This is a genomic window from Sphingobium limneticum (assembly GCF_008710165.1).
In the GTDB taxonomy this organism is placed as follows: domain Bacteria; phylum Pseudomonadota; class Alphaproteobacteria; order Sphingomonadales; family Sphingomonadaceae; genus Sphingobium; species Sphingobium limneticum.
On record NZ_VYQA01000002.1, the window covers coordinates 341,529 to 397,765 of the forward strand.

Below are 56,237 nucleotides of genomic sequence, written 5' to 3' on the forward strand. Positions count from 1 at the left end.
ATCCTGCTCGCCATGGGGCAGGATGCCGATCTGGCGCGGGAGGCCGGCCATCTGATGCACGGCCTGCAATGGGCGCTGCTGCCCTTCCTGGGCTTTACCACGTTGCGCAATTTCATCGCCGCGCTGGAACGGCCGGTCTGGGGCCTCATCATCATGCTGGGCGCCATTCCGTTCAACATAGTGATGGGCTGGGCGCTGATCTTCGGCCATCTGGGCTTTCCAGCATTCGGCCTGTTCGGCGCCGGGCTGGCCAGCACCCTCTCCTCCTGCTTCCTCTTCTTCGGCCTGCTTAGCGTCATATTGGTCGATCGCCGTTTCCGCCGTTATCGATTGATGGGCCGTTTCTGGACCCGCGATCGCGAACGGCAGCGGCAGGTGTGGGCACTCGGCCTGCCGATCGCCATCACGCTGGGGTTCGAAACCACCGTGTTCAACGCCTCGGCCTTCCTGATGGGGTTGATCGACCGGGATTCGCTGGCGGCCCATGCCGTCGCGATCCAGATCGCCGCTCTGGTCTTCATGGTGCCGATGGGCATCGGCCAGGCCGCGACAATCCGCGTCGGCATCGCTTATGGGCGGCGCGACCATGCCGGCATCGGCCGGGCCGGCTGGCTGGCGCTGATGATCGGCACCGGCTTTGCCTGCTGCGCCGCCGCGCTGCTGATCCTGATGCCGCGCACCTTGGTATCCGCTTTCCTCGACCTGTCCAATCCCGCCAACGCCCGTACGGCGGCGCTGGCCGTCAGCTTTCTGGCCGTCGCCGCCCTGTTCCAACTGGTCGATGCGGCGCAGGCGGTGGGCGCGGGCGTGCTGCGCGGGGTGCAGGACACGACGGTGCCGATGATCTTCGCGCTGGTCGGCTACTGGATCGTGGGCATCGGCGTCGGCACCCTGCTCGCCTTTCCGTTCGGCATGGAGGGGCTGGGCATCTGGTTCGGCCTTGCCAGCGGGCTTGGCGCGGTCGCGCTGTTGCTGATCACGCGCTGGACCCTGCGCGAACGGCTGGGGCTGCTGCCTGCCTAACGCTTCGTCGCGGCGATTGCACGGAAGAGACATGGTGCAGCGCACAAAGCAATTGAAAGAATCACGCAAATCGGTCAGGGAAGCGAAATCATGCAAGCCCCGACCGAGATTTTTGAAGCGATCGCGCTCCAGAAGTGCCTGAAGGTGACCTATAATAAAATGGTCGTCACGCTGGCGCCCCACATCCTCTACACGCGCCACGATGAGATGTTTATCGACGCCGTGACCACGGACCGCAATGGCGTCCCCCCACGCGAATTGAAGCTGGGCACGTTCAAGCTGGTCGGTCTGTCGGACATCCAGGTGCTGGATCAGGCATTTGAGGCGATGTACGGCCTCTATAACGAAACCGACGACAAATATAAGGGCAAGACCCTGTTCGCCGTCACGCCGGAAAGCCAGGCGGCCTGAAAGGGCTAGAGCATTTTGAAGTCATCTGGAACAGATGACGGCTCGCAAAATGCAGAAAACAAAAGACACCTGACCTGACAAACAATGCGGGCGGCCAATGGCCGCCCTTTTCATTTCTTCAGCCGATAACCCGTCCGGAACATCCAGCCGATGATGGCGATGCACAGGATCAGCATCGCCGCGACGAACAACAGGCTATATTCGATCGCCACGTCGCCCCGGCCGAAGAAGGTCCAGCGAAAGCCCGAGATCAGATAGACGATCGGGTTGAACAGCGTCATCGTGCGCCACGGGTCCGCCAGCATATGCACCGAATAGAAGGCGCCGCCCAGGAACGTCAGCGGCGTCACCACCAGCAGCGGGATCACCTGCAACTGTTCGAACCCCTGCGCCCAGATGCCCAGGATGAAACCGAACAGGCAGAAGCTGATCGCGATCAACAGCATGAACCCCGCCATGGCGAAGGGGTGGGCGATATGGATATCGACGAACAGATGCGCGGTCAGGAAAATGATCGTCCCCACGATCAGCGACTTGGTCGCCGCCGCGCCGACATAGGCGATCACCGTTTCCGTGGCGGAAATGGGCGCCGACAGCAGCTCATAGATGGTGCCGCTATATTTGGGCATATAGATGCCGAAACTGGCGTTGAAGATGCTTTCGGTCAGCATCGACATCATGATGAGGCCAGGCACGATGAAAGCGCCATAGGCGATGCCGTCCACCTCCGTCATGCGCGATCCGATCGCGCCGCCGAACACGACGAAGTAGAGCGTCGTGGTGATGACCGGCACCAGCAGGCCGGTCAGCCAGGTGCGGCGGAACCGGTGCAGCTCGAACTTGTAGATGGACGCGATGGCGTGGAAATTCTGGAGGCTCATGCGGCCTTCTCCTGATGGACGAGGCTCACGAAAATATCTTCCAGGCTGCTCTGCTTGGTGTTGAGATCCTTGTAGCCGATGCCCAGATCGCCCAGCTTGCGCAGCAATGACGACACGCCGGTCCGCTCCGCCTGCGTATCGAAGATATATTCGATTTCATGGCCATCGGCGTTCAGCGTGACGTTCCATTCCGCCAGTTCGGCAGGCACGCTCTCCATCGGGTCGGCCAGCACGACGCTCAGCGTCTTCTTGCCCAGCTTCTTCATGAGCGCGGTCTTTTCCTCGACCAGCATCAATTCGCCCCGGTTGATCACGCCCACCCGGTCGGCCATTTCTTCGGCCTCCTCGATATAATGGGTGGTCAGGATGATGGTCACGCCGGTCTGGCGCAATTCGCCGATCAGCTTCCACATATCGCGGCGCAGTTCGACATCGACGCCAGCGGTCGGCTCGTCCAGAAACAGCACGCGCGGTTCGTGGCTCAGCGCCTTGGCGATCATCACCCGCCGCTTCATGCCGCCCGACAATTCGATGATCCGGTTGTTGCGCTTGTCCCACAGCGACAGGTCGCGCAGGATCTTTTCCACATAGGCGTCGTTGCGCGGCAGGCCGAACAGTCCACGGCTCAGGCGCACCGTATCGATGACCTGCTCGAACTGGTCCGTATGCAATTCCTGCGGCACCAGGCCGATCGCCGTGCGCGCGCCGCGATAGTCGCGGACGATGTCATGGCCGGCCACGGTCACGCTGCCCCCGCTCGCACGGGCGATGCCGCAGATGATGGAGATCATCGTCGTCTTGCCGGCGCCGTTCGGCCCCAGCAGTGCGAAAATCTCCCCTTCCTCGATGGACAGGTCGACGCCCTTGAGCGCCTCGAAACCCGACGCATAGCGTTTCGTCAGGCCTTTGATTTCAATGATGGATGCCATGGATGGCTCTGCCCCTGCTTAGTCGCGCCAAAGATAGGGCTGCGGCGGCCCGATACAACCGGCGCGAAAAACATTGCTCGGGCAACAGGATGGGCATAGCTTCCGCCTCCCATAAGCGGAGAAGGCCCCATGAAAAAGGCAGTCCTGTTTCTTTCGATCGCGCTCATCGTCACGCCGGACATCGCGCTGGCCCAGCAACAGCAGCATGATCGCCCGCCATCGCGGCCCAATCCGCCCCAATCCCAACAGCCACGGCCCCAACCGCCCCGACCCCAACCACCCAGGCCGGGTGGTCCAGCCGTTCAGCCGGTTCGCCCCGGTGGTCCTGCGGTCCAGCCTCCGCGACCCGGCACAGGTGGCCCCGCCATTCAACCGCCGCGTCTCGGCACCGGTGGCCCGGCGATCCAGCCGCCTCGCCCCGGCAAGCCGCAACCGCCCCGTCCGGGCCGACCCCAGCCACCCAAGCCTCAACCACCGCGCCCGGTCAAACCGCTGCCGCCACATCGCCCCGGCGCGGGCCGTCCACCCCAGTTCAAGCCGATCCACCGGCCCGGCTTCCAATATCCCCATGGCTATCGCTATCGCCGCTGGACGATCGGCCTGTTGCTGCCGTCCATCTTCCTGTCGTCGCGCTATTATTATGACGACTATCGCTATCTAGGCGTGGGCGCCCCCCCGCCCGGCTATCGCTGGGTCCGCTATGGCCCGGACCTGCTGCTGGTCCGCACCCGCACGCGCAAGGTCGTGGATGTGATCTACGGCGCCTTCTACTGACGCAAAAAGGGGGCCGCATCGCCCGATGCGGCCCCCTTTTCCACAAACTCGATCGGCTCAGTCCTGCTCGCCGCGCCGGGAGAAGCGGAAGACGGTGGCGGGCGGAAAATTGCGCACGGTCTGACCGGAGCGCACGACATCCAGCCCCAGCGCCTCCATCACCTCACGATTGACCGGCGGCCGCATGGAATAGGTGAACTGCACGAAGCTGCCGCCCGGCCGCAGCATGCGGAAGGATTCGGACAATATGTCGAAGTGCATATAGCGATCCATCGCCAGCAGCGGCAGGCCGCTGACCACGGTCTGATAATCGCCCGGCTGCCCGGCGGTCGCGGTCGACACAATCTGGGCGGGCGTTTCCAGGATCGACACATGCGGGAAATGCCGGCGCAGGCCGCGCGCGAAGGCGGGGTTGATCTCCACCACCTCCAGCTTGTCCGCCGACAGCCCGGTTTCCAAAATGGCGCGGGTGAAGACGCCGGTGCCGCCGCCCAGTTCCAGCACGCGGCCACCCTGCGGATCGATCTGCGCCACCATCAGCTTGGCCAGATAGCGGCTGGACGGCACCACAGACGCCGTCTGGCGCGGCTTCTTCACCCAGGCGGCGAGGAAATCGAGATATTCGGTGGCGCGGGCGCGAAATTCGCCACCGGGCAGGGCAATCGCCCGGCTGCGCTTGGGCTTATGCTGCATAAGCGTGATGCGACCGCATTCTATCCATCCCGACTCCCTTAGCGAGGTCAAAGGGCGGCGTCGATTGACTTTCGCGTATCGATTGCGCCGCCCGCCTTCAACCGTGGCCCGAATGTCGACAACAGGCCCTTGCAGCCCAGGGCCTCACTTGCCCTTGCCGGCCTCGTTCGCCGCCAAAACCCGCAGCACATTGCCGGACCAGATCTTCTGGATATCGGCCTCGCTATAGCCGGCCTTGAGCAAAGCGGCGGTGATCTTGGGCAGGTCGACGACATCTTCCATGCCGACAACGCCGCCGCCACCGTCCCAATCGGCGCCGACGCCGACATGGTCAGGCCCCACGACTTTGAGCGCATGGAGCATATGCGCCATGAAATCGTCGAAGGTCGGTCGGTCGGTATCGGGATAGAGCCGGTCGATCTCCTGCCGCTTGGCCAGCAGTTCGGCGCGTTTTTCCGGCGACAGTTTCGCGTCCTCGCGCAATTGGCCGAACAGTGCCTTCAACGCCTCCTGCCGCTGCGGATTGGGCTTGGACGCGCGCAGATAGGTGCCATAGGCATTCATCTGGATGACGCCGCCCTTGGCCGCCAAGGCTTTGAGATGATCGTCGTCGATGTTGCGCGGATGGCCGTAAACCGCCTTGCAACCCGAATGGGTCAGGAGAATCGGCGTGGTGGACAGGGCCAGCAGATCGTCCAGCACCTGATCCGAACTGTGCGACGCATCGGGCACGATGCCCAGGCGATTCATTTCCTTCAGCAATTCCTTGCCGAGCGGGCTGAGGCCGCCGAAGCGAGGCTTGCCCGACGGGTCGGTGCTGCTGTCGGCAAACTGATTATGCGCGAAATGGGCGAAGCCCGACACGCGCACGCCGATATCGTAGAAGGTCTTGAGCAGGGTGACGTCCTCACCCAGCGGATAGGCGTTTTCGATCGACAGATAGACGACCCGCTTGCCCGCCGCCGCGATCGGCGCGGCGTCCTTCGCCTCCAGCGCCAGAGCGAAATTGGCCGGGTCCGCCGCCACCATGTTGCGGATCGACAGGCCGCGCAGGATCGCAAAGTCGCGCGCCTTGCGGAACCCCTCGACCGTCACTGGCCCCTGCCCGGTATAGATCGCCCAGAAGCCGCCATCCAGGCCGCCCTTCTTCATGCGCGGCAGGTCGACCTGCGTATAGTCGCCATGCACCTCATGCCCCTCCTCGATCGACCAGCCCGGCAGGTCGAGCGAGGCCGGCGTGTCGAGATGGCTGTCCAGCGTCAGCAGCTTCTGGTGCAGCTGATACACCTGCTTCGTGACGACGGGCGCTTCCGCCTGCGCGGTCAGCGGGAGCAGCGCCATAAGCGCCGCCCCCATCATCAAGCCAGTCCGCATCAGATTTCACCCGAAATGGTGAACTGGAAGGTGCGCGGCGACAACGGACGGAAATTGCCGTCGCCCGTCACCGCCGGGGTGATGAAGGACAGCGTATCCTTGTCGAAGATATTGTCGACGTTGAACCGCGCCTTCACACCCTTGACCGGGCCCAGGCTGATGCCGTCGCCAATGTCGACATAGGCGCTGAACACGGTGAAGCCCTTGACGCTGGAACCCGGCGAATTGTCGAAGGTCGACCAGCGACGCGAGGTATATTTGCCGGAGAAGTTGCCCACCAGCCAGCTTGCCGGTTCGATGGTCACGCCGCCATTGACGATCCACTTGGCGCTGTCGGGAATATATTTGCCGTCCGTGCGATAGGTCAGTGTCGCGGTGGTGATATCGTCCTTGAACTTGGCCTTGTTATAGGTCGCGTTGAGATTGAAATAGGCGAGGCCGTTCAGGTAGCGCGGCTTGTACGTGCCGCTGAATTCCGCACCATAGGCGCTGACCCGGCCGACATTCTGGAAGAAGGTTTCGATCACGTTGGTGGTGCCGGGCAGGATCGACCCGATCGACTGGATGCGGTTCTTGAACTTGGTGTAATAGACCGCATAGGAAGCGTAGAATTCGCCCTGATTGGTGCGGACACCCGCCTCGAAATTCTGCGACCGTTCGGGCGCCGGCGCCGGAACACCCGCCGCGCTGCTGTTCAGCGATACGGAAAAAACATCGTCCAGCCCCTTGGGCAAGGCCATATTTTCCGCATAGGACGCGAAAATCTGGCTCTGATTGTCCAGCTTGTAGAGGACGCCCGCCATCGGCAGGAAGGCATCGCTATAATTGGCGCGCAGCTGCTTTGGTCCCCAGCCCGGCACCCAGCGCGGCGCGGCAGTCGTCCCGGCATTGCGATAATAATCGTTGAAGTCGCGATAGCCGCTGTAACGATAATCGATGTTCAGCGCCTTGATCCCCAGATCGAAGATCAGGCTGTCATCGGCGAGGCTGATGCGATCCTTGACGAACGCCTGCGTGGTGTTGCGTTCCGACTGATAGTTACGGCGAACATAGACCAGTTCATTGAGGTTGGGCGCGCTGGCGGGCGAGCCGTCGGTCGTGTTGTAGCGCGCCTGGGTGCGGTTGTAGATGTCGACTTCACCCCACAAGCCGGCTTCCAGCGCATGGGCACCGATTTCCCAGTGCAGCTTGGTGGTCAGGCCATAACGCTCACCGCCCACGGTCGACAGGCCATATTGGGTGCCCTTGGGCGAGAAGAGCGCGATGCCCGCCGCCGTCTGCCGCTGATATTGCAGCAGGCTGTTGGCATAGGTGTCGGGCGACACGCCATAGCCGCCCTTATCCTCATAATAAGCGGTCGCTTCGGCCCAGACGCCATCGGCGATCCCGGCATGGACCGTGCCGCCATACAGCTTGTCGTCGCGCACGTTGATCGCGAGCGTGTTGATATAGGCATAGTTGGCGTTGCTATAGGCGGGGCCACCGGCGACCGGCGCGAAGCCCGGCGTGGTATTGGGGACGACCGAGATATAGCCGCGATCCCGGCCGCTCTTTCCGCCAACGTCCGTCCCGGTCAGATATTGGGCGCGGGTCAGCGACGGGGAATCGAAATCGTTGAACTTGTTCGACACGAATTTGAATCGCGCCCAGCTGTCGCCGCCCAGATCGGCGTGGACCATGGCTTCCCAATGTTCGCGATCGACCGTGCCGTCGCCGCGCCACAGGTCGGTGTTCAGCTTGGTCCGGCTGACATAGGCGCGGAACGGCCCGACCTGACCGGTGCTGGCGCGGATGAAGGTGCGCTTCATGTCGAAATCGCCGAAGCTTTGCGACACGAACAGGCCGGCCTCCTTCTGCGGGTCGATGCTGTTATATTGCACCACCGGGCCGAGCGTGGAGTAGCTGGGCAGGCCGACATCGCCCGCGCCTACGGCCGCTTCCACCACGCCCAGATTTTCATTGTCGACATAACGGAAGACCGGGCTGCCGCCGAAGGCGTCGCTGCGGCCGGTGGGGATGCCATCGACCACGAAGCCGATCTGGTCCAGATTGAAGGCACGGGTCTGAACGCTGTTGCCAAATTCATAGAGGCCAAGCGCACCGTCGGTCTGCACGTTGAAGCCGGGCAACTGCTCCAGCATCTTGAGGCCCGAAATACCCGACGGCGCGGACAGCAGCGCTTCGCGCGTCACCGCGACGACGTTCGTCACCTTGTCCTCGCCGATCGCTTCGGCAGATTGCGAGATGCGGCGACCGGTGACGGTGATGCTGCTCTCTTCGCCTTCCTGCGCATGGGCCGCGCTCAACGCTCCGACGGCGGAGGCCAGCAGCAGCGCGGCGCGAGAGGATAGACGAATGGACGAGGCAACGGACATGCAAGACTCCCTGTTTTCAAGACGCAGCAGCAAGGAGGGCGCACCGATGGGCGACCCCTCCCGCGTTCGTTTCTGCGTTTCCTTGTGAAACGAGAGTGCCGGGCAACTCCGCCACGGACCAATGAGATTTTCTAACGGCCTGGCGAGATAATCAAAATATTATGAGAGGCTTAGACAAGACCCCGCCTTCAATCCATCGGCGTCTGGTGAAGGGCGTTTAAAGTCAGCACATCCTAAGATGCTACGATGCTGACTGATTGAACGCTTCCCCGACGCAGGCCGGGGAACCCTCCCTATAATTGCTTAGCGCCCCTTCCAGACACCGGCGCGCTTTTCGACGAAGGCGGTCATGCCTTCCTTCTTGTCCTCGGTAGCCGTGAGGATCTGGAACAGGCGCCGCTCGGTCAGCAACCCCTGCGCCAGGCCGGTTTCGAAGGCGATATTGACCATTTCCTTGTTCACCATCGCGGCCATCGGCGGCAGCGCGGCGATCGTCGCGGCGGTCCTGAGCGCTTCGTCCAGCAATTCGGCGGCCGGCACTATGCGGCTCACCAGCCCCGAACGCTCGGCTTCGGCCGCGTCCATCATCCGACCGGTCAGGCACATTTCCATCGCCTTGGCCTTGCCCACCGCGCGGGTCAGGCGCTGCGACCCGCCCATGCCCGGCGCCACGCCCAGCTTGATCTCGGGCTGGCCGAACTTCGCCGTATCGCCCGCGATGATGAAGTCCGCCATCATCGCCAGCTCGCACCCGCCGCCCAGCGCAAAGCCCTGCACCGCCGCTATCCAGGGCTTGCGGGTCGCCACAACGCCGGTCTGCCAGCCGGAAAAGAAGTCCTCCAGGAAGAAATCTGCGGCCTGCTTCTCCACCATTTCCTTGATGTCCGCGCCGGCCGCGAAGGCTTTTTCGCCGCTGCCGGTCAAGACCGCGCAATGCTGGGTCGGATCGGCATCATAGGCGGAAAAAGCCGCGCTCAGATCCTTGAGCACCTGGCTGTTCAGCGCGTTCAACGCCTGCGGCCGGTTGAGCGTGATCAGGGTCACGGCATCGCGCTGTTCGACGATGATGGTTTCGTAGCTCATGCCTTCTCCTCTGACTTGTCGAAATCGCGCCGGTCTTTACCGGCCCAGAAACATGAAATCGCGGTCATAGCTTTTGAGGTGCGCGCCGCCATCGACATAGAGGGTCTGACCGGTCACCGCCGTCGCTTCCACCAGATAGAGGACCGCCTGCGCGATCTGCTCCGCCTGCGGCAGACGGCCAAGCGGCATCAGGTCCGCCAGCCGCTCCATCTGCGCCTCGTCATAATCCGGCGTCGCGATGGTCAGGCCGGGCGCCACGCCATTCACGCGCACCCTGGGCGCCAGACTGTTCGCGCTGGTACGCGTAAGGCCCGCCAGCGCCAGCTTGGACAAAGTATAGGCCATCTGGTCTGCATGAGGATGATCGATGCGCTGGTCGAGTATGTTGACGATGCAGCGATCCCCCACCCCCGCCGGCACGGTCGCAAACGCCTTGGTCAGCAAGGTTGGCGCGGCGCAATTGACCGCATAATGGCGCATCAGATCGTCAGCGGTGACGGTTTCCAGCCGGTCCTGACCGAAAATGGCGGCACTGTTGATCAATATGTCGGGCGGCCGACCGAAACGCTCCGCCACCTGCGCCACCAGTTCCTCCGCCCCTTCGGGATCGGCGAAATCGACGACGAAGCCTTCCCACTCCGTCCCTTCTTCCTCGAAGGTCAGCGCCAGATGGGAATCGAGCCGCGTGTCATGGCTGCCATGGATGGCGAGCGAATGGCCCGCTTTGGCCAGTGCGGCGGCAATGATGCCGCCCAGCCGCCGGTGCCCGCCGGTGACGAGCGCCAGCCGCTTGGGCGCCAGCGGAGCGCCGACGGGCGCTGCATCGCTGCGCGCCTTGCCCAGCGGGCGATAGGCGGGTTCTTCCGTTTCACTCATGAAGCGATGAGCTTCAGCACTTCCTCCCGCGACTTTTCATCGTCGCGGAACACGCCCAGCATGCGGCTGGTCTTCATGATGACATTGGGCGTGCGCACGCCGCGCCCGGTCATGCAGCCATGGGTCGCTTCTATCACCACGGCTACGCCTTGGGGTTTCAGATGCTCCCAGATGCAGTTGGCGACTTCGGACGTCAGCCGTTCCTGCACCTGCAACCGGTTGGCATAGGCGTGCAGGACGCGGGCAAGCTTCGAAATGCCGACCACATAGTCGCCGGGCAGATAGGCGATATGCGCCTTGCCCACGATCGGCGCCATATGATGTTCGCAATGCGACTGGAACGGAATGTCCTTGAGCAGCACGACATCGTCATAACCGCCCACTTCATGGAAGATGCGCGACAGGTGATAGGCCGGGTCGTCGGCATAGCCGCGGCAATATTCGCGCCAGGCGCGCGCGACGCGCTCGGGGGTTTCCACCAGTCCTTCGCGTTCGGGGCTGTCGCCCGACCAGCGGATCAGGGTACGGATCGCTTCGCTGACGTCGGCCGGAACCGGCTCCTTGCCATCGCCGATCGTTTCCGTTTCCAGGTCACATGCCATCTACCGGCCACTCCTTATGCTGTTGGTCCCGCATATGGCGGCTGGGGTGCGCGATGGCCAGTGCCTTTCGGACCGCTGGACACAAGATGATAGTGGTGGCAAATCGGGCCAATACGGGATCGCCACGACAAAATGCCTCTGCCTTTCACATATCATGCGTACTAAACGAATTGCCGCCGTGCTGCTGGCGGCCGGAACCTCTTCCCGCTTTGGCGAAGAGGACAAGCTGATGACCGACCTGCGCGGCAAGCCGATGGCGGCGCATGTGCTGGAAACGGTCGCGTCCATGGCCTTTGCCGAGCTGATCGCGGTCGTCCGCCCGATCGAGTTCGCACCGGTCATCCATCGCAAGCTGGACCGGCGCGGCTATACGATCATCGTCAACGACCAGCCCGAAGACGGGATATCGGGCAGCATCGTGCGTGCGGTCGAACATGTGATGCCCAATAACAAGATACGCGGCATCCTGATCTGTCTGGCCGACATGCCCGACGTGCCGCAAACCCATTATAATCGCATCTGCCTGGCGGCGGAGGATATCAGGTCCGTGGTTTCCTCGACGGACGGTTTTTCCTCTTCGCCCCCGGCCTTTATCGGGCGCAAGCATTTTCCCGAACTGTTGGCGCTGAAAGGGGACCAGGGCGCGCGGGCCTTGTTGAGCCACGGCATCCAGATCGAGACGATGGGCAACATATTGCATGATATCGACACGCCCGAAGACGTGCCCGGCTGGCGCCCCGTAACGCCGCAATAGCAGTAAAGATCAGCTCGACCGGGTCGGATCGGTCAGGCCATCGCCCATTTCGCGGGCGTCGGGCGCGCGGCTGATCGGCAGCGAACCGGTCTGGCGCTCCAGCCGGCGATGCACGACCGGTGCGTCCGGCCCTTCATGCAGGGCATGGATCGCATCGCTGTTGGCGATGTCGGCGACGGTGCGGCGCTGATTATGGCGGACATAGTCCAGCCAGGTCGACACATGATAGCGCTCGACCCACAGATTGGGTTCGCCCAGATCGCGCAGCAATTGCCAGCCATGGGCGCCATCGCGGCGCCGGATACGCCGCCGTTCGCTCATCGCCGACAGGAAGGGCACGATCGATCCGGACGGAATGCGATATTCGATCGTGATGACGATCGGCCCGCTTCGGGACTCGACCGGCACCACCGTATCCGGCTCCCGCCAATCGCCGCGCGGGTCGAGATTGTCGTCGCCAATCTGCGGTAGCGGGCGCCACAATCCCAGAATCGCGGCGACGAACTGCGCGGCGGCAGCGGCATAGAGGCCGGTCACGACGCCATGATGTTCCGCCACCCAGCCGAACAGCCAGGCGCCGCCGGCCATGCCGCCAAAGACTATCATCTGATACAGTGCCACCGCGCGCGCCACTACCCAGCGCGGCGCCGACATCTGGACCGACACGTTGAAGGTGGACAGCGCCAGAACCCAGCCCGCTCCAGCCAGCATATAGCCCATAATGGCCAGCGGCAGCAGGCTGCTGATCGCCGTCAACGCCGTGCCCAGCGCCATGGAGAGGGCCGCGCACCGCACCAAAGTTTCGACCGAGACAAAGGTACGCAGCCGCCGGCTGCCCAGCGCGCCCAACACCGCCCCGACGCCGAACGCGCCGCTGGTGACGCCAAAGGTCAGCGCCCCGCCGCCCAGCACATCGCGCGCGACCAGCGGCATCAGCGCGGACACTGCCGCCGCGCCAAGGCCGAAGGCCCCGCTGCGCAGCAGAACCAGCTTGATGTTCGGCGACGCCGCGACATATCCCACGCCCGCGACCATCGCGACGCCCAGCCGTTCGCGCGGCAGCAGCTTGGGCGGCAAATTGGGTCGCCAGCGCGCCAATACCACCAGCAGGCCGACATAGCTGAGCGCATTGACCAGAAAGGCCGCAGCCGCCCCCGCCGCCGCGACGATGATGCCGCCCAGCGCCGGCCCTGTGCTACGCGCCAGGTTGAAACCCATGCTGTTCATCGCCACCGCGCTGGGCAGAATAGCACGCGGCACCATGTCGCCCACCGACGCCTGCCAGGCGGGCCCGTTGATCGCCGTGGCGCACCCGATCGCGAAGGTGAAGGACAGGAGCAGCCAGGGCGTCATCAACCCGAACCAGGCGGTCACCGCCAGCAAAGCGGAGGTCAGCAACATGGCGCATTGGCAGGCGATCATCACCTTGCGCCGATCCAGATTGTCCGCGACCGCGCCGGCCCAGAGCGACAACAACATGATCGGCAGCATCGACGCCGCCGGCACCAGCGCGATCATCATGGGCGACGCCGGCAGCGACGTCATCATCCACGCCGCGCCGACCGACTGGATCAGGCCGCCGAAATTGGACGCAAGGCTGGCGGTCCAGATCGCGCGGAAAGTGGGGATGGAAAAAGGCGACGGGGATTGCTGGGTCGGGGCTTCGGTCACGCTGTCCATGAGGTCGATATAGCCGTCCATGGCCGGGGTGCAACGCTTCTCGCCCCTGCCCCCTGGAGCGACCCGATCGGACGGGGGACTCGCACGTCTGAAACCTGGATGTGCGACAGCGAGTTGGACAGCGAAATCGCATGCGCGACCCTGCCGCTACGGCATGCTGGTCCGGCCGCGAACAGCATAATAGACACTTGCACTTTACGTAAACGTAAATACATTCAGCACCGAGATCCGAAGCGCCGGAACGGCCCCCACGGAGAGGGAATGAACATGGAAGCCTATATTTACGACGCCGTCAGGACGCCCCGTGGCCGGGGCAAGGCCGACGGGTCGCTGCACGACATCACCCCCATTCAGCTGGCGACGCAGGTGCTGGAAGCCGTGCGCGACCGCAGCCAGATCGACACGGCGGACGTGGACGACGTGATCCTGGGCTGCGTCAGCCCGGTCGGCGAACAGGGCGCGGACATCGCCCGCGTCGCCGTGCTGAACGCCGATTATGCGCAGACCGTGCCGGGCGTGCAGATCAACCGCTTCTGCGCTTCGGGCCTTGAGGCCGTGAACATGGCCGCTGCCAAAGTCTATTCGGGCGAGGCGATGTTCGCGATCGGCGGCGGCGTCGAATCCATGAGCCGCGTGCCGATGGCGTCGGACGGCGGCGCCTGGGCGATGGACCCGGCGGTCGCCTACAAGACCTATTTCGCGCCGCAGGGCATCGGCGCCGACGTGATCGCCACCAAATTCGGCATCAGCCGCGACGATGCGGACGCCTATGCGGTCGAAAGCCAGAAGCGCGCCAAGGCGGCCTGGGACGAAGGCCGGTTCAAAAAGTCGATCGTGCCGGTCAAGGATGTGATCGGCGGCATCTTGCTGGATCATGACGAACATATGCGCCCCGATGCGACGATGCAGTCGCTGGGCGCATTGAAGGCCAGCTTCACCGCACTGGGCGAGGAGATGCCGGGCTTCGACACCGTCGCCCTGCTGCGCTACCCCGAACTGGAGAAGGTCAACCATATCCACCATGCCGGCAACAGCAGCGGCATCGTCGACGGCGCAGCCGCCGTGCTGGTCGGCAACAAGGATATGGGCGAGAAATATGGCCTGAAGCCCCGAGCCCGGATCAGGGCGATGGCCTCGATCGGATCGGAGCCGCTCATCATGCTGACCGGGCCGGAATTTGTCGCGGGCAAGCTGCTGAGCCGCGCGGGAATGACCGCCGCCGACATCGATCTGTGGGAATTGAACGAAGCCTTCGCCTCGGTCGTGCTGCGCTACATGCAGGCGATGAACCTCGACCATAGCAAGATCAACGTGAATGGCGGCGCGATCGCCATGGGCCATCCGCTGGGCGCGACCGGCGCGATGGTGCTGGGCACGGCGCTGGATGAACTGGAACGATCGGGCAAGGGTACCGCGCTCATCAACCTGTGCGTCGGCGCAGGCATGGGCACCGGCATCATCATCGAGCGTATTTGAAACAAGAATAAAACCGTTCGTGCTGAGTAGGGACTGAGCTTGTCGAAGTCCCGTATCGAAGCATCCTTCGATACGCCATTTCGACTTCGCTCAATGGCTTCTCAGGACGAACGGATGTTGGGGAAAGGTAGCCATACCAATGAACACCATCACATTCGACATCGACGCCGACGGCATCGCCACGCTGACCATCGACGTGCCCGGCCAGTCGATGAACGTCATCGGCCCGGACTTCCTGGCGGACATGGATGCCGCGATCACGCGCATCGCGTCGGAAGAGGGCATCAAGGGCGCGGTCATCGCGTCGGGCAAGGACAGCGGCTTCATGGCCGGCATGGACCTGAAATATTTCGGCGCGACGCTGGCGACCAGCGACGGGGAGCGCCCTGCCCCCGCCGCCATTTTCGACAAGCTGTTCGTGCTGAACGCTTTGTTCCGCCGTCTGGAAACCAGCGGCAAGCCGATCGCCTGCGCCATCGAAGGCACCTGCGTCGGTGGCGGGTTCGAACTGGCGCTGGCCTGCCATCGCCGTTTCGTGGGCGACAGCAGCAAGACGCAGTTGGGCCTGCCCGAAATCCTGATCGGCCTCTTCCCCGGCGGTGGCGGGTCGCAGCGCCTGCCGCGCCTGATCGGCGTGCAGGCCGCGCTGATGTACATGCTTCAGGGCAAGCTGTTTCGCCCGGCCGAAGCTGCGATGCTGAAGGCGGTGGATCAGGTCGTGCCGCAGGGTACGGCGGTCGAAGCCGCGCGCGCATGGGTGAAGGCCAACCCGACCGCCAACACCCAGCCCTGGGACGTCAAGGGTTTCAAGGTTCCGGGCGGCGCGGGCGGCTTCAACCCCGCCTTCGTCCAGACGATGGCCGGCGCTCTGCCGATGACGCTGAAACAGACGCAGCGTAACATGAACGCGCCTATCGCTTTGCTGTCGGCCGTCTATGAAGGCATCACCTTGCCGATGGACCGGGCGATCCGGATCGAAAGCAAATATTTCGCCAAGGTCGCCGCCGATCCGCAGGCATCGAACATGATCCGCACCCTCTTCGTCAACAAGCAGGCAGCCGAACGCGGTGCGCGCCGCCCCAAGGATCAGCCCAAGGCACCGACGACCAAGCTGGCCATGCTGGGCGCGGGCATGATGGGCGCTGGCATCGCGACCGTCGCGGCGCAGGCGGGGATCGAAGTCGTCCTGTTCGACCGCGACCTGGCCTATGCGGAGAAGGGCAAGGCGCATGTCGAGGCGGTTCTGAAGAAGCGCCTGGGCAAGGGCATGACGCCCGAAAAGCTGGAAGCAACCCTCGCCCGCGTGACCCCCACCACCGACTATGCGGCGCTGGCCGGCGCGGATTTCGTGATCGAGGCGGTGTTCGAGGATGTGAGCATCAAGGCGGAAGTGACGAAGCAGGTCGAAGCCGTGCTGGGCGCCGACACCATCTTCGGCTCCAACACCTCCACTTTGCCGATCACCAAATTGGCACAGGCCTGGACCAAGCCGGAGAATTTCATCGGCGTCCACTTCTTCTCGCCAGTCGAGAAGATGCCGCTGGTGGAAATCATCCTGGGCGAAAAGACCGGCCCCGCCGCCATCGCCAAGGCACTGGATTTCGTCGCCCAGATCAAGAAGACGCCGATCGTCGTGCATGACAGCCGCGGCTTCTACACCTCGCGCAGCTTCGGCACCTATGTGCAGGAAGGCGCGGAGCTGGTCGGCGAAGGCGTCAACCCGGCGCTCATCGAAAATGCCGGCAAGCAGCTGGGCATGCCCACCGGCCCGCTGGCCGTCAGCGACGAAGTGTCGATCGAGCTGGGCTGGAAGATCATGAGCGCGGCCAGGAAGGAACTGGGCGACGCCTATGTGCCCCAGGGGTCGGACGACATCATGGTCAAGATGGTCGAGGCCGGCCGTCTGGGCCGCAAGAATGGCAAGGGCTGGTACGACTATCCCGAAGGCGCGAAAAAGCATCTGTCGCCGGCATTGGCCGAAATGTTCCCGCGCGCAGCCGAGCAGCCCGATGTCGAGGCGGTGAAGGAACGGCTCCTCTATCGCCAGTTGATCGAATGCGCCCGCTGTTTCGAGGAAGGCGTGCTGGAAACGCCGGAAGATGGCGACATCGGCGCGATCTTCGGCTGGGGCTTTGCGCCTTATACCGGGGGGCCATTCAGCCATATGGACACGGTCGGCATAGCCCATGTCGTGGCCGTGCTGGACCGTCTGGCCGCCGAGCATGGCACGCGCTTTGCACCCACCCAGCAGTTGCGGGACATGGCGGCGAGCGGCGGGCTATTCTATCGGCCGGCACCCATGCAGGCTGCTGCATAAGCTGTTCCCCGGCCTTCGCTGGGGAACAGCCCCTATAAATCGTAACGACACTCGGCTAGGTCTTCCCGAATATTTCGGGGAGACTTTTTTCTTATGAGCAAACCCACGGTACTGGTCACGGGCGGCGCAGGCTATATCGGCAGCCATGCCGTGCTGGCGCTCAAGGACGCCGGCTATGGCGTGGTGGTGATCGACAATCTGGTCACCGGCTTCGATTGGGCCGTACCTGAAGGGGTACCGCTGGTGCGCGGCGACATTGCCGATCAGCCGCTGGTGGAAGCGACGTTGCGCGACCATGACATAAAGGCGATCATGCACTTCGCCGGCTCCGTCGTGGTGCCGGAATCGGTCGAGAACCCGCTCAAATATTATCACAACAACAGCGCCAAGACCCGCGACCTGATCGAGAGCGCCGTGCGGGTGGGCGTGCCGCATTTCATCTTCTCGTCCACCGCCGCCACCTATGGCACGCCGGATGTTGAGGCTGTGCGGGAGGATACGCCGCAGCGGCCGATCAATCCCTATGGCATGTCGAAACTGATGACCGAATATATGCTGCGCGATGTGGCGGCGGCGCATCCGATGAACTTCTGCGCGCTGCGCTATTTCAACGTCGCGGGCGCCGATCCGCAGGGCCGGACCGGCCAGTCGACCGCCGGCGCGACCCACCTGATCAAGGTCGCGGTCGAAGCCGCGCTGGGCAAGCGGGAAAGCGTCGGCGTGTTCGGCACGGATTTCGATACGCCCGACGGTACCGGCGTGCGCGATTATATCCATATCACCGATCTGGCCGCCGCGCATCTGCTCGCGCTGGAGGCGCTGATCGCCGAGCCGACGCGCAATCATCTGCTCAATTGCGGCTATGGCCGGGGCTTTTCCGTGCTGGAAGTGCTGGACGCGGTCGACCGCGCGACCAACAATCCGATCAAGCGGGTCATGGCGCCGCGCCGGGCAGGCGATCCGGGCCAGTTGATTTCGGACAATGGCGCGATCCTGCGGACCTTCCCCTGGACGCCGCACCATGCCGATCTGGACCAGATCGTGACCCATGCGCTGGCGTGGGAGCGCAAGCTGGGCGAGCGCGGATGAGCGAGGCGAGCGTCCGCGCTTTCTTCGCGACCCATGCCCCCGACGTCAGCCTGATCGATCAGGGTGTCAGCACCGCGACGGTCGCGGACGCTGCCGCCGCGCTGGGCGTGGAACCTGCGCGGATCGCCAAGACGCTGTCGCTGCGCATCGGCGATACGGTCATATTGGTCTGCGCACGCGGCGACGCGCGCCTGTCCAATGGCAAGGCCAAGGCGGCGCTGGGCGCGAAACCGCGCATGCTGGGCGGGCATGAGGTGGAGGAACTGACCGGCCATCCGGTCGGCGGCGTGTGCCCGTTCGGCCTGCCCACGCCCCTACCCGTCTATTGCGACGTGTCGCTGCGCGATTTCGCCACCGTCTTTCCGGCCGCCGGGTCGCGCACCACGTCGGTCGAACTGACGCCGGATCGACTGGCGGCCTTGACCGGCGCGACATGGGCGGACATTTGCACCCTACCAGACGCCATCGCGGAGTAGCCCCATGCCGACCGAACATCTTTTCGCCACCGGGGCGCAGGCCGCCGCCGATATCGCCACGCGCATCGCCACGCTGCTGGCCGAGGGTATCGCCACGCGCGGGGTAGCCAGCATCGCCGTATCAGGCGGCCGTTCGCCACGCCCGGTGCTGGAGGCGCTGAGCGCGGTCGACCTCGACTGGAGCAAGGTGGTCGTGACGCTGGTGGACGAACGCTGGGTCGCGCCCGACAGCGCCGACAGCAATGAACGGCTGGTGCGCGAGACATTGTTGCAGGGAGCGGCGGCAAAGGCGCGCTTCGTGCCGATGAAGAATGACGCGGCGGATGCCTATGCCGGGCAGGCTGCGGTGGAGGCGGATTTCGCTACCCTGCCCTGGCCGCTCGACATCATATTGCTGGGCATGGGCGATGATGGCCATACCGCCTCGCTCTTCCCCGAAGGCAAGGAACTAGCCGAGGGGTTGGCGAGCAAGGCGCTGACCATCGCCGCCACACCACCTGTCGCGCCGCACCAGCGCATGTCCCTGACCGCGCATGCGATCGTGCAGAGCCACCATATCTTCCTGCAAATCAGCGGCGCAGGGAAGAAAGCCGTCTATGATCGTGCACTGGCGGGCGGCGCCGTGGAAGAACTGCCGATCCGACTGGCGCTATTGCAGGAAGCCGTGCCGGTCGAGGTGTGGATCGCAGACGCGTAAATCCTCCCCTGCAAGGGGAGGTGGCGCGCGCGAAGCGCGCGACGGAGGGGTAGCGCGCTATCGACAGGGTGACACCCCTCCACCATTCGCTTCGCGAACGGTTCCCCTCCCCTTGCAGGGGAGGATTTAATCCCGCACGTCATGCTTGGAAATCAAATAGCGCCACACACCCACGGCATTGATCCCCAGCAGCGCGATATTCTGCCAGCCTATCCCCTCGCTATCCTTGTCCAGAAATCCCCAGCCGATCAGCGCGATCGAACTGGTGACGAACAGCACGAATGCCCATCCGGTTATGCGTCGCCCCAGATTGAGCGAAACGACCAGCGCCGCGATGGTCGCCGCCCCCGCGCCATAATATTGCAGGACGATGAGCAGCGTCTGATCCATGGCGGCACAACGCCCGCCTTATGGACATGGTTGCGGCGGCACTCTACGTCCCGGCCATGGTTGCCGACATCTCCCCCTTCCACGCCATCGCGATCAGCCGCGAGGCCCATGCCCTCGAAGCGCAGGGGCGATCCATCCTGCACATGGAATTCGGCCAGCCGTCGACCGGCGCGCCGGCCGAAGCGATCGCCGTCGCACACCGCGTGCTGGACACCGAACCGATGGGCTATTGGGAAAGCCCGGCGCTGAAGGAACGGATCGCGCGCCATTATGGTGAGGCGCATGGCGTGGCGGTCGATCCGGAACAGATACTGCTGACCTGCGGCGCGTCGCCTGGCCTTGTGCTGGCGCTGACCAGCCTGTTCGCGCCCGGTGCCCGCGTCGCCACCGCGCGGCCGGGCTATGTCGCCTATCGCAACAATCTGAAGGCGCTCTATCTGGAACCGGTGGAGGTCGCCTGCGGCCCGGCCGAACGCTATCAGATCAGCGCCGATGCGTTGGCCGCGATCGACCCCGCGCCCGACGGACTGATCCTCGCCAGCCCCGCCAATCCCACCGGCACGATCATCCCGGCGGATGAACTGGCCCGAATCGCGCAGGTCTGCGCGGACCGCGGCATCCGCATCATTTCCGACGAAATCTATCATGGCCTCAGCTTCGGCGAGCCGGCCCGGTCGATGCTGGAATATGCGCCCGACGCACTGATCGTGAACAGCTTTTCCAAATATTACAGCATGGCCGGCTGGCGGCTGGGCTGGATCGTGGTGCCGCCAGCGCTGATCGACGTGGCGCGGGCGCGGATGGGCAACCTGTTCCTGACGCCGCCTGTACTGGCGCAGCGCGCGGGCCTGACCGCCTTCGATTGCACCGAGGAGCTGGAGGGGCATGTCGACAACTATCGCCGCAACCGGCAATTGCTGCTGGACGCCCTGCCCGCGCTCGGCCTTGCCAGCATCGCGCCGCCCGACGGCGCCTTCTACATCTATGCCGACATCAGCCATCTGACCAATGACAGCCTGAGTTTCTGCCAGAAATTGTTGCGCGAAACCGGGGTGGCGACGGCGCCGGGCGTGGACTTCGATCCCGTGGACGGCCACCGCTTCATCCGCTTCAGCTTCGCGGTATCGACGGATCGGGTCGAGGATGCGATCGCGCGCATGGTGCCATGGTTCCAGGCGCAGGGCGGGCGTTAAGCGGCACGGTCAGCTTTCGCGCCGAAGGCGCATATATTTGTTCACGCGGAGACGCAGAGACGCGGAGAAAGAACAGTATTTCTCCGCGTCTCTGCGTCTCCGCGTGAATATTTCTGCCTGCGGCGCGTTTCCGGCGAAGGGCGGATCTGCCCGCTTCCAGCCCGTCCGCCCCTTCAAATCACCGCACCGTGCGCTTGTAGAGATGCACCAGCCACAGCCCCGTCAAAACCGCCACCGTCAACAAGCGCGGCGGGAGTTTTTCGATCGCGTGGGGCACGCTCCAGAAGAGCGCATCGCCCACGCTGATGACGATCAGCACAAACAGACCGAACAGCAAGGGCGGCAGAATATGACGAGCCTTCATGGAATCGGCATAGCATGGCCGCAGGCCCTCCGCGACAGCGGGACCGCGATAATCGAAACTACAATGTCGGGAATGCCAGTGGTGCGGGTGGTCGGAATCGAACCGACACTCCTTGCGGAACCGGATTTTGAGTCCGGCGCGTCTACCAGTTTCACCACACCCGCACGGCTGGTTCGGCGCAAATGACAAAATCCGGCGCGGGCGTCCAGCCGAAAATCAGCATGAGGCATAAAAGGCCCTCCCGTCGCTTGACAGCATGGGGTGTCGCGCCCACATGCCGCCCAGAATATGTAACGTTATATCATTGATTGGATCGTCATGGCCTCCTTCCCCGACCAGCAGCCCGCCGCGCACTGCCCGAGCGCGCAGGACGGGGGCGTCTCGCGCGGACCCACCGCCTGGCTGGACGGCCTCGCGCTCTGCGCCTCCTCGCTCTGCACCCTGCACTGCCTGGGCTTGCCGCTGCTGTTCGCGCTCCTCCCCGCCTTCGCCAGCCGGATCGATCCGGGCGAATCCTTCCACCTCGTCATGCTGGCACTGGCGGTGCCGACCAGCCTGTTCGCTCTGGTGCAGGGCCGGCGTCGCCATGGCGGGTGGGCACCCCTGCCGATCGGAATCGCCGGACTGACGCTGATGGGCGTCGGCGCCCTTATCGCTGAAGATGCGCTGGCCGAAACGCTCTGGACCGTCGCGGGCAGCCTGATGCTGGCGGGGGCGCACATCCTCAACTGGCGGCGCGGGCTGGCCCGGTAAAACTGCCCGCCTGATCCGATTCGCGAAATATCCGGCGCTTGCGACAACCGCCCTGTCATGATGTTGCTGCAAACCGGCTTCCACGATAGCCTTCTTGCGTAACGATCCGCGCGCGCTATAAGGGCGGCCGTGCAGACATAGATAATTTCAAAAACGGAGAAGGACCATCCTTTGACCGAGCCGTCTGCTACGTTCCTGTTATTTGGTGCCACCGGCGATCTGGCGCGCCGGATGATATTTCCCTCGCTCTACAATCTGCTGTCCGATGGGCTGCTGCCCGACGATTTCCTGATCGTCGCGTCCGGCCGATCCGAAATGGACGACGCCGCCTTCCGCAAGGAGGTGGACGATGCGCTGCGCCAGTTCCTGGCGGCCGACCGCTATGATGCCGATGTCGCCGCCCGCTTCGGCGCGATGATCGGCTATCAACCGGTCGATGCCGGCAATGCCGACCAGTTCGCGAAACTGGCCCAGCGGATCGACGGTCGGCTGGAGCGCGGCCTGTCGGTCTATCTCTCCACCCCGCCCTCGCTCTTCGCACCGACCGCGCAGGGCCTGGCCGACGCCGGCCTCATCACGCCGCACACGCGGATCGCGATGGAAAAGCCGATCGGCAAGGATCTCGCCTCGTCGAAGGTCGTGAATGACGGCATCGGCGCCCTGTTCGCCGAAAGCCAGATTTTCCGCGTCGACCATTATCTGGGCAAGGAAACGGTCCAGAATCTGCTGGCGCTGCGCTTTGGCAACGTGATGTTCGAACCGCTGTGGAACACCACGGCGATCGACCATGTGCAGATCACCGTGGGTGAGACGGTCGGGCTGGAAGGCCGCGTTTCCTATTATGACGGCGTGGGCGCCCTGCGCGACATGGTGCAGAATCACATCCTGCAAATCCTGTCGATCATTGCCATGGAGCCGCCCGCCCGCATGGACCCGACCGCCGTGCGCGACGAGAAGGTGAAGGTGCTGCGATCGCTGCGTCCCATGACCGACGAAACGGTCAAAACGCACAGCGTGCGCGGCCAATATACGCCGGGCGCGGTCAGTGGTCAGATCGTCACCGGCTATGCCGACGAACTGGGCCAGCCGTCCGATACCGAGACGTTCGTGGCCCTGAAGGCCTATATCGACAATTGGCGCTGGCAGGGCGTCCCCTTCTACCTGCGCACCGGCAAGCGGATGCCCGCGCGCCAGTCCGAAATCGTGATTCAGTTCAAGCCGGTGCGCCACAGCATCTTCGGCCGCGACGGGCATGGTACGGGGCTGGAGCCGAACACGCTGGTCATACGCTTGCAGCCGGAGGAATATATCCGCCTGGCCATCATGAGCAAAAGGCCGGGGCTGGAACGGCAGGTGAAGCTGGACGAGGTGACGCTGGACGTCTCGCTGACGGCCGCCTTTGCCGGGCAGCGCCGCCGCATCGCTTATGAACGATTGATCCTGGACCTGCTGGCCGGTGACCAGACCCTCTTCGTCCGCCGTGACGAGGTGGAGGCGCAATGGACATGGATCGATTCGATCATCGACGGGTGGAAAGAGGCCAATGTGAAGCCCGCCGCCTATTCTTCGGGGAACTGGGGTCCGTCTTCGGCCATTGCCCTAATCGAACGAGACGGAGCCAGCTGGCATGACTGAATTGAATCCGGTGATCGCAAAGGTCACCGACCGCATCGTGCAGCGCAGCGCCGCTTCGCGTCTGAAATATCTGGACCTGATCGAACGGGGCCGCGACGCCGGCACAAATCGCGCGCAACTGTCCTGCGGCAATCTGGCCCACGCCTTTGCCGCCAGCGGCGACGACAAGGCGGTGATCCGCACCGGCGCGGCGATGAACATCGGCATCGTGACGTCCTATAACGACATGCTATCGGCGCATCAGCCCTATGGCCGCTATCCGGAGATCATCAAGATCGCGGCCCGCGAAGTCGGCGCCACGGCGCAGGTGGCGGGCGGCGTGCCGGCCATGTGCGACGGCGTGACGCAGGGACAGGCGGGCATGGACCTGTCGCTGTTCAGCCGCGACACGATCGCGCTGGGCACGGCCGTCGCACTCAGCCACGCCATGTTCGAAGGCGCGATGCTGCTGGGCATTTGCGACAAGATCGTGCCGGGCCTGCTGATCGGCGCGCTGCGTTTCGGCCATCTGCCGACCATCCTGATCCCGGCCGGCCCGATGCCATCGGGCCTCGCCAACAAGGAAAAGGTGCGCATCCGCCAGCTTTATGCCGAAGGAAAAGTCGGCAAGGACGAACTGCTGGAATCCGAAAGCGCCTCCTATCATGGCGCGGGCACCTGCACCTTCTATGGCACCGCCAACAGCAACCAGATGATGATGGAGATGATGGGCCTGCACATTCCCGCCGCCTCCTTCGTCCATCCAGGTACGAAGCTGCGCACCGAACTGACCCGTGCGGCGACGCATCGTATTGCCGAAATGGGCTGGGATGGCGACGATTATCGTCCGCTGGGCCATTGCATCGATGAAAAGGCGATCGTCAACGCGATCATCGGCCTGATGGCGACGGGCGGATCGACCAATCATGCCATCCATTTGCCCGCCATCGCGCGGGCGGCGGGCATCCATATCGACTGGACCGACTTTGCCGAGATTTCGGACGTCGTGCCGCTGCTGGCGCGCGTCTATCCCAATGGTTCGGGCGACGTGAATAATTTCCATGCGGCCGGCGGGATCAGCTTCGTGATCCGCGAACTGCTGGATGCCGGACTGCTGCATGGCGATATCCTGACCGTCGCGCCCGGCGGCATGGCCGGCTATGGGCAGGAACCGGTGCTGGAAGACGAAAAGCTGGTGTGGCGCGACGTGCCTGCATCCCGCGACGAAGCGATCCTTCGCCCCGCCGCCAACCCGTTCCAGGCCGATGGCGGCATGAAGCTGCTGGAGGGCAATCTGGGCCGCTGCGTCATGAAGGTGAGCGCGGTGGACAAGGAACGCTGGACGATCGAGGCGCCCGCCGCCGTCTTCCACGATCAGGACGATGTGCTGCGCGCGTTCAAGGCCGGCGAACTGGAGCGCGACGTCGTGGTCGTGGTCCGCTTCCAGGGGCCAAAGGCCAACGGCATGCCGGAACTGCACAAGCTGACCCCGGCGCTGGGCGTCTTGCAGGATCGCGGGTTCAAGGTCGCCTTGCTGACCGACGGCCGCATGTCCGGCGCGTCCGGCAAGGTGCCCGCCGCCATCCATCTGTCGCCCGAAGCCCTGGCCGGCGGCGCGATCGGCAAGCTGCGCGATGGCGATCTGGTGCGGGTCTGCGCGGAGACGGGCGACGTCACCGCGCTGGTCGATGCGGCGACATGGGACGCACGGGACATCCCCGCCGCTCCGCCCCCGCCCTACGACACCGGCCGCGAACTGTTCGCCCTCTTCCGCCATCATAGCGATCTGGCCGAACAGGGCGCGTCGCCGATCCTGGCGGCGATGGAAAGCGAGATTTGAACCATTAATCCTCGTCATTCCCGCGAAGGCGGGAATCCATCTCCTGACATCGCGGCCAGCCTCTAGGCCCGGAGATGGATCCCCGCCTTCGCGGGGATGACGAATAGAAAGGGTCTGAACATGACCGACATCATCGCCGCCGACATCGGCGGAACCAACGCCCGCTTCGCCCGCGCCTCGCTCGATGAAAAGGGCGTGCCGACGCTCGGCACCGTGCGCAAATATAAGGTCGCCGACTATCCCAGCCTGCAAGCCTGCTGGGCCGCCTTCGCGCAGGACGAACAGAAGGAAGGCGATGGCGATCTGCCTCGCGCCGCCTCCATCGCCTTCGCCACCGCGATCGGGCGCGACGTCATCAAACTGACCAACAGCAATTGGGTGATCCGCGCCGATACGCTGGCGGCCGACATCGGCGTCGATACCGTACGCCTCGTCAATGATTTCGAGGCGGTGGCCCATGCGGTATCCCGCCTGCCGGCCGAAAATCTGCCTTTGCTGTTCGGGGAGGATCGCCCCTTCCCCACCGATGGCGGCGTGACCATCCTCGGCCCCGGCACCGGCCTTGGCGTCGCGATGATCGCTTATGATCAGGGCCATCCCCATGTGATCGCGACGGAGGGCGGGCATCTCGACTTCGCCCCGCTCGATCATATCGAGGAGAAGATCCTCTCCTACCTGCGCGACAAATTCCTGCGCGTGTCGACGGAGCGGATCGTATCCGGCCCCGGCCTCAATTATATCTACAAGGCGCTGGCGACGATCGGCCATGACCGGGTCATGCTGATGGAAGACCCCGAATTATGGCAGGCCGCGCTCGACGGCAGCGACGAATTCGCCCGCCGCGCGCTCGACCGTTTCTGCCTCTGCTATGGCTCCGTCGCGGGCGATCTGGCGCTGGCCCATGGCCCGCACAGCGTGGTGCTGGCCGGCGGCCTGACCCAGCGGATGAAGGATTTTCTGCAAACGAGCGGGTTCCACACTCGCTTCAAGGCGAAGGGCCGGTTCGAAAGCCTGATGGCGACCGTGCCGATCCGCTGCGCCATTCATGATGAAATAGGGCTGTTCGGCGCTGCCGCAGCGTTCAGGGAGAAGTGATAATGAGCAAGCTGACCGTCGAACAGGTGATGGACCTCGCCCCGGTGATCCCGGTGCTGGTGGTGGATCGGGTCGAAGATGCGTTGCCGATCGCGCGCGCGCTGGTCGCGGGCGGCCTGCCCGCGCTGGAAGTGACGCTGCGCACCCCTGCCGCGCTGGACGTGATCCGCGAAATGGCGAAGGTCGAGGGCGCGGTCGTCGGCGCCGGCACGGTGCTGAACCCCGCCCAGCTGGACGCCGCGATGGAAGCCGGCGCGCGCTTCATCGTCAGCCCCGGCCTCACCAAGTCGCTGGGCAAGGCCGCGATCGCCGCGAAAATCCCCTTCCTGCCCGGCACCGCCACGGCCGGCGACATCATGCGCGGCATGGACATGGGCCTCACGCATTTCAAATTCTTTCCGGCCGAAACATCGGGTGGCCTGCCGGCCTTGAAGGCGCTCGCCGCCCCGCTTCACACCGCCCGCTTCTGCCCCACCGGCGGCATCACGCCGCAGAGCGCGCCCGAATGGCTGGCCCAGCCCTTCATCAAATGCGTCGGCGGCAGCTGGGTCGTGCCCAAGGGACCGGTCGATCCCGACAAGATCGAAGCGCTGGCCCGCGAAGCGGCGGCGCTGCCGCGCTAAGGTTGGGCGCGGGGTCATTGCGCCCCGCCTCTCCTCCGCCTAGATGAAGCATATGAATCCGCGCCGTCTCCTTGCCGCCCTGGCCCTGTTCCTGTCCGGCTGTGCCGGCGCGCCGCAAAGCTATCCCTCGCTCGCCAAGCGCGCGGTGGAAAGCGCCCCCGTCGCGAAGATCAGCCCGCCCTCCGCCCCGGTCCCGGCCGATGCCGCGCTCTCGGCGGAAATCGCCAAATATATGGGTCAGGCAGACAAGGGCGCAGCCGCCTTCGACACCGCTTATGCCAAGGCCGACAAGGCGGTGCGCGCCGCATCGGGCGCAGCCGTATCGAGCGACTCATGGGTCGCGGCGCAGGTGACGATCAGCGCGCTCGAATCCGCCCGCAACGACAGCGTGTCGGCGCTCGCCAGCCTCGACACCCTCTATGTCCAGCGCAGCAATGCGGTTGCCGATGGCAAGGCCGCCGGTGGTCTTGAGGATGTGGACGCCGCCCGCAGCGCCGCGCTGGCCCTGGTCGACCAGCAGAATGACCGCATCGACGCGATGAAGACGCGATTGCCGCAGCCCTGACGAGCAGCAGAAACTGACGTCAGCGATAACGTCATCCCGGGCTTGACCCGGGATCCCGCTTTTCTTTCGATCCCGGCTTTGGGAAGGCAGCGGGGCCCCGGGTCAAGCCCGGGGTGACGACGCTTGGGTATTCCGCTACGTCCGCCTTATTCCCCCATCGCCTTCACCGCGCCCTTATGCGCCTTGGCGTTGTGGACATAATGATCCACCCCTTCGCGCATATCCAGGATCGCTTCGTCGCTCAGATCGCGCATATATTTGGCCGGGCGCCCGGCCCATAGCTGGCGATGCAACACCCGCTTGCCCGGCGACAAAAGCGCCCCCGCTGCCAGCATCGCGTCGCTCTCCACCGTGCAGCCGCTCATCACGATCGCGCCCAGCCCGACGAACGCCCGGTCCTCCAGCACGCAGCCATGGATCATCGCCATATGGCCGATCAGCACATCGTCGCCGATGATCGCGGGCCAGCCATCTGCCGGTCGCCCGTCCGCCCGGTCGCCGGGGCTGTCGCAATGGATGACGCTACCGTCCTGCACATTGGTCCGCGCGCCGATCCGCACCCGGTTCACGTCGCCCCGGATTACGCAATTATACCAGATGCTGGCATCCTCGCCGATCTCGACGTCGCCGACAATCCGGCATCCCGGCGCGATGAAGGCGCTGGGGTGGATGCGTGGGACTTTGCCGTTGAAGGGGATGATGCTGACGTCCGGATAATCGCTGGCGGCCATTATGGCTCTCCTCTCATGGTCTGACCTTCAGCACCGGTAATATGCTGGCATGGTCGTCGGTCCAGGCCGAAAATCCCGGTCGGGGCTTCAGATATTGCCATTGTTCGCGGCCGGACAAGGCGACCAGCCGGTCCAGTTGGGCCGGATCGCGCGACAGGGCGACCCAGATCGACGCTGCGTAGTTGCGATCCGCGTCCCGCTTGTCGGGCAGATAATGGCGCAGCCGCGCATGCCATCCTGCCGCCGCCGCATCGCCCGCGACCACTGGCCGCAGGTCGAGATAGCGGTTGGAAATATGGATCAGCAGGACGCCATCGCGTGCCAGCCGCCGCCCGTAAATGTTCAGCGCCTCCCGCGTCAGCAGGTGCATCGGGATGGAATCGGACGAAAAGGCATCGATCACCAGCAGGTCCGCCCCGCCCACAGGCTGCCGCGCCAGTGTCATGCGCGCGTCGCCGATGATGATGTTCGCTCTGGGCTGGCATCGCGACAGGAAGGTGAAGTCGGCCGGATCGCGGGCGATCGCCACCATCGCCGGGTCGATCTCGTAAAAATGCCATGTCTGGCCGGGGCGAATATAACAGGCCAGCGTCCCCGCACCCAGGCCGACCACATCGATCCGCGCGCGCGGTCCGAACAGCGCCGGCGCATTGCGCATCGCCAGCCCCACGCCCGAATCCGGCGCATAATAGCTGGTGGGGTCCAGTTCCCTGTCCTTCGCCCGGTTCTGGATACCGTGCAGCGTCGTGCCGTGGAACAGGATGCGCTCGCCCGCTCCGGCGCCGCGATCCCTGTTCGCCACGCCATAGACCCCGAAATAGCTGCGGGTCAGCATGCCGCTGGCCGATTGGGACAATTTCTCCCACCCGCTCAGGCACAGCATCAGATAGACGAGCATCCCCGCCGTCAGCCAACGATGCCCCAGCGCCACTATCGACAAGCCGATGATGGTGACGAAGCTGATGGTCTTGAAAATCTGCGTATCGAGTCCGGGTACCAGCCCGCCGCCGACCAGAGACAATATGAGGCCGATCAGCAGGATGATCGTCGCCAGCCAGACACGCCGCTGCGGATTTTCCCAGATCAGGCGCGGCAGACGCAAGGCCGCCTCCCGATCCGGCAGCAACAGCGCGGCCGCCGCCAGCAGGATGGGATATTCATAGGTCCAGTCGAAGATCAGCGGCGCGATCAGTGCACAGAACAACCCGCCCAGCATGCCGCCTACCGACATCAGCAGATAGAAACGGGTCAGATGCGCAGGCGCCGGCCGCAATTCGTAGAGCCGGGCATGGAGCGCGGTCGATGCCACGAACAGCACGGCAACGATGCCCAGCGCAATGAAGACGGGAAAATGGACGCCGCCGGTAAAGGCGATGCAGGCACCGATCAGCAGGATCAGCGGCGCAATCGACACGCAGAAGTCCGCGCCGCCCCGCCCCGCCGCAAAGGCCAGCGAGAAGCTGAGCAGATAGAGGCCCAGCGGCACGATCCACAGCAACGGCATGGCGACGATATCGGTGGTGAGGTAGAGGCTGGTCGCCAGCATCAGGCCCGATGGCACGGCCGACAGCGCCAGCCAGTGCAGCATGCGCCGGGTGCCCGGCGGCGGCGCGTCGCTCGCCTCCACCGCCACTTCGCCGGGGCTGTCCGCCGGCAATCGCCGGGCGCTCATATAGACCAGGAAGAAGAGCGCCCCATAGCCGAGCGACCAGAGGATGCTTTGCGCCTTCAGCGCCAGCAGCGGCTCCACCAGCAACGGATAGGCGATCAGCCCGGCAAAACTGCCCAGGTTCGATGCGGCATAGAGCGGATAGGGATCGCGTCCTTCCGACAGTGCATACCAGCGTTGCAGCAAAGGCGCCTGCGCCGCGACCACGAAGAAGAGCGGACCGATCGACGCGCCCAGCAGCCACAGCACCCAAAGGGCCGGCTCGATGTCGGCGGACGGTTGCCACCCCATCAGGCCGATCGGCAGGAAAATGGCGGAAATCAGGAACAGGCCGAGGTGGATCAGCGCCTGCCGCCGCGCCGGAACACGGCCCAGCAGATGCGCATAGGCATAGCCCGCCAGCAACAACGCCTGATAGACCAGCATGGCGGAATTCCACACCGACGGCGCCCCGCCCAGACGCGGCAGCGCCATGCGGGCGATCATCGGCTGGACCAGAAACAGCAGGAACGACCCCGCACAGATCGTGACGACGAAGCGGGTACGCGTGCCTATCAAATTCCAGTCCTCCTGCCGCCCGGCCCCTGTCATGGGGCAGCAGGCGGGCAGGACACAAGCAGGATTGTGGCAGAAGACGAACGATGTCGGTGGATTACCCGCCCAACAGCCGCGCTGCATGCAGCGCATGATAGGTCAGCACGCCCGAACAACCGGCGCGCTTGAACGCCATCAGCGTTTCCAGCACCATCGTGTCGCGATCGGCTGCGCCGGCGGCGACCGCATGTTCGATCATCGCATATTCGCCCGACACCTGATAGGCGAAGACCGGCACGGCGAAGCGGTCGCGCACGCGCGCGACGATATCCAGATAGGGCAGGCCCGGCTTCACCATCACGCTGTCGGCGCCCTCGGCCAGGTCCAGCGCCACTTCGCGCAGCGCTTCCTCGCCATTGGCGGGATCCATCTGGTAATTTTTCTTGTCGCCCTTCAACAGCCCGCGCGATCCCACCGCATCGCGGAACGGGCCGTAGAAGGCGCTGGCATATTTGGCGGCATAGGCCATGATCTGCACATTGGCATGGCCGCCCTGTTCCAGCGCGGCGCGGATCGCGCCGACCCGGCCGTCCATCATGTCGCTGGGGGCGATGATGTCCGCGCCCGCCGCCGCCTGGTTGAGCGACTGGCCGACCAATATGTCGATGGTCGCATCATTGAGGACATAGCCGGTATCGTCCAGCAGCCCGTCCTGCCCATGGGCGGTATAGGGGTCCAGCGCCACGTCGGTCAGGATGCCGATATCGGGCACCGCATCCTTGATCGCGCGGATCGCCCGGCACATCAGATTATCGGGATTGAGCGCTTCGGTCCCGTCGTCGCTGCGTCGGTCCACCTGGGTATTGGGGAAGAGAGCAAGGCAGGGAATGCCGGCATCGCGCGCGTCCTTTGCCCGCTCGACCATCAGGTCCACCGACCAGCGCGACACGCCGGGCAGCGCGCCGATCGGTTCTTCCACGCCGGTCCCTTCGGTCACGAACAGCGGCCAGATGAAATCGCTGGGCGACAGGCGGTTTTCGGCATGCATCGCCCGGCTCCAGGCCGATGCACGGGTGCGGCGCAGGCGCAGCGCCGGATAGGGTGCGTATGTCATGCCAGCGGATGTAGGCCGGGGGTCCGGGGCGATCAAGCCGGGCAGTTTGTCCCAGGCGCCTTGCGTCCAAAGCGGGGGAAGATTTTACCGATCGTTTAGACATTGGTCTAACCAGGCCAGGAATATTAGCTTTCATTAACCCCGATATCGCAGGGCTGGATCAGCGACGGACAGGAAAGCCCCCATGATCAGCATCACTTCGGACCCAAGCCGCAGCCTCGTCATCGCGCAGATGACCGGCTTTCTCGAACCGGCGGACGTTCGGCGTTTCAGCGACGAGAAAGAGGCCGCCGTCATCGCCATGGGGCTGGGGTCCGACGAATATTATCTGCTGGTCAACACCGAAGGCTGCGTCATCCAGTCGCAGGAAGTGGTGGCGACCTTCATGCGCGTGATGCTGGAATCTCCCTTCCGCTCGCGCCGTCTGGCGGTCGTGCGGCACGACAATCTGACCCGCATGCAGACCCGCCGCATCCTGAGCGTCCGGGACGAGGCCGACATCTTCGCGTCCGTGGCAGAGGCGGAAGAATGGCTGTTCGCCGCCCCGGTGCAAAGGCGCGCCGCCCACGGCTAGAGCATTTTGAAGTCAGCTGGCACAGCTGACGGCTCGCAAAATGCGGAAAACAAAAGACTCTTACGGCATGGCCCGATTCAATCTAACCGGATCATGCGACAAGCCAGCTTTCATCGCCGCCGCGCATCTCCTATGGACCGCCGATGCGCGCCATCCATCATATCGCCCTCATCTGTTCCGACTATGACCGTTCGCGGGCCTTCTATCGCGACATATTGGGCCTGCCGGTGATCCGCGAAGTGTGGCGCGCGGAACGGGAATCGTGGAAATGCGATCTGGACGCGGGCAATGCGCAGATCGAACTCTTTTCCTTCCCCGCGCCCCCGCCCCGGCCCAGCCGCCCCGAAGCGCTTGGCCTGCGCCACCTCGCCTTTCTGGTCGACGATCTGGACGCGGAGGTCGCACGACTGGCGGCGGCAGACGTTGCCTGCGAACCCATCCGTATCGACGAATATACCGGCCAGCGCTTCACCTTCTTCGCCGACCCGGACGGGCTGCCGCTGGAACTCTATGAAAGCGCGCCAGCGGCCTGACGCCGTTATTTCGCAAACCGCTTGAAGAAACTGTCGTCGTTCCACGCCGGCCGCACCGCCGCATTGGCGACGCGCAGCGTGACTGCGGTCACATAGGCGTTCAGCTTCGCCGTCTCCGCCGGCAGCACCGGCTGGTTCAGATCGTCGAACGGCGAATGATAGATATTGGCCCGCCACGCCTTTTCCGTGGTCGCTTCGGGTGTCCCCGCCTTGAACCCATATTTGAAGAAGAGCGCCGGGATGCCCTGCCGAATGAAGGCATATTGGTCGGACCGGATGAAAACGTTGCGATCCGGGAAGGGATCGGGCGTGATCGGCAGGTTCATCTGCGCGCTCACCACTTCGGCGTCCTTGCCCAGGCTGCTCTGGTCATAGCCCACCGGCGTCACGCTGGTCAGGGGAAAGATGGGCAGCGCCATGTCGAAATTCAGGTCCGCCACGATGCTCTTGGCCGGCACGGTCGGCCGCCCCGCAAAATAGCGCGCGCCCAGCAGCCCCTTCTCCTCCGCCGTGACGATGGTGAACAGGATGGAGCGCTTGGGCTTCACCTTGCTCGCCTTCAATGCGCGCGCGATTTCCAGCAGGCTGGCCACGCCCGACGCATTGTCGAACGCGCCATTATAGATGGCGTCGCCCTTGATCGGCGTGCCGATGCCATAGCCGTCCAGATGCGCCGACAGCACGACATGCTCGGCCTTCAGCCTGGGATCGCTGCCCGGCATGACCGCCACCAGATTGGGCGAAGTCAGGTCGCGCCGCGTGGCCGCCACCTGCGCCTTCAAACGCAGCGCCAGCGGGAAGCTGGCGACCGGGGCGGATGCATCGGCCGCCGCCGCGATGGCCGCGAAATCCTTGCCCGTGCCCGCGAAGAACTGCGCCGACTTGGCCGGATCGAACTGCGCGCTCAGAAAGGGCAGCTTCGTTTCCCGCATGGCATCGTCGGCAAAATAGAGCGCCGGCGCCCCGGCCAGCGCGACCCGGCGCACCCAGGGGATTTCCACCTGCCCCGGCGTCACCAACGCGATGAGGCCGACCGCCCCCTGCTCGGCCAGCCATTGCGACCGTTCCGACCGGGCATGGGATTTCAGCGCACCCGAAATATTCGCCGGCCCGCCGGACAGCACCACGACGATCTTGCCCTTCAGGTCCAGCCCGGCAAAATCATCATGGCCCGCTTCCGGCAGATGCAGGCCATAGCCGGCAAAGACCATCGGCGCGTCGATGCTTTCGGGCACCGGCCCGCCGCTCCCTGAAAAGATGAGGTCGCCCGGCACCGCCAGCGCCGTCTCCCCCTGCGGCCCCACCAGCGCGGCGCTGCTGCGGTCCGACTGGATGCGCTGCTCGACGAAGGCGACCGGCTGCTTGTAGCCATCCACCCCGGCGGGCTTCAGCCCCAGCGCCTTGAACTGGCCGATCACATAATCGGCCGCCCGGTCATAGCCCGGCGTACCGGTCCCGCGCCCTTCCATGCCGTCATTGGCCAGCGCCTCGACATGCGCCCACCAGCGCGCGCCGTCATCGACCTGCGCATGGGCCGTGCTCGCGATCAGGGACAGCAGGGGAAGAGCGATGAGGGACAGGCGCATAGAGGCGGACTCCGCTTATTATCAAGGGGCTAACATGCCAGACCCTGTCTGACGAACAAGGGGGCTTGGAACCGCCACCGCGCATGTGTATTATCCCCGCAATACACAAACAGGAGATAGCGATGTCCCGCCCCCTTCCCCTTTTCGCCCTCATGGTCGCGGGCATGGCTCTGTCAACCGCCGCCTGCTCGCGCACCGACGAAACCCCCTCCGCCGAAAAGGTCGCGCAAAGCACGCAGGACTGGGCGAAACTCAGCCAGTTCGACGCGATCGAGGCGACCGGCCCGGACAATGTCGTCGTCACCATCGGCGAGCATTTCAAGATCAGCGCCGACGGCGATGCCAAGGCGGTGGCCGATCTCGACATCCGCACGAAAGGCGGCACGCTCATCATCGGCCGCAAGTCCAAGGGCGACTGGAGCTGGGGCCGCAAGGATGGGGATAAGGGCGCGACCGTCCATGTCACCATGCCCATGATCAAGTCCGCCGACCTGACCGGCGCAGGCGATTTCGATCTGGACAAGGCGCAGGGCGACAGCCTAACCCTGTCGCTGACCGGCGCGGGCGATTTCCGCATCGGCGCGGTGACGCTCAAGTCGCTGACCACCGACATTACCGGCGCAGGCTCCATGAAGATCGCCGGCACAGCGGACCAGGCGAAATTCTCCATCACCGGCGCAGGCAATATCGACGCCGAAGCGCTGAAGGTCGGCACGGCGAAGGTCGACATATTGGGCGCGGGCGACATCGACTTTGCCTCCGACGGGAAGGTCGCTATCAGCATCATGGGTCCGGGCGACGTGACGGTGAAGGGCAAGGCGCAATGCACGAAGAGCGGAATGGGACCGGGCGAGGCACGCTGCGCGCCCTGATCATCGCGGCGCGGCTGCTGCCCGTCGCGTTGGAAAGCGCGGCGCGGCTGCTGCCCGTCGCGTTGGAAAGCGCGGCGCGGCTGCTGCCCGTCGCGTTGGAAAGCGCGGCGCGGCTGCTGCCCGTCGCGTTGGCAAGTGCGGCGCGGCTGTTGCCCGTCGCGGCAGCAACCAGCGCGGCGGCACTGCTGTTCGCCGCGCCGGCCAGTGCGGCGACGCGTGGCTTCACCATCACCAGTTTCGACGGCATCCGCGTGGATGCGCCCGTCACCGTGGTTCTGACCACCGGGCCGGGCGCGTCGGCGCGGGCGGAGGGCGATCAGGGCGCGCTCGACCGGCTGAAGGTCGATGTGTCCGGCCGCCTGCTGATCGTGTCGATGGAGCGCCCGCGCGCCGGCGAAAAGAGCAGCGGCGCGGCGACCCTGCGCCTGTCGACGCCGATGGTCGATCGGATCATCCTGACTGGCGGCGGCTCGGTCGCCGTCAATCGGATGAAGGGCTTGCAGGGGCAGGTTTCGCTGGGCGGCAATGGCGATATCAGCATCAGCGACGTGCAACTCGACCGGATCGACATATTGCTGGCGGGCAGCGGCCGAACGACGCTGGCGGGCCGTACCGGCATCGCCAATGTCCATGTCACCGGCCCCGGCGCGATCGCCGCCGAACCGCTGCGCGCACGCCAGGCCAGCATCCGCAACGAAGGCCCCGGCACCATCGCCCTGACCGCCGACGTCACGGCCAAGGTCGTGACATCGGGATCGGGCAACATCAGCGTAGCCGGCAAGGCCGCCTGCACCGTGGACAATCGCGGCACCGGCCGCGTGACGTGCGGGGGCGAGAATTATTAGGGCGAGGCGGAGCGGGCCATAAGCGAGCATGGGGCGATTAAGGGTGGAAAGCGGACGGCCTGCTTGTCTTGGCCCTCTCCCGTTTTCACGGGAGAGGGTTGGGTGAGGGTCTTTCTTCTTGCTGGCAAGAAATGCTTGTCCAGGAAGAAGCAAGGCCCTCACCGACATCGACTAGGCAGCAAGCTGCCAAGTCTCCGTTGCCTCTCCCGCGAAGGCGGGAGAGGGGAGCAGGAGCGCCCGCAAATGGTTGCAACCAGACCAGTCAGTCGCTTGATTAAGCTCCCTTTCCGGCGGCGCGACGGCGATAAGTGAGAGAGCGGCGCACGATAGGATGAAGCCGAGCAACGGAGAATGGTGTGAGCACTGCACGGCGAACTCTGATCGGATGCGCCTTAGTGGCTGGGGCTGCCTTCTGTTTCTGGTTGGGCACGCTGGTCCCGCAGCGCCCCCAACAAGGGCCGGAACATGAGCGTCCGCTTGCGCCGTCGAACAGGGCACCCTCGCAGCAAACAGGGCGTAATATCTTCTCTTCCTCGATCGCCAATGACCCCTATGTCATTCAGCAATGGAAAGATTCCATCGAAACGCTCGAACGGCGGTGCCGGGATGCCAATGAGTTTTGCACCGAAGCAAGACAGGCACGCCAGCAGATCAAGAAAATACAGTAATCGTCGGCCGCTCCCTTCCCTCCCCCACGCTTTCCTATTCCCGCTTTCTCTGATCTATCCTTGCAGATGGAACAGCAAACCTCCCCCGCCGCGCGCGATCGCGCGCCCGTCACTGATCGCGTCATCGATCGCGCGCACTGGACGCCCGCCCGACAGCGCCTCTTCCTCTCCGTCCTGCTGGACAGCGGCCATGTGTCCATCGCCGCGCGCGCGGCGGGCATGTCGCGGTCCAGCGCGCATCGGCTCCGGCGCAAGCTGGCCGGCACCCCGTTCGATCAGGCGTGGGACCGGGCGCTGGCCGTCCATGCCCATCTGATGGCGGATCCCTTCGCCCAGCCCGCCCGCGCCGCGCCGCCACAACAGCCGTGAGGCAAACCGACATGGGAAGGTCATTGGCCTGTCGCCAACCCGTCGCCCGTCTGTGGCGGCCCTGTCGCGCCCTTGGTGCCAGGGTGGCGCGCACCGGTCGCGCAACTGTAGCGTCGATGGCGTCTCGGTGGAGCGCACCCGTCACCCTTTCGTCGCGCAGATGGCGCAACTGTGTCGCCCAAGCAGTGCGTGCCCGTCGCACCCCCGTCGCAATTGCCCCTTATTGGCCCGACGACGGTGTGAACTTCGACCTGTCGCGTTCCTATGACCTTTGTTTCAGCGAACACGTGCTTATCGAAAACTTTACCAGCCTATGGTTAGACAGGCCCCACTCTTGACAGCCGGATTCCCGACTATGCGCCTTTCCTTCGCCCTGCCCCTTCTGGCCGCACTCGCGCTGCCCCAGTCCGCATGGGCGCAGGTGGCCGTTGCCGATAGCGGCGATACCGGCTGGATGATCCTGTGTGCGCTGCTGTTGCTGCTCGCCGCGCTGCCGGGGTTGATGCTGCGCCATGCGGGGCAGGTGAATGTGCGCAACGCGCTGTCGGTGTCGGCGCAGGGTGCTGCCGTTGCCGCCGTCGCCACGCTGACCTTCGCGATCGCCGGCTATAGCGTCGCTTATGCGCCGGGCAGCCCATGGCTGGGTGGCGGCTCGAACCTGCTGCTCGCAAACCTCGGCGAATTGCGGGACGGGTTGACCGTGCCCGAATCCGCCTTCGTCCTGTTCCAGCTTGCCCTCGCGCTGCTGGCTGCCTGCCTGTTGGTCGGCGCCGTGGCGGAACGGGTGCGGATCGGCTGGTGGATCGCCTTCACCCCGCTCTGGCTGTTGCTCGTCTATGCGCCGATCGCCCATGCGGTGTGGGGCGGCGGCTGGCTCGCGGATCTGGGCGTCATGGATTTTGCCGGCGGGCTGGTGCTGCATGGCACGGCGGGCTTCTCGGCCCTCGCCCTCGCCATCATCGCCGGCGCACGGCGCGAGCCGTCGGACCCTGGCCATACGCCGCTGCTCGCCATGGCGGGCGGCGCGCTCTTGTGGATCGGCCTGTCCGGTGCGGTCGGCGGCTGGGCCCTGGGCGCGACGGATGATGCTGCGACCGCCATCCTCAATCACCTCTTCGCCGCCTGCACCGCCGCGCTCGGCTGGGGCCTGCTCGACAAGCTGCTGGGCGCACGGACCCGCGCCACCGGCATCCTGTCCGGTGCGCTGGCCGGCGTCGCCGCCATCTCCGCCTCCGCCGCGCTGGTCGGGACCGGCGGCGCGATGCTGATCGGCCTGATCGCCGCCATCGTCGCGCGCACCGGGGCCGCCTTCGTCGCGGGCAAGGTCGACGACAGCGCTGGCACCTTCGCCATCCATGGCCTGGGCGGTCTGACCGGCACGCTGCTGCTGCCGGTCTTCGTCCTGCCGCTGATGGGCGGGGTCGGTTTCGACGCCAATATCAGCCTGACCGGCGCGCTCACGTCGCAGGCGATCGGGCTGGTCATCGTCGCGCTCTGGGCCATGGTCGGCAGCGCGATCGCCGCGCTGATCATTTCCGTAGTGATCCCCATGCGGGTGAGCGCGCAGGAAGAATCGGATGGCCTCGACACCAGCCAGCATGGCCAGCAGGGCTGGGACTTCCGCTAACCCCATGGGTGTAGCCGTAGCCATCTTCGCCCATCAGGAAGAGCGCCGGATCGCGCTCTGCCTCGCCTCGATCCCGCTCGACCGGCCTGACATGATTTTCCATGTGCTGGTAAACGGCACCACCGACGACACCGTCGCCCGCGCCCGCGCGGCGGCAGGCGACCGGACCCATATCATCGTCCACAACATTAAGGCCGGCGGCAAATCGCGGACCTGGAATCATATGGTCCACGACCTGCTGTCCGGCGAAGAAGAGGCGGTGATCTTCATGGACGGCGACGCGGAAATCGCACCGGGGTCGTTCGACGCCCTGCTCGCTGACCTCGCCGCCCATCCTCAAGCCAATGCCGCCGCCGGCATGCCGATGAACGGCCGCATGGTGGAAGCCTATCGCCAGGGATTGCGCGACGAAGGCGGCCTGTTCGGCGATCTCTATGCGCTGTCGGGCCGCTTCGTCGCGGCGATCCGGGCACACGGCCTGCGCTTGCCGGAGGATCTGATCGGCGACGATGGACTGGTCGCAGCCTGGGCACATACCGACCTTATGGACGACAGCCATTGGGTGCATGATCGGGTGCTGGCCTGCGAAAATGCAGGCTTCATCGCCGAGCAGGTGAGCCTCGCCCGCCCCTCGACATGGGCGATGCAGTATAAAAGGCTGATCAATTATTCGGTGCGCTTCTATCAGAACCGCATCGTGTCCGACATCATGACGCGCGAGGGGCCGGTGGGCCTCCCCGCGCGTCTGGCTAGTCTCTATGGCGACTGGCTCCCCCAATGGCGTCCGCGCCCCGGTCTGACCGGATGGTTCGACCGGAAGGCGCTTGCCCGCATGCGCAAGGCCGCCTCTTAGCGGTCCTTACCGGCCAGTTCCTTGTTGACGTACAGAGCGACCATAGTGGCCACCGCGCCGGACAGGAGGTAAATGCCCGACGCCGCGAGGCCGAACTTGACCGACAGCAGCAACGCCACCAGCGGCGCGAAGCCGGCACCGACCAGCCAGGCCAGATCGGACGTCAGCGCCGAACTGGTATAGCGGGCCTCGGTCGCGAAATTGGACGCCACGACGCCCGACGACTGACCGAAGGACAGGCCAAGCAGCATGAAGCCCAGGATCATGAAGGCGACTTCGCCCAATTCCCCGCCATTCAGCAGCAGCGGCGCCATCAGTGCGAAGATCGCGATGCCCAGCGCCGACCAGCCGAGCAGCGAACGACGACCTATCTGGTCGGCGATGAAGCCGGATACGACGATGGCGAGCAGGCCCACCGACGCGCCGATCATCTCGATGATGAGAAAGCGGTCGAGCGGCTGGTCGGTATAAAGCGCAACCCAGCACAGCGGGAAGACGGTGACCATATGGAACAAAGCGAAGCTGGCCAGCGGCGCGAACGCCCCGATGACGATGTTGCGCCCTTCCTTCTGCAGCGTCGGCAGGACCGGCGACGGCACCAGATCGCGCTGTTCGAACAGACGTTCGAATTCATGCGTCACCACGATGCGCAGCCGGGCGAAGAGCGCCACGACGTTGATCGCAAAGGCGACGAAGAAGGGATAGCGCCAGCCCCAGTCAAGGAAATCGGCTTCCGTCATGTTGAGGATGGAGAAGGCGAACAGGCCGCTCGCCACGATCAGCGCCAGCGGCGCACCAAGCTGAGGCACCATCGCATACCAGCCACGCTGATGCTGCGGCGCGTTGAGCGAAAGGAGCGAGGCCAGACCGTCCCAGGTGCCGCCCAGCGCGATACCCTGCGCGGCGCGAAGGATGATCAGGACCACCGCAGCATAGTGGCCAATCGTCTCATATCCGGGTAAGAAGGCGATGGCGACGGTAGAGCTGCCGAGCAGGAACAAGGCGCCCGTCAGTTTCGTGCCGCGACCATAGCGCCGGTCGATCGCCATGAAGATCAGCGAACCGATCGGCCGGGTGATGAAGGCTACGGCGAAGATCGCAAAGGAATAGAGGGTGCCGGTCAGCGCATCCACATAGGGAAAGACCAGACTCGGAAACACGATCACCGAGGCGATGGCATAGACGAAGAAGTCGAAAAACTCGGAGGTGCGACCAATGATCACACCGATGGAAATGTCCCCAGGCGCAATCGAATGGTCGCGCGCGTTGATGGCGCGCGCGTCGTCCTCAAGTGGCGTGGAGGTGAAGGCAATGGCCCCTGAACTCATAGACATCCGCTCCTTGGCTTGGCCACCGGTGCGGTTTTCTCGTCTGCCAGTGGCCGTGGAATGGCAGCATAACAGAAAACGAGCAGAGTCTAAGCAGTATCCCATATCCCAAACATTTTTTGCATTCGCACACAATTGGACAAATTGCCCACTATCCGACTCTGTGCAGAGTCTTTAGGCGCGCGCCATGGCTAACCCTCCCTCCCCCAACAGGATCAGGCTCTTGCGCTGGTCCGCTCCGATTCTTGCGGCGCCGCTGGCGGGCTGCAACTGGGTCGTGATGAACCCGTCGGGCGATATTGCGGTGCAGCAGCGCGATCTGATCCTGATCTCGGTCGCGCTGATGCTCCTCATCGTCATCCCCGTCATGGCGATGGTCGTGTGGTTCGCGGTGCGTTATCGCACCACGAACGAAGCGACTGAAAAGGACTATGATCCCGACTGGGATCACAGCACCAAGCTGGAATTGCTGATCTGGTCGGCGCCTCTGCTGATCATCATCGCACTGGGCGCGCTGACCTGGGTCAGCACCCACAAGCTGGACCCCTATCGTCCGCTCGACCGGATCGACGCGAAGACCGCGATCGACCCCAAGGTCAAGCCGCTGACGGTTCAGGTCGTCGCGCTCGACTGGAAATGGCTCTTCATCTACCCGGATCTGGGCATCGCCACCGTCAATGAACTGACGCTGCCGACCAACGTTCCGGTCCGCTTCGACATCACCTCTTCGACCGTGATGAACAGCTTCTACATCCCCGAACTGGCCGGCCAAATCTACGCCATGCCCGGCATGAAGACGCAGCTCCACGCCGTCGCCAACAAGCCTGCCAAGGGCATCGGCTTCTCCGCCAACTATTCGGGCGCGGGCTTCACCCATATGCGCTTTGGCTATCAGTCGCTGGACCAGGCCGGTTTCAACGCCTGGGTCGCCAAGGTGAAGGGCAGCCATACAGGCCTTGACCGCACTGTCTATCAGGCGCTGGCCAAGCCGTCCGAAAAGGCGCCGGTCGCCTATTTCGGCACCAGCGAAGCCAATTTGTTCGATGCCGTCGTCAACCTGTGCGTCAAGCCGGGCCAGCGCTGCATGAAGGAATTGATGCACATCGACCAGATGGGCGGCGCGGGCAAGGAATCGGCCCACGATACCAAGGGGCTGCAATATGACGTCCCCAACAGCCATGTGATCGACCAGGAAGACCGGAACAAGGGCCAGGAAACTGCCCCCGACGCGCCCGGCGCGTCGGATGCTCCGGCTGCGGATCACTCCTCTCACAGCGGCGCTGATGCGCACGCGCAGCATCGGTAAGGCCCATGACTGGCACAATGACAACAGCACAGATGATCTTCGGTCGTCTGACATGGGACAGCTTCCCATGGCATGAGCCCATCGTCGTCGCGACATTCTGCGCGGTGGTGCTGGGCGGCGCGGCCGTCGTGGCGGCGCTCACCTATTTCAAGCTTTGGGGCTATCTCTGGAAAGAGTGGTTCACCAGCGTCGATCACAAGAAGATCGGCATCATGTATATGGTGCTGGGCCTCATCATGTTCCTGCGCGGCTTTGCCGACGCCGTCATGATGCGCCTGCAACAGGCGCTCGCCTTCAACGGGTCGGAGGGCTATCTCAACGCCCACCATTATGACCAGGTGTTCACCGCCCATGGCGTGATCATGATCTTCTTCGTTGCGATGCCGTTCATCACCGGTTTGATGAACTATATCGTCCCGCTTCAGATCGGCGCACGCGACGTCAGCTTCCCCTTCCTGAACAATTTCTCGTTCTGGATGACCACGGGCGGCGCGGTGCTGGTGATGGCTTCGCTGTTCCTGGGCGAATTCGCCCAGACCGGCTGGCTCGCCTATCCGCCACTCTCCGGGATCGACTATAGCCCGGCCACGGGTGTCGACTATTATATCTGGGCATTGCAGGTGGCCGGTGTCGGCACGACCCTGTCGGGCATCAACCTGATCGCGACCATCGTGAAGATGCGCGCGCCCGGCATGTCCATCATGAAGATGCCGGTGTTCACCTGGACCTCGCTTTGCGCGAACATCCTGATCGTCGCCTCCTTCCCCATCCTGACGGCCACTTTGGTCCTGCTCTCGCTCGACCGTTATGCCGGCACCAACTTCTTCACGAACGACTTCGGCGGTAACCCGATGATGTACGTGAACCTGATCTGGATCTGGGGTCACCCGGAAGTCTACATCCTCATCCTGCCGCTGTTCGGCGTCTTCTCGGAAGTCACCTCGACCTTCTCGGGCAAGCGTCTGTTCGGCTACACCTCGATGGTCTACGCAACCTGCTGCATCATGGTGCTGTCCTACCTCGTGTGGCTGCACCACTTCTTCACCATGGGCTCTGGCGCCAGCGTCAACAGCTTCTTCGGCATCACGACGATGATCATTTCGATCCCGACGGGTGCGAAGCTCTTCAACTGGCTCTTCACCATGTATCGCGGCCGCGTTCGTTTCGAGCTGCCGATGATGTGGACCGTCGCCTTCATGCTGACCTTCACGATCGGTGGCATGACCGGCGTAATGCTCGCCGTGCCGCCCGCAGACTTCGTGCTGCACAACTCGCTGTTCCTGATCGCGCATTTCCATAACGTGATCATCGGCGGCGTGCTGTTCGGCCTGTTCGCGGCGATCAACTATTGGTGGCCCAAGGCATTCGGCTTCAAGCTCAACCAATTCTGGGGCCATGTGTCCTTCTGGTGCTGGCAGGTCGGCTTCTGGCTCGCCTTCACGCCGCTCTACATCCTTGGGTTCATGGGTGTGACGCGTCGTATGCGCGTGTTCGACGATCCCTCGCTTCAGATCTACTTCGTCATCGCCGCGATCGGCGCCGCCATCGTCGCGGCCGGCATCGGCGCCATGCTGGTACAGTTCGCCCTGTCCATCTGGAAGCGCGACGAACTGAAGGTCGAAGGCGATCCGTGGAACGGCCGTACGCTGGAATGGGCGACCAGCTCGCCCCCGCCGGAGTATAATTTCGCCTTCACGCCGGTCGTCTATGACGCCGACAGCTGGGCTGATATGAAGCGCCACGGCTATCAGCGTCCGCTGACCGGCTATCAGGCGATCCATATGCCCAGCAGCACCGGCACCGGCGTGATCCTAGCCGGCCTGGCCACGGTCTGCGGCTTTGCCCTGATCTGGTACATGTGGTGGCTGGCCGCCCTCAGCTTCGTCGGCATGATCGGCTTCGCCATCTTCCACACCTTCAACTACAAGCGCGACTATTACATCCCGGTCGAGGATGTGACGCGTACCGAGGAAGAGCGTACGCGCATCCTCGCCGCTGGAGTCTGACTGACATGAGCAGCGCAACTGCAACCACGGAACCTCGGGCATATCATCTGCCCGAGGAACCGCACCTCCACGAAGGCCACAGCACCATGCTGGGCTTCTGGATGTACCTGATGAGCGATTGCCTCATCTTCGCCATCCTGTTCGCCACCTATGCCGTGCTGGGCGGCAATTTCGCCGGCGGCCCCGGCCCCAAGGATCTGTTCGACCTGCCGCTCATCGCGATCAACACCGCGATGCTGCTCTTCTCGTCGATCACCTATGGCTTCGCCATGCTGGCGATGGAAAAGAACAAGGTCAGCGCCACCCAGGGCTGGCTGTTCGTCACGCTGCTGTTCGGCGGGGCGTTCCTGTTCATCGAACTCTACGAATTCTCGCACCTCATCCATGAAGGCGCGGGTCCGGGACGTTCGGCCTTCCTGTCGGCCTTCTTCACGCTGGTCGGCACGCATGGTCTGCACGTCACCTTCGGTTCGATCTGGCTCATCACGCTGATGGTACAGGTCGCCAAGAAGGGGCTTATCCCCGCCAACAAGCGCCGTCTGCTGTGCCTTTCCATGTTCTGGCACTTCCTCGACGTCATCTGGATCGGCGTCTTCACCTTTGTCTATCTGATGGGAGTCCTGCGGTGAGCGACGCTGTCCATCCCCACGACGCCCATGGCCATGGGCATCATGACGATCATCATGAAGAAGGCGCCCATGGCACTTTCGGCAGCTATATGATCGGTTTCGGCCTGTCGGTAATCCTGACGGCCATCCCCTTCTGGCTGGTGATGTCCGGCGTGCTGGGCGACCCCAAGCTGACCGGCATCGTCATCGTCGCCTTCGCGGCGGTGCAGGTGATCGTGCACATGATCTACTTCCTGCACATGAACACCCGCGTCGAAGGCGGCTGGTCGTTCATGGCGATGGCGCTGACGCTGGTGCTGGTCGTCATCGTTCTGGCCGGTTCGACCTGGGTCATGTATCATATGAACAACAATATGATGCCGCATGCGGACATGGATATGACCGGCGAAATGAACGCCGGCCACGACATGTCAACCATGGCGAACATGAGCGAAATGCCGTGACAACGGCGAACACCGGGGGGCGTGGCAAACGCTCCCCGGCATTCACGATCGGCCTGACGCTGATCGCCCTGATCCTGTTTTCCGGCTTTGGCGCGCTGGGCGCCTGGCAGATCCAGCGCCTTGGCTGGAAGCGCGACCTGATCGCCCGTGTCGATGCCCGCATCCACGCCGCGCCGGTCCCCGCCCCCATCACGGCCACCAAAGCCGACGAATATCGCCGCGTCACCCTGACGGGCACATTCCTGTACGATAAGGCCGCCCTGACGCAGGCCGTCACCGTGCGTGGACCCGGCTTCTGGCTGATGACGCCACTGCGCGCCGCCGACGGTGCCGTCACCCTTATCAATCGTGGCTTCGTGCCCAGCCGCACCGCATCCTATGAGCGGCCGCAGGGCAAAGTGCAGGTCACAGGTCTGCTGCGCCTTACCGAGCCCAATGGCGGCTTCCTGCGCAGCAACGATCCTGCCGCCGACCGTTGGCATTCCCGCGACGTCGCCGCCATCGCACAGGCGCGCAACCTCGGCAGCACACGCCCCTATTTCATCGATGCGCAGCGCGGCCCCTCCCCCACTGCCCTGCCGATCGGCGGCCTGACCGTCGTCAGCTTCCCCAACAATCATCTGCAATATGCCATCACCTGGTTCGCGCTGGCGGCGATGACGCTGGGCGCCTATATGCTGGTCATGCGCCAGACTGGAAAAGATCGCCGGGAATGACCGCGCCGTCCGCCAGACGCAGGCGCTGGCTGCCCGGCCGGTGGCCCGCCGATGCAGCCGGGCGGCGCAACATGGTGCTGCTGGTGCAATTGCGCTGGATCGCCATTGCCGGCCAGATCGCGACGATCGGCCTCGTCCATTTCGGCATGGACATTCATCTGCCGATCGCCTCCATGCTGGTCGTGCCGTGCATCGCCACCGCCATGAACGCCGGCAGCCTCATGGTGCTACGGCGGCGCACCGACATCACCCATGCCGAACTATTTCTGGCGCTGCTGTTCGACGTGTTCGCGCTCACCACGCAGCTCTATCTCAGCGGCGGCGCGACCAATCCGTTCGTCTCGCTCTATCTGGTGCAGGTCGCGCTGGGCGCCATGCTGCTGCATCGCTGGAGTGCCTGGGGTATCGTCGTGGTGTCCACGCTCTGTGCCGCGATGCTTGCCTTCATCTACCGACCGCTCGATCTCAACGAAGCGCTGGAAGGCCATTTGTTCGACCTGCACATCGTCGGCACATGGGTCTGCATCACCATGATCGCGGTGCTGCTGGTGCTGTTCATGACGCGCGTGAACCAGAATCTGCAACAGCGCGAAGCCTATCTGGCGCAGTTGCGGCAGCAGGCGGTGGAGGAAGAACATATCGTCCGCATGGGCCTGCTCGCATCGGGCGCCGCGCATGAACTGGGCACCCCCCTCGCCCAGTTGGCCGTGGTGCTGGGCGACTGGCGGCACATGCGGGAAATCAAGGCGCATCCTGCGCTGGTCGAGGAAGTGGGCGAGATGGAGGCGGCGGTCAAACGCTGCAAGACGATCCTGACCGGCATCCTGATGTCGGCGGGCGAAGCGCGCGGCGAGGCGCCGGAAGTCACCAATGTCCGCGACTTCATCGACATCATCGCGCGCGACTGGCGCAATGCCAATCCCGGCATGCCGCTACGCTGCGACTTTGGCCCGCACAGCTATCCCCGCATCATCGCCGACCCGGTGATCCGCCAGGCCGTCACCAACCTGCTCGACAATGCGCGGGAGGCCGGCGCCAGCTATATCAACATCATGGTCAGCCGCGACAGCCAATGGCTCCACATCGCCGTGCGCGACAATGGCCGGGGATTCGATCCGGCGATGCTGGCCGATGTCGGCAAGCCCTACCGATCGAGCAAGGGCAAGCAGGGCGGCGGCCTGGGCCTCTTCCTGGTGGTCAATGTCGTGCGCAAGCTGGGCGGGCGGGTCGATGCCAGCAACGGCGCGGATGGCGGCGCGATGGTCCAGTTGCGGCTGCCCCTCGACACGTTGGCCATGGAGGAGGAAGAGGAGACTCTTCAGGAGGAGACGGGCGATGACGCATGACCGGCAATTGCTGATCGTCGAGGATGACGAGAGTTTTGCCCGTACCCTCAAACGCTCCTTCGAGCGGCGCGACTATGACGTGCTGCTCGCCGATAGTCTGGAAACAGTGATCGCGGTGCTCGCCGAGCATCGGCCGGGCTTTGCCGTGGTCGATCTGAAGCTCGGGCCGCAATCCGGCCTCGCCTGCGTCCAGGCGCTCCATGCGCATGATCCCGCAATGCTGATCGTCGTGCTGACCGGGTTCGCCAGCATCGCCACCGCGGTCGAGGCCATCAAGCTGGGCGCGACCAACTATCTGGCCAAGCCGTCCAACACCGACGATATCGAAGCAGCCTTCGCCCGCGCGGGCGGCGATCCCGCCACGCCCCTTGCGCCCCGACCGACGTCGATCAAGACGCTGGAATGGGAACATATCCACGAAGTGCTGAAGGATAGCGATTTCAACATTTCCGAAGCCGCACGGCGACTGGGCATGCACCGCCGCACCCTGGCCCGCAAATTGGCCAAGCGGCAGGTCGGCTGATCTTCAACGCTGTTGCAAATCTGGAGCGGGTGAGGGGAATCGAACCCCCGTCGTCAGCTTGGGAAGCTGCTGCTCTACCATTGAGCTACACCCGCGTCTGACCCGCCCATGGCGCAAGCCATGGGCCGCTGTCAACTCGGATCAGCCGTATGGCGCGTCGGCGTCGCGCGCCGGGATCGCACCGCGCCGGCCGATATTCCATCCCGCCAGCCGGTGCCCGGCCAATGCCGCATCGCGCGGACTGGCGCCGGCAAGACGCGCATGGAGATAGCCGCCGTTGAAGGCATCGCCCGCGCCGCTCGAATCGATCACATCGACACGCTGCGGGATTGCGACGACCTCGCCCGCCACCAGGCAGCCGTCGCCGCCCAGCTTGACGACGACATCCTTGCCTTCGCCCGCGCCCCAGCGCGTGGCCGCATCCAGCGCATCGTCCGCCTCCCCCATCTCGACCTCGTCGGCCAGGGTCGGCAATCCCATGTCGCTGACCGTGATCGCCCGGTCGCGCCAGTGGCGCGCGGTCGCGGCATCGTTCCAGAGGCGCGCGCGATAATTGCCGTCGAAGGCGATCTTGCCGCCATGGGCGCGCACCTGCGCGCACAGGTCCAGCAATGCCTCCCGCCCGGCGTCGGGCAGGATCGCCAGTGTGATGAGCGAAAAATAAAGCAGGTCGGATTGCGCCGCCTTCGCCACCATGGCTGCGCTTTCATGGAATTCGAACATGCGCCGCGCCGCCGCTTCGCTGCGCCAATAATGGAAGCTGCGCTCGCCGGTCGCATCCGTCTCGATCGCGTAGAGGCCGGGCAGACGGCCCTGCGCCGCGATCACCAGCGACGTATCGACGCCCTCGGCCTCCCACTGGCCTAGCAGCTGGGCGCTCATGGGGTCGGCACCCAAGGCGCTGGCAAGACGCACCCGATCGCCCGCCCGGGCGAGGTGGATGGCGGTATTGATGACGTCGCCGCCATAGCGCAGGTTCCAGCCGTCGCCTTCGCTCCGGCTCAACTCCAGCATCGCTTCCCCAATGACCGTGATCGTCGCCTTCGTCGCCATGCCTGCTCCGCTCCCAATTTGAGCGGGCTTGGTGGTCAGAGCGGCGCGCCAAGTCAAGGGGTCAGACGTGATCCGCGCGTCCATCGCGTCACGGAACGTTTGCACATGATCGCCGTTTTGCCGAAGGCAAAGGTGCAGCATCCGCTCGCGCCTGATTCGGGGACATGATGATTACCGCCTCCAACCATGAATCGGGCAACCGCTTCGAACTGCTGGTTCAAAGCGTGACGGACTATGCCATTTTCATGCTCGACCCCGACGGCATCGTCGCCAGCTGGAATACGGGCGCTCGCCGCTTCAAGGGATATGAGGCCGACGAGATTATCGGGCAGCATTTCTCGCGATTCTATACGGCGGAGGAGCAGGCTGCAGGCATCCCTGCCATCGCGCTGCTGACCGCGCAGCAGGAAGGCCGGTTCGAGGCCGAAGGCTGGCGCATCCGCAAGGATGGCGGGCGTTTTTGGGCCAATGTGGTGATCGATCCGATTCTGGCGCCCGACGGGCAGTTGCTGGGCTTTGCCAAGGTCACGCGCGACCTGACCGAACGACGTGCTGCGCAGGAGGCCTTGCGCGAAAGCGAAGAACGCTTCCGGCTGCTGGTGCAAAGCGTGACCGATTACGCCATCTACATGATCGACCCCGTCGGTACGATCACCAGCTGGAACATGGGCGCCCAGCGATTCAAGGGATATGACGCAGACGAAATCCTGGGTCAGAATTTCGCCCGCTTCTACAGCGAGGAGGACAGGCTGGCCGGCCTCCCGTCCCGCGCGCTGCATACCGCCGAAACGGACGGCCGGTTCGAGGCGGAGGGATGGCGCATCCGCAAGGACGGGTCCCGCTTCTGGGCCAATGTGGTGATCGACCCGATCCGTACGCCCGACGGGCAACTGTTGGGCTTTGCCAAGATCACCCGCGACTTGACCGAGCGGCGCGAAACGCAGCACGCGCTGGACGAAGCCCGCGACGCCATCGTCCAGACGCAGAAGATGGACGCGATCGGCAAACTCACTGGTGGCGTGGCGCATGATTTCAACAATTTGCTGGCGGTGATCGTCGGCAGCCTGGACCTGGCGCGACAGCGGCTGGCGAGCGGCGGCGACATCAGCCGCTATCTCGACAATGCGATGACGGCGGCGGATCGTGGCGCGACGCTGACGCAGCGCATGCTGGCCTTTGCCCGCAAGCAGGAGCTCAAGCTGCAAAGCGTCGATTGCATCGCGCTGGTACAGGGCATGGCCGAACTGTTCCGCACTACGCTGGGCGCTTCGGTCGTCATCGAAACCCGTTTTCCGTTGGCGATGCCTGCTGCCCATGCCGATGCGGCGCAACTGGAACTCGCGCTGCTGAACCTGGCGGTCAATGCGCGCGACGCCATGCCCAATGGCGGACGCATCACCGTGGAGGCGACGGAAATCGTCGTTGCACAGGATGAGCGGCCCGATCTGGGTGCCGGCACCTATATCCGCCTGTCCATGATGGATGAAGGCGAAGGCATGGATGCCGCGACGCTGGAGCGGGCGCGCGAGCCCTTTTTCACCACCAAGGGCGTGGGCAAGGGCACTGGCCTTGGCCTGTCGATGGTCCATGGCTTCGCGCAGCAATGCGGCGGATCGCTGAGCCTGAAGAGCGAGCCGGGTGCAGGCACCACCGTGTCCCTGTGGCTGCCCGTGGCGTGGAGCGACGCGGATGCCCTGCCCATCGTCCAGTCGGGCGACACGGGCATAGCGGGCGATAGGCCGCTGGTCATATTGGCGGTGGACGACGACCATCTGGTGCTGACGAATACGGCGGGCATGCTGGAAGAATTGGGCCATACGGTCTTTCAGGCCTCGTCCGGCATGGATGCGCTGCGCCTGCTGGAACAGGGGCGGGTAAACCTGATCGTGACGGACCATGCGATGCCGGGCATGACCGGTGCGCAACTGGCCGACAGCATAGAGGAAAAATGGCCGGGCCTGCCGGTCATCGTCATCACCGGCTTTGCCGAATTGCCGCCGCACGCCTCCCGCCGTCCGCGACTGGACAAGCCGTTCCGGCAGGCCGAACTGGCCCGGATCGTCGCCACGACCATGCGCGCATCGTCCATGGAGGCCGATCCGGTTGCAAATATAATACTTCGCGACTGCTAAGGCAGTTTTTCAGAAATCGAACCGAAATAGTGGAAAAGCGGCATTTTTTCGTCGCTCTTTGCTTGCAACATCGGCGCAGTTCGCCAATGGGGTCTTTATGCTGGACCGCACGGACATATCGCCCGCCCCGACGCCGACTTCGCATTTCTTCACGTCGTTGCGGACCCGGTTGCATTATCTCGACTGGGGGAATCCATCCGCGCCCACGCTGATCCTGGTGCATGGCGGGTTCGACCATGCGCGCAGCTGGGACTGGACGGCGCGGGCGCTGTCGCGGGATTATCATGTCATCACGCCGGATCTGCGGGGCCATGGCGACAGCGGATGGTCGCCGGACGGTTCGTACATGATGGGCAATTTCATCTACGACCTCGCGCAATTGGTGGACCTTCTCGATCGGCCGCCGGTCACGATCGTCGGCCATTCGCTGGGCGGCGCCATCAGCCTTCGCTATGCCGGCCTCTTCCCCGACAAACTGCGCAAGCTGGTCGCGATCGAAGGGCTGGGCCTGTCGCCGGGCCGGTTGCAGGAAAAGGCGGAGCAGCCCGCCCCCGACGTCTGGCGCGCCTGGATCGACGGGCGCCGCGCGCGCGCGCGCACGATGCCGCGTCGTTACCCCACCATAGAAGCCGCGATCGGGCGCATGCGCGAACGCAACGAGCATCTGACGGTGGAGCAGGCACTCCATCTGACCAGCCATGGCGTCAACCGGAACGAGGATGGCAGCTATAGCTGGAAATTCGATCCTTATCTCAAAGGGTTGGCGCCGCAAGCAGGTGCGGATGATGAACTGCCCGCTTTCTGGCAGCGCATCACCTGCCCCACTTTGCTGTGCCTGGGCAGCGACAGTTGGGCGTCCAACCCGGAAAAGGACGGGCGCATTCAGCATTTCGCCGACGCCCGGCTGGTCGAGTTCGCCGATGCCGGCCATTGGCTGCACCATGACCAGTTCGATCGTTTCATCGGCGAACTGCGCAGCTTCCTAAAGGGTGAAGCCGGCGATAGCCGCACGGTAGTCCGCCTTTAACCCGGCGATGAAATCGGCGGTCGGCTGCACCTTGTCGACCGCGCCGATACCCTGACCACAACCCCAGACGTCGCGCCACGCCTTCTTGTCGCCGCCAGTCATCGCGGCGAAATCCATGTCCTTCGCCTTGGGCAGCGCATCGGGGTCCAGCCCCGAGGCGACGATGCTGGGGCGCAGATAATTGCCGTTCACCCCGGTGAAGACGTCGGAATAGACGATGTCGGCGGCATGGCTGTCCACGATCATCTGCTTGTAGGCGGGATCGGCATTCGCCTCTGTCGTGGCGATGAAGGGGGAACCCATATAGCCAAGGTCGGCGCCCATCATCCGCGCCGCCGCAATGGCCCGGCCGGTGGCGATGGAGCCGGACAGGGCCAGCGGCCCGTCGAACCATTGGCGAATTTCCTGGATCAGCGCGAAGGGCGACAGGGTGCCGGCATGACCACCCGCCCCGGCCGCGACCGCGATCAATCCGTCCGCGCCCTTCTCTATCGCCTTGCGGGCAAAGCGGTCGTCGATCACATCGTGCAGGACGATGCCGCCATAGCTGTGGATCGCCTGGTTCACATCCTCCCGCGCGCCAAGCGAGGTGATGACGATCGGCACCTTATAGTGCACGCAAAGCGCCAGATCCTCCTCCAGCCGGGCATTGGTGCGGTGGACAATCAGGTTGACGGCGAAGGGCGCGTCGGCATCGGTCAGTTCGGCCTGCAACTGCTGCAACCACGCCTCGAACAGGCCGGACGGCCGCGCGTTGAGCGAGGGGAAGGCACCGACGATACCGGCGCGGCATTGCGCCATGACGAGCGCGGGCTGCGAGATGATGAACATCGGCGATCCGATCAGCGGCAGCGCCAGGCGCCCCTCCAGCAATGTCGGCAGGGTCATGAACCAATGTCTCCTCTCTTCTATCTTCCCCGGCGCTAACACTGGTCGCGCCGGGGAAAAAGGCCAAAATATACTGTATTGATGTATTAATACAGCAATGCTAAAATCCCCTTATGCGAACAGGCTGAGGAGCCGGACGATGTATAGCGAAAGCGATTTACAGGATGCCGTAGCGGCGGGTGCCATCCGCCCCGAAGTGGCGCAGGCATTGCGCGATCATGTGGCGGGGCTGCGCGCCACGCCGCTGGTCGATGAAGAACATTTCCGGCTGCTGACCGGCTTCAACGATATCTTCGTGTCGATCGCCAGCGTCATCCTGTTGCTGGCGGTCGGCTGGCTGGGCAATGCCCTGCGATTCGGGGCGCCGGAGCATCAGCCGGTCTTCATGTCCGGCCTGCTGATCGCGGCCGTCAGTTGGGGCCTGGCCGAATATTTCACCCGGACACGGCGCATGGCGCTGCCCTCCATCCTGCTGCTGATCGCCTTCGTCGGCGGGGCCGCCTTTGCCGTGGGCGCGATCGGCATCCAGATGTTTCCGCGTGCGGGCGACAGCCTCGGCTCGTTGATCCTGTGCCTCGCGGCGGCAGCGGGCGCGCTGGCCGCATGGCTGCACTGGCGCCGCTTCATGGTGCCGATCACCGTCGCGGTCGGCGCCGCAGCGGCGGCAGGCGTGGGCGTGACGCTGATATTGGCGGCGGTGCCCGGTAACGGCACCCTGCCCTTTCTGCTGTTGCTGGCAGCCGGCCTCGCCATCTTCGCACTCGCCATGTGGTGGGACATGAGCGACCGGGCACGCACCACGCGCCGGTCCGACGTCGCCTTCTGGCTGCATCTGGCCGCTGCGCCTATGATCGCCCATTCGCTCTTCCATCTGCTGGGCGTGCTGGATAGCGATCAGATCAGCGTCGGCCGCGCGGTGCTGGTGGTCGCGCTCTATGTCGCCTTCGGCCTCGTTGCGCTGGCGATCGACCGGCGGGCGCTGCTGGTGTCCAGCCTCGCCTATGTGCTCTTCGCCCTCTACGCCCTGTTCCGGCAGGCGGGTGCGGTCGAATTGTCCTGGGCGCTGACGGCGCTGGTGATCGGATCGGCACTGCTGCTGCTCTCGGCCCTGTGGCACCATGCCCGCGCCTGGATCGTCCATGGCCTGCCGGATGCGGTGACGCAGCGCCTGCCCTATCTGGACCGGGCGGCGGCGTAAGAGGGCGTACAGGGTCATAGCAAAGTCACCATCGGGTCAGGCCAGCGAAGTTCACACCGTCGCTGGCCTGTTGTTTTGGGCCTTTTGCGCCGGCCATGCGACGCCAAAGCAGCGGCGACGCGCCACCCATGCGCCGTCAGAGCGCCACTTCGATCATGGATGCGCGCCTGTCGGGTCACGCCGACGCGCCACCGACGCGCCGGGCGGGTCATCATGGAGGGGCGTGAAAGACGGATGTTAAGCGCGCTCATCCGACAGGATAGATCAAAGATTATCCTACATTGGAAGGATGATGTGGGACACCCTTCTCCCCAGGAGGGAGAAGGATACGAAGCCTTACCGCGTAGCGGTTAGGCGGAGTTGGATGAGGGGGATGGCGCGAGGTCAGATGGCTCTTGTGAGGCTGGCCCCCTCACCCAGCTTCGACTAGGCAGCAAGCTGCCAAGTCTGCGCAGCCCTCTCCCTCAAGGGAGAGGGGTAAGAAGATGGCTGCTCCTAACCACAAACTGCCCTGACCTGCGTCGTCACCCTGAACTTGTTTCAGGGTCCATTTCTCCGCACAGAGCAATGGTTTTTTGGGCTTGATGGATGATGAAACAAGTTCAGCATGACGAATGATTAACGGCAAGAAACCACCCTTCCCCGCCCCTCAATCCTCGACGATCCGCAGCAGCTTGCGTTCGACCGGCGCCAGTACGCCCTGCAATTCCTGGCCGCGCTTCAATATCTGGCCGCCTTCGCCGACCAGCGTCCACATGCCCTGTCGGTTACGCAGGGCCGGTCGCTTTTCGATGCGATATTCGGGGCGTTCGGCGGCGCGGCGGAAGGCGCTGAAGATCGCGGCTTCGCGGCCCATGTCCATCGCATAGTCGCGCCAGTGGCCGGCCGATACCATGCGGCCGTACAGATCCATGATCCGTTGCAATTCCAGCCGGTCGAACCCGACCTGGCTGGCCGCCCCATGCTGTGGAAACGGCGTCACATTCGTCATCAGGCCCGGTCACGCTCCCTGAACAGCCGCACGTCGCTGCTCACATCCTGTCTTTCGGCCATCAGTTCGGCAAGCCTCTTCTGCAACTGCTCGACTTCGCACTGGAGCAGTTCCAGCTTCTGCTTTTCCGGGTCGAAACAGTCGGTGCAGGGCGTGCCATAAGGCATGAAGTCGCGCTGATAGGCGGTAACGTCCACCAGCATCGCGCGGGCGGGGATGCCCACCATGGTCGCGGCTTCGGCCACATCCTTCGTCACGACCGCATTGGCGCCGACCCGCGCACGGGCGCCGACCTGAATAGGCCCTAGCACCTGCGCGCCGGAACCCACGATCACGCCGTCATGCAAGGTCGGATGACGCTTGCCGGCGATGCCGTTGGCCGGATCGGTGCCGCCCAGCGTGACATTCTGATAGAGGGTGACGTCGTCGCCGATCTCCGCCGTCTCGCCGATCACGGTGAAGCCATGGTCGATGAAGAAGCGCTTGCCGATCTTTGCGCCGGGATGAATGTCGTTGCCGGTCAGGAAGCGCGACAGATGATTGACCGCACGAGCGAGGAAGAAGAGATCGGCGCGGTAGAGGCGATGCGCCACGCGATGGAAGGCGAGCGACCAGACGCCGGGGTAAAGCAGGATTTCGGCACGGGACCGGGGCGCGGGATCGCGGCTTTTGACCGAATCCAGATAGGCAATGAGGTTGCGCACCATCGAACGTCCCTGATCGTTTCAA

Annotated in this window: 55 protein-coding genes and 2 tRNA genes (1 of these 57 only partly in view); 35 read left to right on the forward strand and 22 right to left on the reverse strand. The window is 64.3% G+C overall.

The features are described from left to right. Positions 1-1,023 carry the 3' portion of an MATE family efflux transporter gene (locus F4U95_RS03745; protein WP_150424776.1) on the forward strand. 288 nt of this gene lie to the left of the window's left edge, so 1,023 of the gene's 1,311 nt are visible here — the last part of the coding sequence; the start codon falls outside the window, past its left edge; the stop codon is at positions 1,021-1,023. Positions 1,024-1,113: 90 nt separating this feature from the next. After that, the gene (locus F4U95_RS03750) at positions 1,114-1,434 is read left to right on the forward strand and encodes a hypothetical protein (protein ID WP_120249570.1); all 321 of its coding nucleotides are present in this window, start codon (positions 1,114-1,116) and stop codon (positions 1,432-1,434) included. Positions 1,435-1,544: 110 nt separating this feature from the next. On the opposite strand, the gene F4U95_RS03755 is transcribed toward F4U95_RS03750, so the two are convergent. Together F4U95_RS03755 and F4U95_RS03760 are read right to left on the reverse strand one after the other, a co-directional pair. Next, on the reverse strand, positions 1,545-2,315 hold the full coding sequence (locus F4U95_RS03755; RefSeq protein ID WP_150424624.1) for an ABC transporter permease: 771 nt from the start codon (positions 2,313-2,315) through the stop codon (positions 1,545-1,547). Beyond that, a complete protein-coding gene (locus F4U95_RS03760; RefSeq protein WP_120249568.1) occupies positions 2,312-3,244 on the reverse strand; it encodes an ABC transporter ATP-binding protein in 933 nt (310 codons plus the stop codon). Before F4U95_RS03760 ends, F4U95_RS03755 begins: the two co-directional genes overlap by 4 nt. Before the next feature lie 129 nt (positions 3,245-3,373). Here F4U95_RS03760 and F4U95_RS03765 point away from each other — a divergent pair, with 129 nt between their 5' ends. After that, positions 3,374-4,018: an RcnB family protein gene (locus F4U95_RS03765; RefSeq protein WP_150424625.1), complete on the forward strand. Its 645-nt coding sequence runs from the start codon at positions 3,374-3,376 to the stop codon at positions 4,016-4,018. A gap of 57 nt (positions 4,019-4,075) precedes the next feature. On the opposite strand, the gene F4U95_RS03770 is transcribed toward F4U95_RS03765, so the two are convergent. The 6 genes from F4U95_RS03770 to folE form a co-directional block, all read right to left on the reverse strand. Continuing rightward, the gene (locus tag F4U95_RS03770) at positions 4,076-4,711 is read right to left on the reverse strand and encodes a class I SAM-dependent methyltransferase (RefSeq protein ID WP_150424626.1); all 636 of its coding nucleotides are present in this window, start codon (positions 4,709-4,711) and stop codon (positions 4,076-4,078) included. Between the two features lie 144 nt (positions 4,712-4,855). After that, the gene (locus tag F4U95_RS03775) at positions 4,856-6,085 is read right to left on the reverse strand and encodes a dipeptidase (protein ID WP_150424627.1); all 1,230 of its coding nucleotides are present in this window, start codon (positions 6,083-6,085) and stop codon (positions 4,856-4,858) included. Continuing rightward, the gene (locus F4U95_RS03780; RefSeq protein WP_150424628.1) at positions 6,085-8,460 is read right to left on the reverse strand and encodes a TonB-dependent receptor; all 2,376 of its coding nucleotides are present in this window, start codon (positions 8,458-8,460) and stop codon (positions 6,085-6,087) included. The genes F4U95_RS03775 and F4U95_RS03780 overlap by 1 nt, the downstream gene beginning before the upstream one ends. A gap of 303 nt (positions 8,461-8,763) precedes the next feature. Next, a complete protein-coding gene (locus F4U95_RS03785) occupies positions 8,764-9,543 on the reverse strand; it encodes an enoyl-CoA hydratase-related protein (RefSeq protein ID WP_150424629.1) in 780 nt (259 codons plus the stop codon). A gap of 36 nt (positions 9,544-9,579) precedes the next feature. After that, on the reverse strand, positions 9,580-10,419 hold the full coding sequence (locus F4U95_RS03790; RefSeq protein WP_120249562.1) for an SDR family oxidoreductase: 840 nt from the start codon (positions 10,417-10,419) through the stop codon (positions 9,580-9,582). After that, complete coding sequence (folE, locus tag F4U95_RS03795; RefSeq protein WP_120249561.1) at positions 10,416-11,021, reverse strand: GTP cyclohydrolase I FolE; 606 nt, start codon at positions 11,019-11,021, stop codon at positions 10,416-10,418. The genes F4U95_RS03790 and folE overlap by 4 nt, the downstream gene beginning before the upstream one ends. Positions 11,022-11,175: 154 nt before the next feature. Here folE and F4U95_RS03800 point away from each other — a divergent pair, with 154 nt between their 5' ends. Beyond that, positions 11,176-11,775, forward strand: coding sequence for a nucleotidyltransferase family protein (locus F4U95_RS03800; protein WP_120251961.1), 600 nt, complete (start codon positions 11,176-11,178; stop codon positions 11,773-11,775). A gap of 9 nt (positions 11,776-11,784) precedes the next feature. Here F4U95_RS03800 and F4U95_RS03805 read toward each other — a convergent pair whose 3' ends face one another. Further along, entirely contained in the window at positions 11,785-13,476 is a 1,692-nt protein-coding gene (locus F4U95_RS03805; RefSeq protein WP_246171482.1) for an MFS transporter, read from the reverse strand. A gap of 246 nt (positions 13,477-13,722) precedes the next feature. On the opposite strand from F4U95_RS03805, the gene F4U95_RS03810 reads away from it, so the two are divergent. From F4U95_RS03810 to pgl, 5 genes are all read left to right on the forward strand, one after another. Continuing rightward, entirely contained in the window at positions 13,723-14,931 is a 1,209-nt protein-coding gene (locus tag F4U95_RS03810; RefSeq protein ID WP_150424630.1) for an acetyl-CoA C-acetyltransferase, read from the forward strand. A gap of 139 nt (positions 14,932-15,070) precedes the next feature. Beyond that, positions 15,071-17,248 carry a 3-hydroxyacyl-CoA dehydrogenase NAD-binding domain-containing protein gene (locus F4U95_RS03815; protein WP_150424631.1) on the forward strand — a complete coding sequence of 726 codons (2,178 nt, stop codon included), beginning with the start codon at positions 15,071-15,073 and terminating at the stop codon, positions 17,246-17,248. Between the two features lie 93 nt (positions 17,249-17,341). After that, a complete protein-coding gene (gene galE, locus F4U95_RS03820) occupies positions 17,342-18,337 on the forward strand; it encodes a UDP-glucose 4-epimerase GalE (protein ID WP_150424632.1) in 996 nt (331 codons plus the stop codon). Beyond that, positions 18,334-18,813 carry a YbaK/EbsC family protein gene (locus F4U95_RS03825; RefSeq protein ID WP_150424633.1) on the forward strand — a complete coding sequence of 160 codons (480 nt, stop codon included), beginning with the start codon at positions 18,334-18,336 and terminating at the stop codon, positions 18,811-18,813. Before galE ends, F4U95_RS03825 begins: the two co-directional genes overlap by 4 nt. Before the next feature lie 4 nt (positions 18,814-18,817). Next, positions 18,818-19,510 (forward strand): 6-phosphogluconolactonase, encoded by a 693-nt coding sequence (gene pgl, locus F4U95_RS03830; protein WP_150424634.1) that lies wholly within the window; start codon positions 18,818-18,820, stop codon positions 19,508-19,510. Positions 19,511-19,636: 126 nt separating this feature from the next. Here pgl and F4U95_RS03835 read toward each other — a convergent pair whose 3' ends face one another. Continuing rightward, positions 19,637-19,900 (reverse strand): hypothetical protein, encoded by a 264-nt coding sequence (locus tag F4U95_RS03835; RefSeq protein WP_150424635.1) that lies wholly within the window; start codon positions 19,898-19,900, stop codon positions 19,637-19,639. Positions 19,901-19,956: 56 nt separating this feature from the next. On the opposite strand from F4U95_RS03835, the gene F4U95_RS03840 reads away from it, so the two are divergent. Next, a complete protein-coding gene (locus F4U95_RS03840; protein WP_120251958.1) occupies positions 19,957-21,093 on the forward strand; it encodes a pyridoxal phosphate-dependent aminotransferase in 1,137 nt (378 codons plus the stop codon). Positions 21,094-21,271: 178 nt separating this feature from the next. On the opposite strand, the gene F4U95_RS03845 is transcribed toward F4U95_RS03840, so the two are convergent. Together F4U95_RS03845 and F4U95_RS03850 are read right to left on the reverse strand one after the other, a co-directional pair. Then, positions 21,272-21,457 (reverse strand): hypothetical protein, encoded by a 186-nt coding sequence (locus F4U95_RS03845; protein WP_120249555.1) that lies wholly within the window; start codon positions 21,455-21,457, stop codon positions 21,272-21,274. A gap of 79 nt (positions 21,458-21,536) precedes the next feature. After that, positions 21,537-21,621 (reverse strand) — tRNA-Leu (locus tag F4U95_RS03850). Between the two features lie 154 nt (positions 21,622-21,775). Here F4U95_RS03850 and F4U95_RS03855 point away from each other — a divergent pair. From F4U95_RS03855 to F4U95_RS03880, 6 genes are all read left to right on the forward strand, one after another. Beyond that, positions 21,776-22,210, forward strand: a complete 435-nt coding sequence (locus F4U95_RS03855) for a MerC domain-containing protein (RefSeq protein WP_150424636.1) — start codon at positions 21,776-21,778, stop codon at positions 22,208-22,210. Positions 22,211-22,381: 171 nt separating this feature from the next. Continuing rightward, the gene (gene zwf, locus F4U95_RS03860; protein WP_120249553.1) at positions 22,382-23,845 is read left to right on the forward strand and encodes a glucose-6-phosphate dehydrogenase; all 1,464 of its coding nucleotides are present in this window, start codon (positions 22,382-22,384) and stop codon (positions 23,843-23,845) included. Beyond that, positions 23,838-25,664: a phosphogluconate dehydratase gene (gene edd / locus F4U95_RS03865; RefSeq protein WP_150424637.1), complete on the forward strand. Its 1,827-nt coding sequence runs from the start codon at positions 23,838-23,840 to the stop codon at positions 25,662-25,664. Before zwf ends, edd begins: the two co-directional genes overlap by 8 nt. Positions 25,665-25,784: 120 nt before the next feature. Beyond that, positions 25,785-26,759 carry a glucokinase gene (gene glk, locus F4U95_RS03870; protein ID WP_150424638.1) on the forward strand — a complete coding sequence of 325 codons (975 nt, stop codon included), beginning with the start codon at positions 25,785-25,787 and terminating at the stop codon, positions 26,757-26,759. A gap of 2 nt (positions 26,760-26,761) precedes the next feature. Continuing rightward, positions 26,762-27,382, forward strand: a complete 621-nt coding sequence (gene eda, locus F4U95_RS03875; RefSeq protein WP_120249550.1) for a bifunctional 4-hydroxy-2-oxoglutarate aldolase/2-dehydro-3-deoxy-phosphogluconate aldolase — start codon at positions 26,762-26,764, stop codon at positions 27,380-27,382. A gap of 52 nt (positions 27,383-27,434) precedes the next feature. Then, complete coding sequence (locus tag F4U95_RS03880) at positions 27,435-27,947, forward strand: hypothetical protein (RefSeq protein WP_150424639.1); 513 nt, start codon at positions 27,435-27,437, stop codon at positions 27,945-27,947. 146 nt (positions 27,948-28,093) lie between these two features. Here F4U95_RS03880 and F4U95_RS03885 read toward each other — a convergent pair whose 3' ends face one another. The 3 genes from F4U95_RS03885 to hemB all read right to left on the reverse strand — a co-directional run bounded on the left by F4U95_RS03885 (position 28,094) and on the right by hemB (position 31,995). Further along, positions 28,094-28,678, reverse strand: coding sequence for a gamma carbonic anhydrase family protein (locus F4U95_RS03885; protein WP_150424640.1), 585 nt, complete (start codon positions 28,676-28,678; stop codon positions 28,094-28,096). 13 nt (positions 28,679-28,691) lie between these two features. After that, positions 28,692-30,938, reverse strand: coding sequence for a spermidine synthase (locus F4U95_RS03890; RefSeq protein WP_150424641.1), 2,247 nt, complete (start codon positions 30,936-30,938; stop codon positions 28,692-28,694). A 61-nt stretch (positions 30,939-30,999) separates the two neighbouring features. Then, complete coding sequence (hemB, locus tag F4U95_RS03895) at positions 31,000-31,995, reverse strand: porphobilinogen synthase (protein WP_150424642.1); 996 nt, start codon at positions 31,993-31,995, stop codon at positions 31,000-31,002. Positions 31,996-32,179: 184 nt separating this feature from the next. Here hemB and F4U95_RS03900 point away from each other — a divergent pair, with 184 nt between their 5' ends. After that, positions 32,180-32,569 carry a hypothetical protein gene (locus F4U95_RS03900; protein WP_120249545.1) on the forward strand — a complete coding sequence of 130 codons (390 nt, stop codon included), beginning with the start codon at positions 32,180-32,182 and terminating at the stop codon, positions 32,567-32,569. 143 nt (positions 32,570-32,712) lie between these two features. Beyond that, positions 32,713-33,102: an SMU1112c/YaeR family gloxylase I-like metalloprotein gene (gloA2, locus tag F4U95_RS03905; protein ID WP_150424643.1), complete on the forward strand. Its 390-nt coding sequence runs from the start codon at positions 32,713-32,715 to the stop codon at positions 33,100-33,102. Positions 33,103-33,107: 5 nt separating this feature from the next. On the opposite strand, the gene F4U95_RS03910 is transcribed toward gloA2, so the two are convergent. After that, entirely contained in the window at positions 33,108-34,688 is a 1,581-nt protein-coding gene (locus tag F4U95_RS03910) for a M28 family metallopeptidase (protein WP_150424644.1), read from the reverse strand. Positions 34,689-34,852: 164 nt separating this feature from the next. Here F4U95_RS03910 and F4U95_RS03915 point away from each other — a divergent pair, with 164 nt between their 5' ends. The 6 genes from F4U95_RS03915 to F4U95_RS03940 all read left to right on the forward strand — a co-directional run bounded on the left by F4U95_RS03915 (position 34,853) and on the right by F4U95_RS03940 (position 39,922). After that, positions 34,853-35,560, forward strand: coding sequence for a head GIN domain-containing protein (locus tag F4U95_RS03915; protein ID WP_246171484.1), 708 nt, complete (start codon positions 34,853-34,855; stop codon positions 35,558-35,560). A gap of 146 nt (positions 35,561-35,706) precedes the next feature. Further along, on the forward strand, positions 35,707-36,405 hold the full coding sequence (locus F4U95_RS03920; protein ID WP_246171489.1) for a GIN domain-containing protein: 699 nt from the start codon (positions 35,707-35,709) through the stop codon (positions 36,403-36,405). Between the two features lie 356 nt (positions 36,406-36,761). Further along, entirely contained in the window at positions 36,762-37,073 is a 312-nt protein-coding gene (locus F4U95_RS03925; protein ID WP_150424647.1) for a hypothetical protein, read from the forward strand. Positions 37,074-37,139: 66 nt separating this feature from the next. Then, a complete protein-coding gene (locus F4U95_RS03930) occupies positions 37,140-37,442 on the forward strand; it encodes a LysR family transcriptional regulator (RefSeq protein WP_246171485.1) in 303 nt (100 codons plus the stop codon). A 355-nt stretch (positions 37,443-37,797) separates the two neighbouring features. Further along, positions 37,798-39,069, forward strand: a complete 1,272-nt coding sequence (locus F4U95_RS03935; protein ID WP_150424648.1) for an ammonium transporter — start codon at positions 37,798-37,800, stop codon at positions 39,067-39,069. A 4-nt stretch (positions 39,070-39,073) separates the two neighbouring features. Then, on the forward strand, positions 39,074-39,922 hold the full coding sequence (locus tag F4U95_RS03940; protein ID WP_150424649.1) for a glycosyltransferase family A protein: 849 nt from the start codon (positions 39,074-39,076) through the stop codon (positions 39,920-39,922). Here F4U95_RS03940 and F4U95_RS03945 read toward each other — a convergent pair. Then, positions 39,919-41,250 (reverse strand): MFS transporter, encoded by a 1,332-nt coding sequence (locus F4U95_RS03945; RefSeq protein ID WP_150424650.1) that lies wholly within the window; start codon positions 41,248-41,250, stop codon positions 39,919-39,921. The genes F4U95_RS03940 and F4U95_RS03945 overlap by 4 nt on opposite strands. A 187-nt stretch (positions 41,251-41,437) precedes the next feature. On the opposite strand from F4U95_RS03945, the gene cyoA reads away from it, so the two are divergent. Genes cyoA through F4U95_RS03980 form a run of 7 tightly spaced genes read left to right on the forward strand, consistent with a single transcriptional unit; the run spans position 41,438 to position 48,219 of the window. Further along, positions 41,438-42,556 carry a ubiquinol oxidase subunit II gene (gene cyoA, locus F4U95_RS03950; protein ID WP_150424651.1) on the forward strand — a complete coding sequence of 373 codons (1,119 nt, stop codon included), beginning with the start codon at positions 41,438-41,440 and terminating at the stop codon, positions 42,554-42,556. Positions 42,557-42,561: 5 nt separating this feature from the next. Then, complete coding sequence (gene cyoB, locus F4U95_RS03955) at positions 42,562-44,562, forward strand: cytochrome o ubiquinol oxidase subunit I (RefSeq protein ID WP_120249534.1); 2,001 nt, start codon at positions 42,562-42,564, stop codon at positions 44,560-44,562. 5 nt (positions 44,563-44,567) lie between these two features. Then, positions 44,568-45,191 (forward strand): cytochrome o ubiquinol oxidase subunit III, encoded by a 624-nt coding sequence (gene cyoC / locus F4U95_RS03960; protein ID WP_120249533.1) that lies wholly within the window; start codon positions 44,568-44,570, stop codon positions 45,189-45,191. After that, the gene (gene cyoD / locus F4U95_RS03965; RefSeq protein ID WP_120249532.1) at positions 45,188-45,634 is read left to right on the forward strand and encodes a cytochrome o ubiquinol oxidase subunit IV; all 447 of its coding nucleotides are present in this window, start codon (positions 45,188-45,190) and stop codon (positions 45,632-45,634) included. Before cyoC ends, cyoD begins: the two co-directional genes overlap by 4 nt. Continuing rightward, the gene (locus F4U95_RS03970) at positions 45,631-46,350 is read left to right on the forward strand and encodes an SURF1 family protein (RefSeq protein ID WP_150424652.1); all 720 of its coding nucleotides are present in this window, start codon (positions 45,631-45,633) and stop codon (positions 46,348-46,350) included. Before cyoD ends, F4U95_RS03970 begins: the two co-directional genes overlap by 4 nt. Further along, positions 46,347-47,696, forward strand: a complete 1,350-nt coding sequence (locus F4U95_RS03975; protein WP_150424653.1) for an ATP-binding protein — start codon at positions 46,347-46,349, stop codon at positions 47,694-47,696. Before F4U95_RS03970 ends, F4U95_RS03975 begins: the two co-directional genes overlap by 4 nt. After that, complete coding sequence (locus F4U95_RS03980; RefSeq protein ID WP_150424654.1) at positions 47,686-48,219, forward strand: response regulator transcription factor; 534 nt, start codon at positions 47,686-47,688, stop codon at positions 48,217-48,219. Before F4U95_RS03975 ends, F4U95_RS03980 begins: the two co-directional genes overlap by 11 nt. 21 nt (positions 48,220-48,240) lie before the next feature. Here the strand turns inward: F4U95_RS03980 and F4U95_RS03985 are convergent. Further along, a tRNA-Gly gene (locus F4U95_RS03985) sits at positions 48,241-48,314 on the reverse strand. Between the two features lie 46 nt (positions 48,315-48,360). Continuing rightward, on the reverse strand, positions 48,361-49,272 hold the full coding sequence (locus F4U95_RS03990; protein ID WP_150424655.1) for a sugar kinase: 912 nt from the start codon (positions 49,270-49,272) through the stop codon (positions 48,361-48,363). Between the two features lie 167 nt (positions 49,273-49,439). Here F4U95_RS03990 and F4U95_RS03995 point away from each other — a divergent pair, with 167 nt between their 5' ends. Beyond that, positions 49,440-51,404, forward strand: a complete 1,965-nt coding sequence (locus tag F4U95_RS03995; protein ID WP_150424779.1) for a hybrid sensor histidine kinase/response regulator — start codon at positions 49,440-49,442, stop codon at positions 51,402-51,404. Between the two features lie 97 nt (positions 51,405-51,501). Then, positions 51,502-52,431 carry an alpha/beta fold hydrolase gene (locus F4U95_RS04000; RefSeq protein WP_150424656.1) on the forward strand — a complete coding sequence of 310 codons (930 nt, stop codon included), beginning with the start codon at positions 51,502-51,504 and terminating at the stop codon, positions 52,429-52,431. Here F4U95_RS04000 and F4U95_RS04005 read toward each other — a convergent pair. Beyond that, positions 52,387-53,319, reverse strand: coding sequence for an NAD(P)H-dependent flavin oxidoreductase (locus F4U95_RS04005; RefSeq protein WP_150424657.1), 933 nt, complete (start codon positions 53,317-53,319; stop codon positions 52,387-52,389). The genes F4U95_RS04000 and F4U95_RS04005 overlap by 45 nt on opposite strands. 139 nt (positions 53,320-53,458) lie before the next feature. On the opposite strand from F4U95_RS04005, the gene F4U95_RS04010 reads away from it, so the two are divergent. Together F4U95_RS04010 and F4U95_RS25340 are read left to right on the forward strand one after the other, a co-directional pair. Continuing rightward, positions 53,459-54,517, forward strand: a complete 1,059-nt coding sequence (locus F4U95_RS04010; RefSeq protein ID WP_150424658.1) for a hypothetical protein — start codon at positions 53,459-53,461, stop codon at positions 54,515-54,517. Between the two features lie 95 nt (positions 54,518-54,612). After that, entirely contained in the window at positions 54,613-54,744 is a 132-nt protein-coding gene (locus tag F4U95_RS25340) for a hypothetical protein (protein WP_281347226.1), read from the forward strand. 422 nt (positions 54,745-55,166) lie between these two features. Here F4U95_RS25340 and F4U95_RS04015 read toward each other — a convergent pair whose 3' ends face one another. Further along, complete coding sequence (locus F4U95_RS04015) at positions 55,167-55,508, reverse strand: DUF2794 domain-containing protein (protein WP_120249474.1); 342 nt, start codon at positions 55,506-55,508, stop codon at positions 55,167-55,169. Continuing rightward, positions 55,508-56,215, reverse strand: a complete 708-nt coding sequence (gene epsC, locus F4U95_RS04020; RefSeq protein ID WP_150424659.1) for a serine O-acetyltransferase EpsC — start codon at positions 56,213-56,215, stop codon at positions 55,508-55,510. The genes F4U95_RS04015 and epsC overlap by 1 nt, the downstream gene beginning before the upstream one ends. Between the last annotated feature and the right edge of the window lie 22 nt (positions 56,216-56,237).

Coding starts and splice junctions, on each gene's coding strand:
- glk (WP_150424638.1), top strand. CDS start 25,785: ATGACCGACATCATCGCCGCCGACATCGGCGGAACCAACGCCCGCTTC.
- eda (WP_120249550.1), top strand. CDS start 26,762: ATGAGCAAGCTGACCGTCGAACAGGTGATGGACCTCGCCCCGGTGATC.
- F4U95_RS03840 (WP_120251958.1), top strand. CDS start 19,957: ATGGTTGCCGACATCTCCCCCTTCCACGCCATCGCGATCAGCCGCGAG.
- F4U95_RS03785 (WP_150424629.1), bottom strand. CDS start 9,543: ATGAGCTACGAAACCATCATCGTCGAACAGCGCGATGCCGTGACCCTG.
- F4U95_RS03980 (WP_150424654.1), top strand. CDS start 47,686: ATGACGCATGACCGGCAATTGCTGATCGTCGAGGATGACGAGAGTTTT.
- F4U95_RS03890 (WP_150424641.1), bottom strand. CDS start 30,938: ATGACAGGGGCCGGGCGGCAGGAGGACTGGAATTTGATAGGCACGCGT.
- F4U95_RS03910 (WP_150424644.1), bottom strand. CDS start 34,688: ATGCGCCTGTCCCTCATCGCTCTTCCCCTGCTGTCCCTGATCGCGAGC.
- F4U95_RS03885 (WP_150424640.1), bottom strand. CDS start 28,678: ATGGCCGCCAGCGATTATCCGGACGTCAGCATCATCCCCTTCAACGGC.
- F4U95_RS03815 (WP_150424631.1), top strand. CDS start 15,071: ATGAACACCATCACATTCGACATCGACGCCGACGGCATCGCCACGCTG.
- F4U95_RS03945 (WP_150424650.1), bottom strand. CDS start 41,250: ATGAGTTCAGGGGCCATTGCCTTCACCTCCACGCCACTTGAGGACGAC.
- F4U95_RS03760 (WP_120249568.1), bottom strand. CDS start 3,244: ATGGCATCCATCATTGAAATCAAAGGCCTGACGAAACGCTATGCGTCG.
- F4U95_RS03995 (WP_150424779.1), top strand. CDS start 49,440: ATGATTACCGCCTCCAACCATGAATCGGGCAACCGCTTCGAACTGCTG.
- cyoA (WP_150424651.1), top strand. CDS start 41,438: ATGGCTAACCCTCCCTCCCCCAACAGGATCAGGCTCTTGCGCTGGTCC.
- F4U95_RS03800 (WP_120251961.1), top strand. CDS start 11,176: ATGCGTACTAAACGAATTGCCGCCGTGCTGCTGGCGGCCGGAACCTCT.
- edd (WP_150424637.1), top strand. CDS start 23,838: ATGACTGAATTGAATCCGGTGATCGCAAAGGTCACCGACCGCATCGTG.
- F4U95_RS04010 (WP_150424658.1), top strand. CDS start 53,459: ATGTATAGCGAAAGCGATTTACAGGATGCCGTAGCGGCGGGTGCCATC.
- F4U95_RS03810 (WP_150424630.1), top strand. CDS start 13,723: ATGGAAGCCTATATTTACGACGCCGTCAGGACGCCCCGTGGCCGGGGC.
- F4U95_RS03780 (WP_150424628.1), bottom strand. CDS start 8,460: ATGTCCGTTGCCTCGTCCATTCGTCTATCCTCTCGCGCCGCGCTGCTG.
- F4U95_RS03770 (WP_150424626.1), bottom strand. CDS start 4,711: ATGCAGCATAAGCCCAAGCGCAGCCGGGCGATTGCCCTGCCCGGTGGC.
- pgl (WP_150424634.1), top strand. CDS start 18,818: ATGCCGACCGAACATCTTTTCGCCACCGGGGCGCAGGCCGCCGCCGAT.
- F4U95_RS03750 (WP_120249570.1), top strand. CDS start 1,114: ATGCAAGCCCCGACCGAGATTTTTGAAGCGATCGCGCTCCAGAAGTGC.
- F4U95_RS03790 (WP_120249562.1), bottom strand. CDS start 10,419: ATGAGTGAAACGGAAGAACCCGCCTATCGCCCGCTGGGCAAGGCGCGC.
- F4U95_RS03825 (WP_150424633.1), top strand. CDS start 18,334: ATGAGCGAGGCGAGCGTCCGCGCTTTCTTCGCGACCCATGCCCCCGAC.
- F4U95_RS03805 (WP_246171482.1), bottom strand. CDS start 13,476: ATGGACGGCTATATCGACCTCATGGACAGCGTGACCGAAGCCCCGACC.
- F4U95_RS03775 (WP_150424627.1), bottom strand. CDS start 6,085: ATGCGGACTGGCTTGATGATGGGGGCGGCGCTTATGGCGCTGCTCCCG.
- galE (WP_150424632.1), top strand. CDS start 17,342: ATGAGCAAACCCACGGTACTGGTCACGGGCGGCGCAGGCTATATCGGC.
- hemB (WP_150424642.1), bottom strand. CDS start 31,995: ATGACATACGCACCCTATCCGGCGCTGCGCCTGCGCCGCACCCGTGCA.
- cyoC (WP_120249533.1), top strand. CDS start 44,568: ATGAGCAGCGCAACTGCAACCACGGAACCTCGGGCATATCATCTGCCC.
- F4U95_RS03940 (WP_150424649.1), top strand. CDS start 39,074: ATGGGTGTAGCCGTAGCCATCTTCGCCCATCAGGAAGAGCGCCGGATC.
- F4U95_RS03975 (WP_150424653.1), top strand. CDS start 46,347: ATGACCGCGCCGTCCGCCAGACGCAGGCGCTGGCTGCCCGGCCGGTGG.
- gloA2 (WP_150424643.1), top strand. CDS start 32,713: ATGCGCGCCATCCATCATATCGCCCTCATCTGTTCCGACTATGACCGT.
- F4U95_RS03900 (WP_120249545.1), top strand. CDS start 32,180: ATGATCAGCATCACTTCGGACCCAAGCCGCAGCCTCGTCATCGCGCAG.
- F4U95_RS03990 (WP_150424655.1), bottom strand. CDS start 49,272: ATGGCGACGAAGGCGACGATCACGGTCATTGGGGAAGCGATGCTGGAG.
- F4U95_RS03915 (WP_246171484.1), top strand. CDS start 34,853: ATGGCTCTGTCAACCGCCGCCTGCTCGCGCACCGACGAAACCCCCTCC.
- epsC (WP_150424659.1), bottom strand. CDS start 56,215: ATGGTGCGCAACCTCATTGCCTATCTGGATTCGGTCAAAAGCCGCGAT.
- folE (WP_120249561.1), bottom strand. CDS start 11,021: ATGGCATGTGACCTGGAAACGGAAACGATCGGCGATGGCAAGGAGCCG.
- F4U95_RS03845 (WP_120249555.1), bottom strand. CDS start 21,457: ATGAAGGCTCGTCATATTCTGCCGCCCTTGCTGTTCGGTCTGTTTGTG.
- F4U95_RS03765 (WP_150424625.1), top strand. CDS start 3,374: ATGAAAAAGGCAGTCCTGTTTCTTTCGATCGCGCTCATCGTCACGCCG.
- F4U95_RS04000 (WP_150424656.1), top strand. CDS start 51,502: ATGCTGGACCGCACGGACATATCGCCCGCCCCGACGCCGACTTCGCAT.
- F4U95_RS04005 (WP_150424657.1), bottom strand. CDS start 53,319: ATGACCCTGCCGACATTGCTGGAGGGGCGCCTGGCGCTGCCGCTGATC.
- F4U95_RS03855 (WP_150424636.1), top strand. CDS start 21,776: ATGGCCTCCTTCCCCGACCAGCAGCCCGCCGCGCACTGCCCGAGCGCG.
- cyoB (WP_120249534.1), top strand. CDS start 42,562: ATGACTGGCACAATGACAACAGCACAGATGATCTTCGGTCGTCTGACA.
- F4U95_RS03935 (WP_150424648.1), top strand. CDS start 37,798: ATGCGCCTTTCCTTCGCCCTGCCCCTTCTGGCCGCACTCGCGCTGCCC.
- F4U95_RS03930 (WP_246171485.1), top strand. CDS start 37,140: ATGGAACAGCAAACCTCCCCCGCCGCGCGCGATCGCGCGCCCGTCACT.
- F4U95_RS25340 (WP_281347226.1), top strand. CDS start 54,613: ATGCGACGCCAAAGCAGCGGCGACGCGCCACCCATGCGCCGTCAGAGC.
- F4U95_RS03755 (WP_150424624.1), bottom strand. CDS start 2,315: ATGAGCCTCCAGAATTTCCACGCCATCGCGTCCATCTACAAGTTCGAG.
- F4U95_RS03835 (WP_150424635.1), bottom strand. CDS start 19,900: ATGGATCAGACGCTGCTCATCGTCCTGCAATATTATGGCGCGGGGGCG.
- F4U95_RS04015 (WP_120249474.1), bottom strand. CDS start 55,508: ATGACGAATGTGACGCCGTTTCCACAGCATGGGGCGGCCAGCCAGGTC.
- F4U95_RS03880 (WP_150424639.1), top strand. CDS start 27,435: ATGAATCCGCGCCGTCTCCTTGCCGCCCTGGCCCTGTTCCTGTCCGGC.